The sequence below is a fragment of the Streptomyces cyaneofuscatus genome (assembly GCF_042718795.1).
Taxonomy (GTDB): Bacteria; Actinomycetota; Actinomycetes; order Streptomycetales; family Streptomycetaceae; genus Streptomyces; species Streptomyces cyaneofuscatus_A.
Genome location: NZ_JBHXOX010000020.1, coordinates 1 through 55,807, shown reverse-complemented (window position 1 = coordinate 55,807; position 55,807 = coordinate 1). Strand labels below are relative to the sequence as shown.

Sequence of the window (55,807 nt, the reverse complement as noted above, 5' to 3'; positions counted from 1 at the left end):
GTCGACCACCACCCCCCTCGCTTTACGTAACAGGATGATGCCCTTCCGTAGCCGGATGACCCGCGGGTCACGGGGGTGGGCTCGCGGAGTAACGTCGTGGGGTCGAGGCGGGCACCGGAATCACACGGGAACCTGCACTGCGGAGAACATCGAAAGGAACGAGGTGACGGACTCTATGGCCGACATTGCACGCGTCGGGGTGGTCGGCTGTGGCCAGATGGGCGCAGGTATCGCGGAGGTGTGCGCGCGCAGCGGCCTTGAGGTCAAGGTCGCCGAGACCACCGGCGAGGCGCTGGAGATCGGCCGCACCCGGCTGCACAACTCCCTCTCCAAGGCCGCCGAACGCGGCAAGATCACCGCGGAGGAGCGGGACGAGACCCTGGGCCGCCTCAGCTTCACCACCGACCTCGGGGAGTTCGCCGACCGCGACCTCGTCATCGAGGCCGTCGTGGAGAACGAGCAGGTCAAGACGGAGATCTTCCAGGTCCTGGACCAGGTGGTGGTCCGGCAGGACGCGATCCTGGCCTCCAACACCTCCTCCATCCCGCTGGTGAAGCTGGCCGTCGCGACCTCGCGCCCGGACCGGGTCATCGGCATCCACTTCTTCAACCCGGCGCCCGTCCAGAAGCTGGTCGAGTTGATCCCGGCGCTGACCACGTCGGACGAGACGATCGCGCGCGCCGAGGCCGTCGTGCAGGACGTGCTGGGCAAGCACCCGATCCGCGCCCAGGACCGGTCCGGCTTCGTCGTCAACGCGCTGCTGATCCCGTACCTGCTCTCCGCGATCCGGATGTTCGAATCGGGCATCGCGAGCCGCGAGGACATCGACAACGGCATGGAGATGGGCTGCGCCCACCCGATGGGTCCGCTGAAGCTCGCGGACCTGATCGGCCTGGACACCGTGGCCTCGGTCGCCGACTCGATGTACGCCGAGTACAAGGAGCCGCTGTACGCCGCCCCGCCTCTCCTCCAGCGCATGGTCGACGCGGGCCGCCTCGGCCGCAAGACGGGGTCGGGCTTCTACCCGTACGCCTGACCCTTCTTTTCGAGGAGCCGGTCCCGGACACCCCGGGGCCGGCTCCTCGCGCGTTCGGAGCCGTTCAGGAGGTTGTTCAGAGCCGCAGGTGGTGCAGCATCAGCAGGGCCGCCGCCATGTTCGCCGCGGGCACCTCGCCCCGGGCGATCATGTCCGGGATGAGCTTCAGCGGTATCCACTCACGGCGTGAGGACTCGAAGGCGTCCTGCGGAGGGCCCGTGTACTGCGCCTCTTCGGCCCAGTAGAGGTGGTGGCGGGCGTCGGTGAGGCCGTTGGCCGGCTCCACGGTGAGGAGGGGACGCAGGGGGCCTGGGCGCCAGCCCGTCTCCTCCTCCATCTCGCGGGCCGCCGCCGCCGCGATGTCCTCGCCGTCCTCGACGACGCCCGCCGCCAGCTCCCACCCCCAGCTGTCGGTGATGAACCGGTGGCGCCAAAGCAGCAGCACCTCGTCCGCCGCGTTGACGACCGTGGCCGCGGCGACGGGCCGCAGCCGGATGACGTAGTGGTCGAGGTGGCTGCCGTCGGGCAGCTCCACATCGGCCAGGTTCACCCGGAACCAACGGTTCTGATACACATTCTGTTCGCTTACGTTCGTCCACTGCACGGTTCTGCCGCCTTTCGACATGTCGGGGCAACATGCCAGCAGGGTCGGCCGCGCAGGGGAACGAACGGCGGGCGCGTGGCGGGGGCGCGGCGGAGCTCACAGAGGCACGCGGAGCGCCCCGCCGATCACATCGGCCGTCTGTACGGCGTCGGCGCAGCCGCTCTCCGCCAGCTCCCGCCGCATCTGGCGCAGCCGGTCGCGCAGCCGCTGGGACTCCATCCCCCGGGCCCGCTCGGCCATTTCGGCGGCGGTGGTGGCCGCCCGGTCCGGCTCGCCCTGGAGCAGCTCGATATGGCTGAGCATCGCGAGCCGGTGCACGCGCCCCCGGTCGTGCGCCGGGGCGCGCACGGCGGAGGTCGCGTGCTCCCGTGCCGCCGGCAGATCACCGAGGCTGAGCAGCGCCTCCGCCACCTGGACGTCGACCAGACCCGGCTGGACGTACCCGGTCTCGTCCGGCTCCCGCCCGGTGTGGATCCGGCCCGCCTGGGCCTCGGCCCGCCGGATGCAGGCGCGGGCGCTCGCCGCGTCGCCGAGCTGGGCGTACGCCTTGGCCTGCATGGCGTGCAGATCGGCGGCGAGCGCCGGGGTGATGTGGTTCCCCGCCGCCCTCAGCGCGGCCTCGGCGAAGGCGATGGAGCGGCGGTGGTCGCCGAGGAAGAGGGACTGGGTGGTCAGCAGGGCGATCACATAGCCGCCGAGCGCCCGGTCCCCGCTGGACTTGGCGAGCCGCAGCGCCTGGTGGAAGTAGCGCTGGGCGAGGCCGTGGGCGTCGGAGTCGTACGCGCAGATTCCGGCCATCGCCACCAGGGCCGCCGTCGCGCGGTGCAGCCGGCGGCCGAGCGCGTCGCTGTAGCCGCCGCGCAGCAGCGGTGCGGCCTCGGCGTTGAGGAAGCGGACGATCCGGGGTCTGGTCGCGATGCCGCCCGCCTTGCGGTACATCTGCTCGTAGTGGTCGCGCGCGGACCGGAGCGTCTCTATGTCGGCCGCGCTGACCCGGCCGGGGCCCGGCCGGGAGACGTCGGTGTCCTCCGGCGGGTTCTCCCACTCCCAGACCGGCATCACCGCCGTGGTCCCGGTGACGGCGGGGACGGTGGCCAGGTGGGGGCGCTGCTGTTCGTCCGAGCGCCAGAGCGCGGTGGCCCGCTCGACGAAGCCGGAGAGGGAGGCGCCGGCCGGCGCGTCCCCGGTGCCGTGACCACTGCCGTACCCACCGCCGTAACCGCCACCGGAGACGACGCCCATGCCGATGTCGTCCAGCACGACCGGGCGGCCCAGCCGGCCGCCCAGCACCTCGCAGATCAGGTCCGGCACCTGGCCGCGTGGGCGCTGGCCCTTCAGCCAGCGGGAGACCGCCGTGTGTTCGTACCGCAGGGTCAGGCCGCGCGTCCGGCCCGCCCGGTTGACATGACCGGCGAACCCCGCCCGGGACATCCCGGCCTCGTCGATCAGGGATTCGAGCAGGACGTTCGGCTCCATGGTCCCCCCAGGTGCGTGTCGCAATGAGCCTAGTCCAGCACGTTTCACACGGGGTGTGAACGGAATGCCCGAACCGTCGGGCCGTGCACTCTGCCGCGCCGGGCCGGGGGTCGGTTGAATGAGCTCCTCGCAAGAGGCGGCCGGGTCGTCGGCTCCCCCTCGTAACAGTTGACGACCCGCACCCGCGTCCGTCCGCACCGCCGGCCTGCCCGACACTCCGTGGCCGTGCGGACGGGCGCCGGATCGCACGACCCACTGCCCAACGACGAAGGAGGGTGGCTGCGGGTCGGGGCCGGAACCGCGCTTCCTCCCGGTTCCGTGTCCGGTCCGCGCGCGATCCCGCCGCCCGCGAGAGAAGGAGAAGGGGCGTATCCGGTGGCCGGATACGCCCCTTCTCAACGCCCTGCGGGACTACGCGCCGCGCAGCACCGCGCCCGTGCGCTCGGCGGCCAGGGCCACCGCGCTGTCGCGGGCGGCCGATGCCTCGTCCACGGTCAGCGTGCGGTCGGCGGCGCGGAAGCGGAGCGCGTACGCCAGGGACTTGTTGCCCCCGCCGATCTGCTCGCCGGTGAAGACATCGAACAGCCGCAGCGATTCGAGGAGTTCACCCGCGCCCTCGCGCAGCGCCCGCTCCACGTCGGCGGCCGGGACGTCCCCGGCGACGACGAGCGCGACGTCCTGGGTCGCCACCGGGAAGGTGGAGATCCTGGGCGCCTGGAGGGCTCCGTCGACGGCCTGCTCCAGGACGTCCAGCTCGACCTCCGCGGCGCAGGTCCGCTCGGGCAGGTGGAGCGCCTTGATGACGCGCGGGTGGAGTTCGCCCGCGTGCCCGAAGAGGGTCTCCTCGCCGTTCACGGTGACGTACAGCGCGGCGCAGCGGCCCGGGTGCCACGGGGCGTGCTGGTCGGCGCGGACGGTGACCTCAACACCGGCCTCCGCGGCGATCGAGCGGGCCGCCTCGACGGCGTCCGCCCAGGTCGCCGGGGTGCCCTTGCCCCACCAGCCGGCCTGCTCGCGGGCGCCCGCGAGGACGACGGCGGCACGGCGCGGCTGACGCGGGAGGGCTGCGTCGAGACCGGCGATCTCCTCGTCGGTGGGCCGGCGGTCGACGGGCAGCCGGACGGCGGCCGTCTCCTCACCCGTGGGCCGGAAGACCAGACCCATCTCGAAGAGGGCGAGGTCGTGGCTGCCCCGGCCGTCGTTGCGCCGCAGTGCGCCGAGGAGGCCCGGCAGCAGCGTGGTGCGCAGGGCCGGCTCCTCGTCGGAGATCGGGTTGACGAGCTTGACCGTACGGCGGCGCTCGTCGTCCTTCTCCAGGCCGAGCTGGTCGAGGACCGCGTCGCCGATGAACGGGTAGCTCAGCGCCTCGACGTAACCGGCTCCGGCCAGCACCCGGCCGATGCGGCGGTGCAGCCGCTGGCGGTCGGTGAGACCGCGCCCGGAGGGCGGCGTCGGCAGGGTGGAGGGCAGGTTCTCGTAGCCCTCCAGGCGGATGACCTCTTCGGCCAGGTCGTTCGGCTCGTTCAGGTCGGGCCGCCAGGACGGGACGGTGACGATCAGCTCGTCCTGCCCGTAGACGTCGCAGCCGACCTCCTGGAGGCGGCGGACGACGGTCTCGCGCCCGTACTCCACACCGGCCACCTTGTCGGGGTGGTTCGCCGGCATGGCGATGGTGCGCGGGGCGTGCGGCGCGGTGATCTCGGTGACCCCGGCCTCGGCGGTGCCGCCCGCGAGGAGGACCAGCAGGTCCACCGTGCGCTGCGCCGCCGCTGCGGCCGCCTGCGGGTCGACGCCGCGCTCGAAGCGCTTGGACGCCTCGGAGGACAGCTTGTGGCGGCGCGCGGTGCGGGCGATCGAGATCGCGTCGAAGTGCGCGGCCTCGATGACGACCTCGGTGGTGAGCGCGTGCTCGCCGTCCGCGTCGGCGATCTCGGTGTTGGCGCCGCCCATGACGCCCGCGAGGCCGATCGGCCCGCGGTTGTCGGTGATGACCAGGTCCTCGGCGTCCAGCACGCGCACGGCGCCGTCCAGGGTGGTGAGCTTCTCGCCCTGGGTGGCGCGGCGCACGCCGATCGGCCCGTCGACCCGGGTGCGGTCGTAGGCGTGCAGCGGCTGGCCGAGCTCCAGCATCACGTAGTTGGTGACGTCGACGGCCAGCGAGATCGGCCGCATCCCGGCCTTCTGCAGGCGGCGCTGCATCCAGATCGGGGAGCGGGCCTCGGGCTGGAGACCGGTGACGGTGCGGGCGGTGAAGCGGTCGCAGCCGATCGGGTCCGAGATCTTGACCGGGTAGCCGTACGCGTTGGGCGCGGGCACGTCCAGGAGCGCCGGGTCGCGCAGCGGCAGCCCGTAGGCGGTCGCGGTCTCGCGGGCGACACCGCGCAGGGACAGGCAGTAGCCCCGGTCCGGGGTGACGGCGATGTCGAGGACCTCGTCGACGAGCTGGAGCAGCTCGATCGCGTCGGTGCCGACCTCGTGCTCCGGCGGCAGCACGATGATGCCGTGCGTGCCGTCGTCGCCCATGCCGAGCTCGTCGGTGGAGCAGATCATGCCGTGCGAGGTCTTGCCGTACGTCTTGCGGGCGGCGATCGCGAAGTCGCCGGGCAGGACGGCGCCCGGGAGGACCACGACGACCTTGTCGCCGACGGAGAAGTTACGGGCGCCGCAGACGATCTCCTGCGGTTCGCCGGTGCCGTTGGCGGTGCCGACGTCGACCGTGCAGAAGCGGATGGGCTTCTTGAACCCCTCCAGCTCCTCGATGGTCAGGACCTTGCCGACGACCAGGGGGCCCTTGAGGCCCGCGCCGATCTGCTCGACGGTCTCGACCTCCAGGCCGACGGAGACGAGCTTGGCCTGTACGTCACGGCCGGTCTCCGTCGCCGGCAGGTCGACGTACTCCCGCAGCCAGGAAAGCGGGACGCGCATCAGATCTCCATCCCGAACGGCCGGGTGAACCGGACGTCACCCTCGACCATGTCTCGCATGTCTTCGACGTTGTGGCGGAACATCAGCATCCGTTCGATGCCGAACCCGAAGGCGAATCCGCTGTACTTCTGGGGGTCCACGCCGCAGGCGGTCAGCACCTTGGGGTTGACCATGCCGCAGCCGCCGAGCTCGATCCAGCCCTCGCTGCCGCAGGTGCGGCAGGGGCGGTCCGGGTTGCCGACGGACTCGCCGCGGCAGACGTAGCAGACCATGTCCATCTCGGCGGACGGCTCGGTGAACGGGAAGAAGTTCGGCCGCAGCCGGGTCTTCATGTCCGGCCCGAAGAGCGCCTGGACCATGTGGTCGAGGGTGCCCTTGAGGTCGGCCATGGTGAGGCCCTCGTCGACGGCGAGCAGCTCGATCTGGTGGAAGACCGGGGTGTGCGTGGCGTCCAGCTCGTCGGTGCGGTAGACCCGGCCGGGGCAGACCACGTAGACGGGGGGCTTGCGCTCCAGGAGCGAGCGGGCCTGGACCGGGGAGGTGTGCGTACGCAGCACGACACCGGACTCGTCGCCCTCGGTCGCCTTGCCGTCGGGCGTGGTGCCCTGGACGAAGAAGGTGTCCTGCATCTGGCGGGCCGGGTGGTCGGGCACGAAGTTCAGGGCGTCGAAGTTGAACCACTCCGCCTCGACCTCGGGGCCCTCGGCGATCTCGTAGCCCATGGCCACGAAGACGTCCGCGACCCGCTCCATGATGGTCGTCAGCGGGTGGCGGGCGCCGGCCGGGACGCGGTCGTAGGGCAGCGTGACGTCCACGGCCTCCTCGACGAGCACGCGAGCGTCACGCTCGGCCTCCAGCTCGGCCTGGCGCGCGGCCAGGGCCTTGGAGACGGCGCCGCGGGCCTGGCCCACGCGCTTGCCCGCCTCGGCCTTGGCCTGCGGGGGCAGGGCGCCGATCTCGCGGTTGGCGAGCGACAGGGGCGAGGTACCTCCGGTGTGCGCGGTCTTCGCCTGGGCGAGCGCGTCGAGGTCGCCGGCGGCGGCGAAGGCGGCGAACGCCTCGTCCCGCATGCGCTCGATCTCTTCCGGTTTCAGTGCCTCGACCTCGACTGGGTCGTACGACTTGTTCGGTGCCGACATCTCTTCCCGTGCTTCCGATTGGCTGGTGGCGCGACCCCGCTCGACGACTGGAGGACGCAAAGGTGCCAAAGGTCGAGTCTAAAGGCCGCAGGACGGTCGGGGCGCCCGTGGGCCGCTCAGCCCTCCCGTCGCCCACCACCACCCTGCCTGATCGCTACGCAAACCCCTCTACTTCATATAGGCGGGCATGCTCACGGGCAGGATAAATCGGAACTCGGCCCCGCCGCCGGGCCCCCGGCCGACCGTGATGGTGCCGCCGTGCGCCTCGACGATGCCCTTGACGATGTAGAGGCCGAGGCCGGTGCCGCCGCGCTTGCTCCCCCGCCAGAAGCGGGTGAAGACACGGCCCATCGACTCCTCGGGGATGCCGGGGCCCTCGTCGCTCACGGTGACCGCCGTTCCCATCTCGTCGCAGGCGCCCGGCGCGGGTGCGGGGGCGATCTCCATCGTGACGGTTCCCTCGCCGTGGCGCACCGCGTTTTCCAGGAGGTTCCCGAGGATCTGGTCGATCTTGTCGGGGTCGGCCCACAGGGCGGGCAGCGGGCCCCGGGCACGGACCCGGAAGCGGTCGGGGGCCTGGCCGCCCGCGATGAGGGCCTGGATGTGGCGGGCGACGGCGGCGGAGATGTCGACCGGCTGGCGGCGCAGCTCCAGGCGGCCGGAGTCGATCCGGGAGATATCGAGCAGCTCGGCGATGAGCCGGGTGACCCGGCCCGCGTCGGCGTCGACGGTCTCCAGCATCAGCCGCTTCTGGTCGTCGGTGAACCGTTCCCATTTGGCGAGCAGGGTGGCGGTGAACCCTTTCACCGAGGTGAGCGGGGAGCGCAGCTCGTGGGCGACGGTGGCGATCAGCTCGGCGTGGCTGCGTTCGGTACGCCGGCGGGCCTCGGTGCCGCGCAGCGAGACGACGACCCGGCGCACCGGGCCGAGCGGGTGCTCGCGTACGTAACGGGCGGAGACCAGTACTTCACGGCCGCCGGGCAGCAGCAGGTTGCGCTCGGGCTGGGAGTTACGGGTGGCGAGGCCGCCGTACGGGTCGGTCAGCGGCCACCAGCGCTTGCCCTTGAGGTCCTCCAGCGGGAGGGCCACCTCCAGGGGGCGGCCGATCGCGTCGGCACGGGGGGTGGCGGTGATGCGGGCGGCGGCGGCGTTGAAGCAGACGACGCGGCCGTCGGCGTCGGCGACGACGAGCCCGTCGGGCAGATCGTCGGGGTCGAGGCCGGTGGAGAGGGCGTCCAGGTGTCCGATGCCGGTGCCGTCCGCGCTTCCGGCAGCGGTGTGCGCCGGTCGCGGCGAGCTCATGCCGACAGCCATTTTCCCCTATCCCCACCTCTCGAACCGGTGCAGTGGGCCCCCGAGTTCGTCACCCTACTAGCCGTCGGCGAACCCGCGACACCCTGTGGGGGCGCGCGGTGGGCGTGCGCCGGTGGCCGGGAAAGCGGAATGGCCGGGACCGATCGGTGACGGTCCGTCGAATCGGTGACGGTCCGTCGAACGGCCTGCGGTTACGCGTCGGGGGCGCGGCGGGGACGCTGGGCGCGGGCGGAGGCGTAGAGGCAGACGGCGGCGGCGGTCGCCAGGTTGAGGCTCTCCGCCTTGCCGTGGATCGGGACCCGGACGACGGCGTCGGCGAGCGCCCGGGTCTCCTCGGGCAGCCCCCACGCCTCGTTGCCGAAGACCCAGGCGGTGGGCTCGCCCATGGTGCCCGCGTCCAGCTCGTCGTCCAGGTCGTCGTCCCCGGCCCCGTCGGCGGCGAGGATGCGCACCCCGGCGTCCCGGAGGCCCTGCACGGCCTGCTCGACGGGGACGCCGACGGCGACGGGCAGGTGGAAGAGCGAACCGACCGACGCCCGTACGGACTTGGGGTTGTACAGGTCCACGGAGGCATCGGTGAGCACCACGGCGTCGGCGCCGGCCGCATCCGCGCAGCGCAGTACCGTACCGGCGTTCCCGGGGTCGCGGACATTGGCCAGAACCGCCACCAGGGTGGGCCTCGCGTCCAGGATCTCCTGGAACGGGGAGTCCAGGAAGCGGCAGACGCCGATGAGGCCCTGCGGGGTGACGGTCTGCGAGACGTCGGCGAGGACGTCGTCCCCGGCCAGGTGGACCCGGGCCCCGGCCGCGTGGGAGGCGTCGATGATGTCGGCGTACCGGTCGGCGGCCTCGGGGGTGGCGAACAGTTCGATGAGCGTCGGCTCACCGTCCCCGCCCCGGTGGGCGGCGGCCTCACGCACGGCCTGGGGCCCCTCGGCGATGAACCTGCGCTCCTTGCCGCGGAAGTTGCGGCGGGCCAGCCGGCGGGCGGCGGCGACGCGCGGGGAGCGCGGGGAGATCAGTTCGGGGGTGCCCATGGTCGGCGGCGAGCCTCTCTGCGTACGGGATGGGGATCAGGGGGTCAACGCACCGGACCCGCAGACGGCGTGCGCCTGCGGGTCCGGTTCACGTACCAGGAAAGCGGTGCCTGGATCAGGCGGCCTTCGGGGCGTTGACGTCGCTCGGGAGGGCCTTCTGAGCGACCTCGACGAGAGCGGCGAACGCGTTGGCGTCGTTGACCGCGAGCTCGGCCAGGATCTTGCGGTCCACCTCGATGTTGGCGGCCTTCAGACCCTGGATGAGGCGGTTGTACGTCATGCCGTTCTGGCGGGCAGCGGCGTTGATGCGCTGGATCCACAGCTGACGGAAGTCGCCCTTGCGCTTCTTGCGGTCGTTGTAGTTGTAGACCAGGGAGTGGGTGACCTGCTCCTTGGCCTTGCGGTACAGGCGCGAGCGCTGCCCGCGGTAGCCCTTGGCCGCCTCGAGAATTGCCCGGCGCTTCTTGTGGGCGTTGACTGCCCGCTTGACGCGTGCCACGTGTTAACTCCTTGTAGCGGGGCCGTGGGTGTCTTCACACGGCCCGGAAACGAATTGGTCCCGGTGTGATCGAGGTCGTGCCTCCGGCGTGAGCCGGAGGCCGAGCCTCACTTGCCGAGAAGCTTCTTGATCTTCTTGGCGTCGGCCGGAGCCACGACGACCGTGCCGGTCAGCGAGCGGGTCTTCTTGGACGACTTGTGCTCGAGCAGGTGGCGCTTGCCGGCCCTCTCGCGGAGCACCTTGCCGGAGCCGGTGATCTTGAAGCGCTTGCTGGCACCGCTGTGCGTCTTGTTCTTCGGCATCGCGCCGTTCTCTCCTCGTCAGTGGCGCCCCTCACGGTGCGGGGCACCGGACTGCAGGGGCGTCAGATCTCTATGGGATTCCGGGGGGACCCGGGGGCGCCTGGATGGCGGCCCCCGAAGGTCACGCCTCGGAAGGTGTCTCGGCCGGAGCCTCGGCCGCTGCGGCCGGAGCCTCAGCGGTGTCGCCCTCGGGCGCGGCGTCGGTCGTGCCCTGACGCTCCGCCTTGCGGGCGGCCTGGGCCTCACGGGCCTCGGCCATGGCTTCGGTCTTCTTCTTGTGCGGGCCCAGAACCATGATCATGTTCCGGCCGTCCTGCTTCGGGTTGGACTCGATGAAGCCCAGGTCCTCCACGTCCGAAGCGAGACGCTGGAGCAGTCGGAAGCCCAGCTCCGGGCGGGACTGCTCACGACCACGGAACATGATCGTGATCTTGACCTTGTCGCCCTGCTTGAGGAACCGGACGACGTGACCCTTCTTGGTGTCATAGTCGTGCGGGTCGATCTTCGGCCGGAGCTTCATCTCCTTGATGACCGTGTGCGCCTGGTTCTTGCGCGCCTCACGGGCCTTCATGGCCGACTCGTACTTGAACTTCCCGTAGTCCATGAGCTTGCACACGGGCGGACGGGCTGTCGCCGCCACCTCGACCAGGTCGAGGTCATACTCCTGTGCGAGTTCCAGGGCCTTGGCAAGCGGAACAATCCCGACCTGCTCGCCGCTGGGACCGACAAGTCGGACCTCGGGAACGCGAATCCGGTCGTTGATGCGGGGCTCGGCGCTGATGGATCCTCCTCGGTAGCACCACGCGACCGCCTGGCGGACAGCCGCGTTACGTGTGTGTCTCAAGACCAACCGAGCCGGAACGGCAATACAAAAAGCCCCGGACGGGACACAGGCGGGGCTCCATTACTACCGGAGCACCGTCGCGGTCAACCGCGGGGCGCATCGAGCGGCTCCATCGTCCGTACGGAACGATGGGGACCGCCTGACCGGTGACCCGCCATCCGTGAGGATGGTCAGGTGGGAGATCGGAGCCTCCACTTGTGGGCCGAGCACATAGGTGTCCGGCCGGTCGTTACACAAGGTTAGCAGCCCGGTCGCGGGGGCGCTAATCCTGCGTCCGAGAGGCTCCCGCGCGAGGGGCGGTCCCGGCCGGGCCTTATCGTGTGGGCATGAGCGACGCGACCCCCACCAGCAGTGAGAACCCCGGCTTCGACGCCATGGCCCGCGACATCGCGGAGGTCCCGGCCGTCGAGGTCATCGTGACGGTCGCCGTCAACCTGATGAGCGCGGCGGCGGTGAAGCTCGGCCTCACCGAGGAGGGCGAGGACCACAAGGACCTCGACGAGGCCCGCAAGCTGGTCCACGCGCTGGCCGGACTGCTGGACGCCTCCACCACGGAGATCAGCACCTTCCACGCCTCCCCGCTGCGGGACGGCCTGAAGTCGCTCCAGCTCGCCTTCCGCGAGGCCTCGCTGGTGCCGGACGAGCCCGGCCAGGGCCCCGGCGAGAAGTACACGGGCCCGGTCTACGGCTAGGTCTTCCGGTTCGTACGTACGTGAGCCCGCCTCCCCCTCGTCGGGGCGGCGGGCTCACGTAGTTTAAGGCTCAGCGGCTGAACAGGGGCTCCCCCGGTGCGGTGGCTCCGGCCGGCAGCAGCGCCAGGTCCAGCCCGCTGACCAGCCGGGCCCTCAGCACCTCGCTGCCGGAGAGCGCCTCGGCGACCCGGCGGGCCGCCTCGGCGGGTGCCGCGTCCGGGGCGAGGACCAGGGCGAGGGTGCCGTCCGCCCGGCCCGGGCCGAGGTGGGCGCGGAGCACGACGGGTTCGGCGGCGACGGCCTCCCGTACGGCGTCGAGCACCGCCGGGTCCTGGAGCGGGTCGGTGCTGGTGCGGTTCTCCGCCAGCGCCAGGAGCGCCTGGCCGCTCAGCTCGAAGGCGACGGGCCCGGCGAGGTCCAGCACCACGGTGTCGGCCTTCTCGTGCGCGGCGGCCTGGAGGGCCTGGTGCAGCGGTACCGCGACGGGGCGGGCCTCGGGGTCCCAGAGCGCCAGCGAGTCGGTCGAGGTGAAGGCGGGCAGCGCGCGGCGGTCGCCCGCCTTGAGGGTGGGCACGGCCATGTCGCTGGTCTTCTCGCGCCGCAAGCCGCCCCCCCGTCTCCCACCACCGCCCTTCTGGTGAGCTTCGCGCTCCTCTTGACTGCCCTCCTCCACCTCGCCGAGGACGGCGACGACGGGGACCAGGAGCCGGGCCTCGCGTAGCGCCGCCAGGACCGGGCCGACGGCGCTCCGGTCCTTCGCCCAGGCATCGAGTGCGCTGGTCAGGGCGGGGGAAGCCGAGCCGTCGTCGTCGGAGAAACCGGAGTCCGGGATGTTCTTGAGCGCCACGGGTCGAGGGTAGTGCCTGGGGGCGTGGCCGCCGAGCCGGGGGTTCAGCGGTGGCCCGGTGCGTTGCGGCCGCGCCACAGGACGACGGCCGCCGCCAGCAGGATCGCGCCGAGGCCGCCCGCGAGCGGGGCCGCCCAGTTGACCGGGTCGTCGGCGGCGGGCGGCGGGGTCGGCCCGGGGCCGAAGAACTTCGTGCGGTGGCCCGCCGTGGCGGTCCTGGCGCTCAGCTCCCCCGGGCGCAGCCGGGAGCCCGCCTCGATGGCCTCCGCCGGGTCGACGATGCCGTAGCCCCGGGCGTCGTCGCGGCCCTCGGCGGGGGCGTCGCGGGCGGTGTCGGCGAGGAGCTTCTTGATCTGGGCGGGGTCGAGGCCGGGGTGGGCCGCGCGGACCAGGGCGACGGCCCCGGAGACGAACGCGGCGGCCGCCGACGTACCCCACTCGATGTAGTAGTGGCCGTCCGGGTTGGCCACGACGATGTCCACGCCGGGCGCGCTGACGGTGGCGTACCAGCGGCGGGTGGAGAAGGCGGCGTGGGTGCCGTACTCGTCGACGGCGGCGACCGCGATCACGCCGGGGTAGGCGGCCGGGTAGGAGATCCGGTCCCCCTTCTCGCCGCCGTTGCCCGCCGAGGCGACCACGGAGATGCCCTTGGAGAGGGCGTACTGGATGGCGGAGTCCTCGCCCGGGTCCGGGTGGGCGGACTCGCTGTCGTCGCCCAGGGAGAGGTTGATGACGTCGGCGCCGTTGTCGGCGGCCCAGCGGATGCCCTGGGCGAGCGCGGTGCCGCGGGTCTTGCGGGCCTTGGCGCGGGCCGGGTCCTTGGATTCCAGGATGACGCGGACCGGCATGATCTTGACCTCGGGCGCGATGCCGAGGACGCCGTCGGTGCGGCCGGGGCCGTTGCCGTGTCCGGCGATGATTCCGGCCATCGCGGTGCCGTGGAGGGCCCAGGAGGGGTCGCCCTGGCCGGCGCCGAAGCCGACGAGGTCCTTGCCGGGGAGCACCTGGCCCACGAGGTCGGGGTGGGTGCCGTCGACGCCGGTGTCCAGGACGGCGACGGTGACGCCCGCGCCCTTCGTGGTCTGCCAGGCACGGTCGGTGTGCATCGCCGCCAGGGCCCACTGCTGGTCGCGGATGGCGTCCGCGTGGACGGGGGGTGCGGGGGCGAGCGCGAGGACGGCGGCGGCGCAGACCGCGGCGAGGACGCGGTGGGGTCGTCGTCGGGTCATGCGGGCGGCTCCACGAGATCGGTGACGGTCGTGCGCAGCCCTCGCTCCACCCGGTCCGCGATGCCCTTCGCCTCGTGGCCGAGGCCGGCCTGGGCGATGTCCGTGGTGGCGGGCGTCTGCGCCGCCGCGTCGGCGGGCTGCGGCTCGGCGACGGTACGCGCGTCGGCGAAGCCGGAGACGGCGAAGACGACGACCGGGATCTCGGTGAGCGGCCGGACGGTCCAACTGGCGCGCTGCCGGTCGCCGAACCCGGCGGCGACGGTGCCCTCGGGGGCGTACGTACGCGGCATCAGGTCCTTGCGCGCGGCGAGCTTCTGCTCGGTGAACCGGGTGCTCAGGGCCCGCATCCCGGCGGCGTCGGCCTCGGTGACGACCATGCCGACGGTGGTGACGGCGGAGCGGGTCGAGTCGGTGTAGGTGGCCCGCACCATCCGCTCGCAGCCGACGGACCGGAGGGTGGTGCGCAGCAGGGGATCGAGCCCCTGGGAGCAGTCGCTGTCGCCGGCGACGGCGAGCCGGGTCCAGGTGCGGTTGGTACCTCCGGGTCCGGCTCCCGTGCCCTTGAGGGCGCGCGGGAAGAGCGTGTCGATGGGGACGCTGTGCCAGACGGTGCGGCCTGCGGTGTAGGGGGTCCGGGTGGGCTCGGCGGAGGAGTCGCCGGTGAGCCAGGCGCCGGTGGCCGCGCCGCCGATGAGCCCCAGCCCGAGGACCACGCAGGCGGCGGCCAGGGGCGCCCGCCACCGCTGCCGGGGCGGGACGGGGCGGAGCCGGGTGGTGATCTCGGCGGGGGTCTCGGGGTAGCCGTAGCGGGCCGGTACGCGGTACGCGCCCGGGGGCGGCGGGACGGCTCCCGGCGCCGGGGTCAGGTCGACGGCCCCCGCGGGCCTGCGCTTCTGGAGGGTGAAGGCGGGAGGCGGCCCGGAGCCGGGGTGCGTGGGGCGCGCCGGGTACGAGGCGGGCGTTGGCGGTGCTGACGGGGCGGTGGGGGCCGCTGTGTTCGGCGGTACGGGGGTGGTGGGGGTGGCGGGGGGTGCTTGTGGGGGGCGGCGCGGGGCTGTTGGGGCGGGTGAGGGGCCTGGTGTCTGCGGGCCGCCCGAGGCCTGCGGGGTGCTCGTGCCGCGCGGGGCCTGTGCGGGGGGCGGGACAGCCGGGGGCGGTGGGGTCGTCGGGCGGGGTGGCACGGGAGCGCGCTGCGCTTCGGTACTCATCCGGCCCCCTGGTTCGCGTCCCCGTACCGACCACGGATCACCGCCACCGCCAGGCGCGTTGGTGCTCGCGTGCCCGTCACTCTACGGGCTGCGGGCGCACGGCGGGGCACGGGCCGTCCGGCCTCGGCGGATCTGCCCCGAACGTCCCCTACCCAGGGGTAGCGCTCTCTGGCAAGCTGCGGCCATGACTGCCCGCGCCGCTGACCGGACCCGGTACAACCGGGCCACCGCCCACCTCGACGCCCCGATCGCGATCGTCGATCTGGACGCCTTCGACGACAACGCCGACGATCTGGTGGCCCGGGCGGGCGGGAAGCCGATCCGGGTCGCGAGCAAGTCCGTGCGGTGCCGGGCCCTGCTGGAGCGGGTGCTCGCGCGCCCCGGGTTCGCCGGGATCATGTCGTACACGCTGGCGGAGTCGTTGTGGCTGGCGCGGGCCGGGTTCGAGGACGTGCTGCTGGCGTATCCGTCGGCCGACCGGAGCGCCTTCGCCGAGCTGGCCGCCGATCCGAAGCTGGCCGCGGCCGTGACCGTGATGGTGGACGACCACGCCCAGTTGGAGCTGATCGACGCCTCCCGGGCCGGCGGGCAGGAGGAGATCCGGGTCTGCCTGGAGCTCGACACCTCGCTCCAGCTACTGGGCGGCCGGATCCGGATCGGCGCGCTCCGTTCGCCGCTGCGCTCCCCCGCGCAACTCGCCGAGCTGGCCCGCTCGGTGGCGCGCAGGCCGGGGTTCCGGCTGGTGGGGCTGATGGCGTACGAGGGTCATGTCGCCGGGGTGGGCGACTCGTTGGCGGGGCGGCCGCTGCGGTCCCGGGCGATCCGGCTGATGCAGGCGGCCGCCCGTAAGGAGCTGGCGGCCCGCCGGGCCGAGGTGGTCCGGGCGGTCCGCGCGGTCGCCCCCGACCTGGAGTTCGTCAACGGCGGCGGCACCGGCAGCGTGCAGCACACGGCGGCCGAGGCCGCGGTGACGGAGATCGCGGCGGGTTCGGGGCTGTACGTGCCGCGCCTCTTCGACAACTACACGTCGTTCACCGCCCGCCCGGCGGCCCTGTTCGCCCAGCCCGTGGTGCGTCGGCCGGGCGTGGGCGTGGTGACGGTCCTCGGCGGCGGCTACCCGGCCTCCGGCGCCGCCGGAGCGGACCGGTCGCCGGTTCCGTACCTCCCGGAAGGGCTGCGCTACGACCCGCAGGAGGGCGCGGGCGAGGTCCAGACGCCGCTGCTGGGCTCCCCCGCCGACGATCTGCTGATCGGTGACAAGGTCTGGTTCCGGCACGCCAAGGCCGGTGAGCTGTGTGAGCGCTTCGACGCGCTCCAGTTGATCGAGGGCGACCGGATCACGGCGACCGTTCCGACGTACCGGGGCGAGGGGAAGACCTTCCTCTGAGCCCCTGGTAGAGAGGGTTCAGGGGCCGATCGACGCGCCCACGCCACCGCTCGTCGCGCTGTCCCCGATCGGCCGGATCGACCGCGTGATCGTGTCCGTCAGCGACACCGGCAGCTCCGGCCGGTCCGCGTCGAAGGCGTACCGGACGATCACCGGGGTCTCGCTGCCCACCGTCGACGGGAAGGCCACCGACTGCACCACGCCACCCGGCCCCTTCGCGGTGACGACCCGCCAGCGCACCAGGTACCCGGTGCGTCCGGCGACCGCCACCGGCTCCGCCTTGAGGACCTGGTGGGACGTGATGCCGCCATGGGTGCGCCGGCCGAGGACGTCCTCCTCGTAGGCCTGGTCGGCGGCCGTGGTGATGTCGGCCTCCGCGATGGCCTTGGGGTCGCTCTGGCCGGCCCGGGCGGTGCGGGTGGAGACGGTGCCCCGGTAGCAGAAGGAGGCGGAGGTGCCGGGGCAGTCGTAGGAGATGGCCGTACGGATGGTGGGGGCGTCGTCGGAGGTGTTCTCCGGCTTCTCCCAGCCGTCGGGCACCGTCAGCGTGATCCCGTTGAGCTGGTCGACGAGGGCCCCGGGGTCGTCGTCCGGGCTGCCCTCCGGGGAGGGTGTCGCGGACGCGGCGGGTGCGGTGGGGGCCGGGTCGGAGGCGGTGGGTCCCGGGGCCGCTCGCGTACCGCTGTCGTCGGGGCCCAGCAGGACGGCGGCGGTGACGGCCGCGCCCAGGACCAGCAGGCCCGAGAGAGTGATCGCCACGACGCGCGTACGGCTGCCGCCCCGGGGAGACGGGGGTGCGGTCGGCGGCCCGAACGCCTGGGGAGCGTGCGGCGGGTGCGCCGGCTCGTACGGTGCGGGGTGCGCGGCGGCGGACGGGCGGGTGTGCGCGGTCCAGGCCGTGCCGTCCCACCAGCGGTCGGTGCCGGGTGTCCCCGCGTCCGGGTACCAGCCGGGCGGCGTCGCGAAGCTCATGGAGCCACTCCAGGTGGCCTTCACAGCGTGTTCGAAGCGGTTACGGAGCCGGGGGAGACGGGGGCGTCGGTGGACCGCCCGGTGCGGGAGAGCAGGTCGCGGGCGGGGCCGGTCGGGCGGTGGCCCGCCGGCCAGACGGCCCGCAACTGGCGGCGCAGCCGTACGCCGGCGACCGGGATCTTGACCAGGCGGCGGGACGACAGCTCCTCGCCGAGGGCCAGTTCGCTCAGGACGCAGGGCCCGGCGCCGCTCTCCGCCGCGCCCTTCACGGCGGTCGTCGAGGAGAGTTCGAGCAGCGGCTGGGCGAGGCCGCCGTGGACGGCGAGGGCCGCGTCCAGGACCTGCCGGGTGCCGGAGCCGCGCTCGCGGAGGATCAGCGGGGTGGCGGCCAGTTCACCGGGGAGCAGCGGGGTGCGGCGGCGGGCCCACAGGTGGCTGGGGGCGACCACGACGACGAGGCGGTCGTGGGCGATGACGGTGCCGTCCAGGCCCTCCGGTATCGACAGGCCCTCCACGAAGCCCAGGTCGGCCTCGCCGGTGACCAGGCGGCGGGCGACGTCCGCCGAGTTGCCGACGAGAAGCGAGACGGCGGTGTCCGGGCGCTCGGCGCGCAGGGCGATCAGCCAGCCCGGCAGCAGGTACTCGGCGATCGTCATGCTGGCCGCGACCCGCAGCCGGGAGTCCCGCCGGTCGCGCAGCGCCTGCGCCCCCGCGTCGAACGCCTCGGCGGCCTCCACGACCCGGCGCGCCCAGTCGGTGACGAGCGCGCCCGCGTCGGTGAGCCGGGAGCCGCGCGGGGAACGGTCCAGCAGGGCGACGCCGAGCTGCCGTTCCATGGAGCGGATGCGGCTGGAGGCGGCGGGCTGGGTGATGCCGACGTCCTTGGCGGCCCGCCCGAGGCTGCCGTGCCGGGCGACGGCGAGCAGCAGCTCCAGCGCTCCGAGGTCGGGGACCCGGTGGGAGAGAGGAGTGCGGGGAGCTTGGTCGTCACTGGGCATAAAGCCAGCTTATGACCTCATAGGAACGGGGGTCCTGGTGGGCGGAGCCGGGCACGCGAAGAATCGTGGCATGGCCATCTTTCCGCAGACCCGGACCGCTGAACCGCTCCTCCACCGCGACGCGTGGACGGGCCCGCGACCGGTCGGGCGGCGGCTGCCGTCCCTGCGGCACATCGGCCCGAACTGGTACGCGAGCGTCATGGGCACCGCGATCGTCGCGAGCGCCGGGGCGGCGCTCCCGGTGGACGTGCCCGGTCTGCGGCGCGCGTGCACGGTGGTGTGGGCGCTGTCGGCCGTCCTGCTCGCCGCCGTCCTCACCGCCCGGGCCGGGCACTGGCTCCACCACCGCGACCAGGCCCGCGCCCACCTTCTGGACCCGGCCGTCGCGCCCTTCTACGGGTGCCTGTCGATGGCGCTGCTGGCGGTCGGCGGGGCCACGCTGACGGTGGGCGCGGACGTCATCGGCGTACGGGCCGCTCTGGCCGTGGACGTGGTGCTGTTCGTCGCGGGGACGGCGGTCGGCCTGGTGGCCGCTGTGGTGGTGCCGTACCTGATGGTCGTACGCCACCGTCCCGCGCCCGGGACCGCGTCGCCGGTCTGGCTGCTGCCGCTGGTCGCCCCGATGGTCTCGGCCTCGCAGGGGGCGCTGCTGGTGCCGCACGTGGCGGCCGGGCAGGGGCGGGAGGCGCTGCTGCTGGCCTGCTACGCCACGTTCGGGCTCTCCCTGCTGGCCACCCTGGTGGTGCTGCCGCTCGTCTTCGCCCGGCTCGTCCACCACGGACCGCTGCCGCTGGCGCTGACCCCGACGCTCTTTCTGGTGCTGGGGCCGCTGGGGCAGTCGACGACCGCCGTCAACCAGTTGGCCGACGCGGCTCCGGGGGCGGTCGCGGATCCCTACGCCTCGGCCTTCGGCGCGTTCGCGGTGCTCTATGGGGTGCCGGTGATGGGCTTCGCGCTGCTGTGGCTGGCGCTGGCTGCGGCGATGGTCTTCAGGGCGATGCGTGACGGTATGGGGTTCGCGATGACGTGGTGGGCGTTCACGTTCCCTGTAGGAACGTGTGTGACGGGGGCGGCCGGTCTGGCCCGGCACACCGGTCTGGACGCCCTGACCTGGCTGGCCGTGGCGTTGTACGTGTTCCTGGTGGTGGCGTGGCTGGTCGCCGGGGCACGGACCGTGCGCGGCGTGGTCAGCGGAGCGCTGACGGCAGCTCCTGTGCCGCCCTCAGCAGCGACGGCCCGTACCAGGTGAGCAGGCGGCCGTCGACGAGGGCGGCGGGCAGGGCCGGGAAGGCCTCGGGCCCGTCGGCGGCGGTGAAGCGGTAGGGCTCATCCGGCAGCACTACCAGTTCGGCACCGGACGCGTTCAGCTCGGCGAGCGGGATGCGCGGGTAGCGCTCGGCGTGGTCCGCGTACACGTTGCGCACCCCGAGGCGGGCCAGCAGGTCCCCGGCGAAGGTGTCGCGGCCGAGCACCATCCAGGGGCGGCGCCAGATCGGTACGACGGCGGGGCGCGGGCTCGCGGAGGGCGCGGGGAGGTCCGCCCAGGCCGCCTCGGCCTCGTCCAGCCAGCGGGGGCGGGTCAGGCCGCAGCCGGTGGTGAGGACCCGGTCCAGTTCGGTGAAGGCCTCGTCCAGGGTGCGGATCTCGGTGACCAGGACGTCGAGCCCGGCCTCCCGGAGTGCGGCGAGGTCGGGGGCGCGGTTCTCCTCCTCGTTGGCGATGACGAGGTCCGGCGCGAGGGCGGCGATCGCAGCCACGTCCGGGTTCTTCGTGCCGCCGATCCGGGCGGCGGCGAGGCCTTCGGGGTGCGTGCACCAGTCGGTGACGCCCACGAGCAGCCCGGGGGCGGTGACGGCGACGGCCTCGGTGAGGGAGGGGACCAGGGAGACGGCACGCATCGGCACTTTCGGCTCTCCCGGCCCTCAGCGGCGCGAGTCGTACGTCGCGTCGATGTGCTCCGCGACCGCGACGAGCAGCAGCCGGGTGCCGGGCCGGGTGGCCCGCCAGCGGTGCCGTACGCCGCCGGAGAGGAACAGGGTGTCGCCGCGCTCCAGCCGGTACGCCTGGCCCTCCGCCTCGACCTCGGCGGCGCCCTCGACGACGTACATCAGCTCGTCGTTGCGGTGCTGGAACTCGCGCCCGAGGTCCTGCTCACCGGTAAACTCCAGGGCGCTGAGCTGGTGGCGCCCGCGCACCACCCGGCGTACGCCGTCGCCCTCCTCACCCCGTACGACGTCGACCGCGCGGGCCGAGTCGGCGGCGGCCCGCAGCCGTGAGGTGGTGGTCTCCAGGGCCTCGGCGACCCGGTCGAGCGAGCGGGCGCTGGGGCGGGCGCGCTCGTTCTCGATCTGGCTGAGGAAGGGCACGGAGAGCCCGCTGCGCTCGGCGACCGCGGCCAGCGTGAGACCCAGGGTGCGGCGCCGACGGCGGACCGCGGCACCGACCCGCGGTGTGTCCTTGTCGTCCATGTCCGGGCTCCCTCCCACCTGAGCCATCCTCCCGGCTGCCAGCACCTTACGCACATGGTTGCGCGAGACGTCCGGTAATCGGCCCTCGGACAGCCGGAAGGGGTGGGCCCCGCCGTCCTGGCGGAACCCACCCCTCACCTGCGCTTTCCGTGCTCCAGAACCCCTATTGGGGTGCCATGGTGTCCGCGATGCCCGGATTTTCGTCCATCCAGGCCTTCACGGCTTCCTCCTCACGACCCGCGCCGCGCTTCTGGATCTCGTTCTCCAGGCCGCCGAGCTGCTTCTCGTCCAGCTTGAAATTCTTGAACCACTTCGTGAGCTGCGGGTACTGCTTCGGGAACTCCTTGGAGGCGATGGTGTGCAGCCGGTCGCCGTCACCGAACGTCTTCTTCGGGTCCTTCAGCTTGGTCATGCCGTACTCGTTGTACGCCCAGTGCGGGGTCCACAGCAGGACGGCGATGGGCTCCTTCTTGGCGTACGCCCGCTTCAGCTCGGCGAGCATGCCGGGCGTGGAGGAGTCCAGGACCTGGTACTCCTTGTCCAGGCCGTAACTCGGCAGGACGTTCGTCTTGAGGTTCTCCATGGTGGCGGTGCCGGGCTCGATGCCGACGATCCGGCCCTTGAAGTCGCCGCCCTTGCCCTTGAGGTCGTCGAGCGTCTTGACGTCCTTGACGTAGTCGGGGACGGCGACCTCGATGGAGGTCGGCCCGTACCAGGAGCCGAGGTTGCTCAGCTTGTCGCCGTACTTGTCCCAGTAGTTCTTCTGCGTGTACGGCAGCCAGCCGTCGAACTGCACGTCGATCTGGCCGCGTGACATGGCGGCGTACATCGGGCCGACCTCGAACTGCTTGAGGTTGATCTTGTAGCCGCGCTCCTCCAGGACCGCCTTCCACAGGTACGTGGCGGCGATGTCCTCCTCCCAGGGGAACCAGGCGACCTCGACCGGGCGCTTGCGCTCGTCGTCACCGCCGGCCGCCTGGGCGTCCTTCGGGGCGGGCGACCACTTGTCGGCGACGCCCGGGTTGTCCTTCAGCCAGGTGCGGACGGCGTCCTGCTCCTTGCCGGAGCCGGCCTTCTGGATCTCGGCCTCAAGGCTGGTGAGCTGCTTCTCGCTCATCTTGAAGTCCTTGAGCCACTTGGCGACCGTGGGGTTCTCCTCGGTGAAGCCCTTGCGCGCCAGCGTGTGGATGCCGTCGCCCTTGCCCCAGAGGCCCTTGGGGTCCTTGAGCTTGGTGAGGTCGAAGTCGTTGTACGCCCAGTGCGGCGACCAGAGCGGAACGACGATCGGTTCCTTCTTGGCGTACGCGCGCTTCAGCTCGGCCAGCATGGACGGCGTGGAGCCGTCGATGAGCTTGTACTCCTTGTCCAGGCCGTAACCCGGCAGCAGCTTGTCCTTGAGCAGGCCCATCTCACCGGCGCTCGGCTCGATGCCGACGATGCGGCCCTTGAACTCGGAGGCCCGGCCCTTCAGGTCCTCCATGGACTTGACGTCCTTCATGTACGCGGGGACCGCGAGCTCCAGCGAGGTGGGGGCGTACCAGGCGCCCATGTCCTCCAGGCGGTCCTGGTACTTCTTCCAGTAGCTGGCGTGGGTGGTGGGGAGCCAGGAGTCGGTCTGGAAGTCGATCTGGCCGTTGGCCATGCCGGTGTAGAGCGCGCCGGCCTCGTACTGCTTGACGTCGACCTCGTAGCCGCGCTGTTCCAGCATCTCCTTCCAGAGGAAGGTGGAGGCGATGCCCTCGTCCCACGGGATGTAGCCGATGGAGATCTTCTTGCCGTCGCCGACCTGCCCGTCCGCACCGGAGGCGGTGTTCTTGGCGGAGCCGCCGAAGATGCCCATGCCGCCCGCGACGAGCGCGAGGGCCACGATGCCGGCGACCGCGACGACGGGCTGCGGGCGGTAGGCCCAGATCTTCCAGCCCTCGACGGACGCCTGCGCCTTGGCGGCGGCGCGGCGGCCGAGCGGGGAGACCTCGCGGCCGAGTGCGCCGGTCATCCGGTCCAGGTACATGGCCAGGATGACGATGGAGATGCCCGCCTCGAAGCCGAGGCCGACGTCGATGTTGCCGATGGCGCGGTAGACGGAGCCACCGAGGCCGCCGCCGCCGACCATGCCCGCGATGACGACCATGGACAGGCCCAGCATGATGACCTGGTTGATGCCCGCCATGATCGTGGGCAGCGCGAGCGGGAGCTGGATGCGCAGCAGGGTGTTGCGCGAGGTGGTGCCGAAGGCCTCGGCCGCCTCGACGAGTTCGCCGTCGACCTGGCGGATGCCGAGTTCGGTCATCCGGACGCCCGGGGGCAGCGCGAAGATGATGGTGGCGATGATGCCGGGGACCACGCCGACGCCGAAGAAGATGACGCCGGGGATCAGGTAGACCATGGCGGGCATGGTCTGCATGAAGTCCAGGACCGGCCGGACCACCGCGCTGACGGTCTTGGACCGGGAGGCCCAGATGCCGAGCGGTACGGCGATGAGCAGCGTGACCAGGGTGGCGACGAGCACCAGGGTGAGCGTGTCCATCGCCTCGGCCCACAGCTCGACGGAGTCGATGACGGCGAATCCGACGAAGGCCAGCAGCCCGGCGGGCAGACCGCGCAGCCACCAGGCGATGATCGCGACGATGCCCGCGAAGAGCAGCGGGTGGGGGGCGGAGAGTACGGCGGCTATGCCGTCGAACATGGAGCTGACGACGGAGCTGATCGCCTCGAAGAGCCAGGCGAGGTGGGTCTGGAGCCAGTCGACGGCGGAGTCGACCCATTCGCCGAGAGGGAGCCTAAACACTGGCCACCTTCTTCACGGCATCGTTGTCGGACTTCACGGCATCGTTGTCGGAGAGCGTCTTGGGCGGTGCCACGGAGTCCTTGGATGTCCCGGAGTCCTTGAGGGCCTCGGTGGGCGTCATCGGGTCACCGAGCACGGCGAGCAGCCGGGAGCTGGGGACGACGCCGACGAGCTTGCCCTTGGCGTCGGTGACGGCCACCGGGTCCGCGCTCTGCGCGCAGGGGGCGAAGAGCTCGATGATCGGCGTGGACTCGGACACCGCGGCGGGGGCCGCGGCGAGGACGTCCTGCGGGGTGCGCAGCTCCGTGCCGTCCGTCGTGGTGGAGCCCATGACGGTGTGCGGCTCGGCCATGATGGCGCCCGCGGTGAGCACCCGGGAGCGGTCGACGTCCTGGGTGAAGGAGGCGACGTAGTCGTTGGCCGGGGTGACGAGGATGTCCTCGGCGGTGCCGAGCTGGACGATCCTGCCGTCGCGCATCACGGCGATCCGGTCGCCCAGGCGCATGGCCTCGTTGAGGTCGTGGGTGATGAAGACGATGGTCTTCTTCAGCCGCTTCTGGAGCTCCAGGAGCTGGTCCTGCATGTCGCGCCGGATCAGCGGGTCGAGCGCGCTGAAGGACTCGTCCATGAGGAGCAGGTCGGCGTCGGTGGCGAGCGCGCGGGCGAGGCCGACGCGCTGCTGCATACCGCCGGAGAGCTCGTCGGGCCAGGAGCTCTCCCAGCCGGCGAGGCCGGTCAGTTCCAGGGCCTCGGTGGCCCGCTTGATCCGCTCGGCACGGGGTACACCCTGGACCTCCAGGCCGTACGCGGCGTTGTCCAGGACACTGCGGTGGGGGAAGAGCGCGAAGTGCTGGAAGACCATGCTGATCTTGGTGGAGCGCACGTTCCGCAGGTCGCGCGGGGCCAGGGCGGTCAGGTCCTGGTCGTCGAAGAGGACGCGTCCGGCGGTCGGTTCGAGCAGCCCGTTGAGCATCCGCAGCAGCGTGGACTTGCCGGAGCCGGAGAGGCCCATCACCACGAAGATCTGGCCCGGCTCCACCGTGAAGGAGGCGTCGATCACCGCTGCGGTCGTTCCGTCGGCGCGGAGTTCGTCGCGGTCCGCGCCGTCCTCCAGCTTCCGGACGGCTTCATCGGGTCGTCGGCCGAACACTTTGTACAAGTTCTCGGCTTGCAGCCTGGACACATACACCTCACGGGTCGAACTGAGAACGGTCTGCCACCCCCGCCGGCAGACCGTGGAGCGGTGCGGTTTCGGCCCGCATGGCACATGCATTAGTTGAAAATGCGACGTGGTCCGCTCCGATGGCGCGCCTGCCCGCACTTACACGGAGCAAACGCAAGTGTGTTCCAGGTCACGATCGGGGCGATCTCCGGTCACCGGGAGCCATCGACGGCGACTGTCAGTGGCGTGGGGCATCATCGGTTCCGTGACGCGACGCCTGATGCTCCTCGACACCGCCTCCCTCTACTTCCGCGCCTATTTCGGCGTCCCCGACTCGGTGCGCGCACCGGACGGGACCCCGGTCAACGCCGCGCGCGGACTCCTCGACTTCATCGCCCGCCTGGTGCAGGACCACCGGCCGGACGAGCTGGTCGCCTGCTGGGACAACGACTGGCGCCCGCAGTGGCGGGTGGACCTGATCCCGACGTACAAGGCGCACCGGGTGGCCGTCGAGACACCCGCGGGGCAGCGTGACGAGGAGGAGATCCCCGACACGCTCTCCCCGCAGGTCCCGATCATCGAGGACGTGCTGGCCGCGCTCGGGATCGCCCGCGTCGGCGTCACGCCGTACGAGGCGGACGACGTGATCGGCACCCTCACCGCCCGCGCGACCGGGCCCGTGGACATCGTGACCGGCGACCGCGACCTCTATCAGTTGGTCGACGACGCCCGGCAGGTGCGGGTGCTCTATCCGCTCAAGGGCGTCGGCACGCTCCAGATGACCGACGAGGCGTGGCTCCGCGAGAAGTACGGGGTGGACGGCGCGGGCTATGTGGACCTGGCCCTCCTCCGCGGCGATCCGAGCGACGGGCTCCCGGGCGTGCCCGGCATCGGCGAGAAGACGGCGGCGAAGCTGCTGGACGCGTACGGGGACCTGGCCGGGATCATGGCGGCGGTGGACGACCCGAAGGCGAAGCTCACCCCCTCGCAGCGCAAGCGGCTGGACGAGGCGCGGGACTACGTGGCGGTCGCGCCGAAGGTCGTGCGGGTGGCCCAGGACGTGCCGCTGCCCGATTTCGACCCGGCACTGCCCCGCGAGCCGCGCGACCCGGCCGCACTGGAGGCGCTTGCCGGGCAGTGGGGGCTGGGCGGGGCACTTCAGCGGCTCCTCACCACACTCCAGGCCTGAGGTGTTAACTTAGGCATACCTAAGTCATCGGGGCCGGAGGTGTCCGGCGCCGAGCGCCGATACGTACGCCGCACGCATCCGTCCACCGACGAGCGGGCCCGTACGTCACAACCCAGGGAGTACCTCGTGGCAGAGCGGCCGGCCCGGCAAGGACCCAAGGCCCAGGGGGCGCAGGTCGTGCGCACCGAGCAGATCACCCCGCACATGGTGCGCGTGGTCCTCGGCGGCGAGGGGCTCGCCGACTTCTCCCTGGACGGCTTCACCGACCACTACATCAAGCTGTGCTTCGCGCCCGAGGGCGCCGACTACGCGCACCCGTTCGACATCGCCGCCATCCGCGAGAGCCACCCGCGCGAGCTGTGGCCCACGACCCGTACGTACACGATCCGTTCGTGGGACCCGGTCGCCCGGGAGATGGCCGTCGACTTCGTCGTCCACGGTGACGAGGGCCTCGCGGGACCGTGGGCGCAGCGCGCCCAGGCCGGCGACCAGGTCACCTTCCTCGGCCCCGGCGGCGGTTACGGGCCGCAGGCCTCGGCCGGCTGGCACCTCCTGGCGGGCGACGAGAGCGCGCTGCCGGCGATCGCCGCGTCGCTGGAGCAGATGCCGGCGGGCGCCCTCGTGCACGCGTTCGTCGAGGTGCCGGACGCATCCGAGGAGCAGAAGATCGTGACGCCCGACGGGGTGGCCGTGACCTGGCTGCACCGCGGCGACCGTCCGGTCGGCGAGCTGGTGACCGCGGCCGTGAAGGGTCTGGACTTCCCCGAGGGCGAGGTCCAGGCGTTCGTGCACGGGGAGGCGGGCTTCGTGAAGGAGATCCGCCGCTACCTGCGCGTGGAGCGGCAGATCCCGCTCGCCCAGCTCTCGATCTCCGGCTACTGGCGCCTCGGCCAGAACGACGACGCCTGGCGCGCGGTCAAGCGCGAGTGGAACGAGCAGGTGGAGCGCGAGCAGGAGGGGCCGGCAGCGGCCACGTGAAGGCTTCCGCGAGACCGCACCCGACCCCGTCCGCCGAACTCGGCGGGCGGGGTCGGCGCGTGCCTGCGGGTCGCGGAGTCAGGCGCGCGGGGTCGGCGCGTGCCTACGGGGCGCGGAGTCAGGCGCGCGGTGTCGGCGCGTGCCTACGGCGCCACCTCGCCCGGCGCGGCGCAAGGCCAGGCGCGCGGGGCCACCTGCCCGGCAGGGCGCGAAGCCAGGCCCCCGGGGCCACCTCGCCCGGCGCGGCGCGAAGCCAGGCGCGCGAGGCCGCCACTCCCGGCACGACGCGAGGTCAGACGTCCGCAGCACCCCCGCCGGCCGCCGGCCCACCCGCCGCCCGTGACTCGTAGCGCTGGACGGAGACGTCCTCGTGCGCCAGCCTGCGCAGCGCGCCGAACATCGTCTCCCCCAGGACCGTCCCGACGACCACGCTCTCCACCAGCTCCTCGCGGGCCACCTTGCGCTGCACGTAGTCGAGGTCGGCGCGGGCGATCACCTCGGCCGCGTCGGCGTAGACCTCCAGCAGGTCGACCAGACCGCTGTGCCCGACCCGGCGCAGCGCCGCGATCACCCCGGCCAGCGACTCGGCGGCCGTCGTCCCCTCGCTCACCTGCCAGCCGCGCCGCCCGAGCAGCGCGGCCACCTCCTCCCGGGCCTGCTCCAGCTCCGGACCGCTCTCGCCCTCCTCCAGCGGCGTGACCCCCTTCGCCGCCGCGCCGAGCACCTTGATCACCGGCTGCGCGGGATCGTCCGCGGCCTCCAGGACCTCGCCGATGGCGGCGAGCGAGAGGCCGCCCACCTCCAGCAGGACGCGGATCAGGCGCAGTCGCCGCTCATGCCCCGGGCCGTAGTCGGCCTGGTTGGGGCTGGTCAGCTCCCCGGGCGGCAGGAGCCGTTCCCGTACGTAGTACTTGATCGTCGGCACCGGCACCCCGGACCTGCGACTCAATTCACCGATGCGCACCGCGTGTTCGCCTTTCCGCCCTTGCCAGATCAGACCGCCATCATAGATAGTGCCCCTACCGGATAGCGGTAAGTGCCACTATCCATGTAACCGTTCACAGGGGGTCTTCCGTGTCGTCATGGCGTTCCTGGCATCGCCCGTTAGTCGTCTTCTCCGCCGTGATGGCCCTCGGAGCCCTCGTCTCCGCCGTCGGCCTCGTGATCGACGACCGGATCCTGGTGGACGCCCCGATCTGGGCGAAGCCGTTCAAGTTCTTCGTCTCCTTGGCCGCCTACGGCCTGACCCTGGCCTGGATGCTCGCGCAGACGACCCGGGGGCGCCGGACCGGTCGGTGGGCGGGGAACGTGGTCGTCGTCACGAGTCTCGTCGAAATGGTGATCATCACCGGCCAGGTCATCCGCGGGAAGCGCAGCCACTTCAACGCGGAGACCCCCTTCGACACGGGCCTGTACTCGGTGATGGGGCTCACCATCGTCGTCCTGTGGGCGGCCACCCTGGTCATCGCCGTCCTGCTGCTGCGCACCCGGCTCGCCGACCGGGCGACGGCCTGGGCGATCCGGGGCGGCGTGCTGATCGCCCTGGCGGGCGCGGCCGTCGGCTTCCTGATGTCGCAGCCGACCGCGGAGCAGCGGGCCGCGGGGAACCTGGACACCGCCGATGTGGTCGGCGCCCACTCCGTCGGCGTACCGGACGGCGGACCCTCGATGCCGCTGACCGGCTGGTCCACGACCGGCGGCGACCTGCGGATCCCGCACTTCGTGGGCATGCACGCGCTCCAGCTCATCCCGCTGTTCCTGATCGCCCTGGTGCTGCTCGCGCCCCGGATCGCCCGACTGGGCGACGCGCGGGTGCGGCTGGGGCTCGTACGGGTGGCGGTCGCCGGATACGCCGGCCTCGTCGCGCTGACCGCCTGGCAGGCCCTGCGGGGACAGCCCCTGATCCACCCGGACGCGGCCACCCTCACAGCCGCCGCCGTGCTCCTGGCGGGAGTGGCCGCCGGGGTGGGGGCGGCGCTGCGCACCGCACCCGGCCACGTCGCGGTGCCCGCACCCGCCCAGCCCGAACCGGCCTCCGACAGCAAGGAGTTCACGGCATGACCGGCATCCTCTTCGAGATCACGTTCTATCTGGCCGCCCCGTTCTGGCTGCTGATGATCTTCGCTCCCACCTGGTCCGTCACCACCCGGATCGCCTCCTCACCGCTGACGGTCCTGCCGCTCCTGGCCGTCTACACCGTCCTGGCCGTTCAGGTCTTCCCGGAGCTCTGGACGGCGGTGAGCAGCCCGGACATCGACACCCTCCAGGAGCTGGCGGCGCTGGCCGAGGGCGCCGGAGCCCTCTGGGCGCAGGTGATCGCCTGGGATCTGCTGATCGGCCAGTGGATGTTCCTCCAGAGCCGGAAGCTGGGGCTCTCCCCCTGGCTGATGGGCCCGCTGCTCCTGTTCACGATCCTGCTCTCGCCGTTCGGCCTGCTGGTCTTCCTCGCCCTGCGCGCCGTCCGGCGAAACGCGGACCGGCCACAGCAGCAGCGGCAACAGCAACAGGGCTGAATCGCGCCGCTGCGTCGCACGGCCGGGCAGGACCGGTTCTGGAAAGATCGCGGGCATTGGACCAATCCGCACGGCCACCGGCTCCGAATCATCCCTGGAACCGATGACGTCCCAGGAGGAAACCCGCGTGAACCAAGCCGTACAGATGAGCGGGGTGCCCTCGCCAGAGCCTGATCTCCAGGAACTCATGGTGCTGGTCGCGCGCGGGGACCAGGACGCGTTCGCCAAGGTGTACGACGCGGTCTCCGGGCCCGTGCTCGGCCTCGTACGCAGTGTTCTGCGCGACCCGGCCCAGTCGGAGGAGGTCTCCCAGGAGGTGCTGGTCGAGGTGTGGCGTACCGCCCCGCGCTTCCAGTCCTCCCGGGGCAGCGCGATGAACTGGGTGCTGACCCTCGCCCACCACCGGGCCGTCGACCGGGTCCGCTCGGCGGAGGCGTCGGCGGCGCGGGAGCACAAGGCGGCGCTCCTGGACCGCACACCCGCCTTCGACGAGGTCTCCGAACAGGTGGAGACGCGACTGGAAAGAGAGCAGGTACGCCGCTGTCTGCGGACCCTGTCCGAACTCCAGCGGCAGTCCGTCACCCTGGCCTACTACCGGGGCCTGACCTACCGTGAGGTGGCGGAACTCCTCACCGTGCCGCTGGGCACCATCAAGACACGACTCCGCGACGGCCTGATCCGGCTGCGCGACTGCCTGGGGGTGAGCGCATGACCACGGCCGATCTGCACACGCTGACCGGGGCCTATGCCCTGCATGCGCTGCCGGACGACGAGCGCCGCGAGTTCGAGCGGCATCTGGGCGACTGCGAGGCCTGCACCCAGGAGGTGCGGGAGCTGTCGGCCACCGCGGCCCGGCTCGGGCTCGCCGTCGCCGAGAGCCCGCCGCGCGAGCTGCGGGAGAGGGTGCTGCGGGAGATCACGACCGTACGCCAGGAGATCCCGTCGCACGGCCTACGAGGACGGACGGCCGGCACCGGCCGCACCGGCCGCTGGTCCAGCTACGCGCTGGCCGCCTGCATCGCGGCGGCGGCCGCCTTCGGCGGAGTGGCGGTGTGGCAGAACCAGGTGGCACAGGACGCCCGCCAGGAGGCGAACCAGGCCACGCGGCAGAGCGAGCAACTGGCCCAGGTGCTCTCCGCGCCCGACGCGAAGACCAGCTCGGCCGAGCTGACCGGCGGCGCCCGCGGCACGGTCGTCGTCTCGCAGCAGGAGAACCGGGCGGTCTTCCTGGCCTCGGGGATGGAGCGGCCGCCGAGCGGCAAGGTGTACCAGCTCTGGTTCAACGACGAGGGCACCATGCGTTCGGCCGGTCTGATGGACCCCTCGGCGAGCGATGACGCGGTGCTGCTGGACGGGCCTGTGGACCGGGCGACGGGCATGGGCATCACGGTGGAACCGGCGGGCGGATCGGCCGAGCCGACGTCCGACCCGGTAGCCCTGATGGAATTCCCGGCCGCCTGACCGCTCACCTACCCCCCTCTGCAAGGAGCATGCGTTCCATGAACGTCGCGGTGGTGCTGTTCACCTCCGATCTGCGTCTGCACGACAACCCGGTACTGCGTTCCGCCCTGCGGGACGCGGACCGGGTCGTCCCGCTCTTCGTCCGGGACGACGCCGTCCGCCGGGCCGGGTTCGACGCCCCCAACCGGCTCGCGTTCCTCGCCGACTGCCTGGCGGACCTGGACGCCGGGCTGCGTAAACGGGGCGGCCGCCTCATCGTCCGTACGGGCGCGGTGGCGAAGGAGGTACGCCGGCTGGTCGAGGAGACCGGGGCGGGGGCGGTGCACCTGGCCGCCGGGGTGAGCGGGTACGCGGCACGGCGTGAGGAGCAGGTGCGCACCGCCCTGGCGGACAGCGACTGTGAGCTGCGCATCCACGACGCGGTGGTCACCGCGCTCGCTCCGGGCCGGGTGGTCCCGACGGGCAAGGACCACTTCGCGGTGTTCACCCCGTACTTCCGCCGTTGGGAGGCGGCGGGGGTACGGGGCACACTGAGCGCGCCCCGCGCGGTCCGGCTGCCGGACGGCGAGCTCTCCTCCGACGACCTGCCATCCAGGGACAAGGTCAAGAACATCTCGCCCGGCCTCGCCGACGGCGGCGAGCAGGCGGGCCGGAAACTGGTGACGTCCTGGCTCAACGGCGACCTGGCCGATTACGCCGACGGCCACGACGACCTCGCCGGGGACGCCACCTCCCGACTCTCCCCGCACCTCCACTTCGGTACGGTCTCCGCCGCCGAACTGGCCACCCGCGCCCAGGAGAAGGGCGGCCCGGGCGGCGACGCGTTCGTCCGGCAACTGGCCTGGCGCGACTTCCACCACCAGGTCCTGGCCGCCCGCCACGACGCCTCCTGGTCCGACTACCGGCCCCGCCAGGATCGCTGGCGCTCCGACGAGGACGAGATCACCGCCTGGAAGACCGGCCACACCGGCTATCCGGTCGTGGACGCGGCGATGCGGCAGTTGGCCCACGAGGGATGGATGCACAACCGGGGCCGGCTGCTCGCCGCGAGCTTCCTCACCAAGACGCTGTACGTGGACTGGCGCGTAGGTGCCCGGCACTTCCTGGAGCTGCTGGTCGACGGCGACATCGCCAACAACCAGCTCAACTGGCAGTGGGTCGCGGGCACGGGCACGGACACCCGGCCCAACCGGGTGCTCAACCCGGTGACCCAGGCCAAGCGGTACGACCCGCAAGGCGATTACGTACGACGGTGGGTGCCGGAGCTGGCGGAGGTGAAGGGGTCCGCGATCCACGAGCCGTGGAAGGTGAAGGACACGCTGGACTATCCGGAGCCGGTGGTGGACCTGGGCGAGGCGCGGGCACGGTTCGAGAAGGCGCGCGGGCTGGACTGAGGGCCTGTACGTGTGTGAGCACGCACAGGCCCTCCTCCACAGCTCAACCGCGACGCGGCGGCCGGGGAAAGAAGCCGCTGGTCCGGGCCTGGTACGCGGCGAACCCGGGGCGGTCGGCCATATGGCGCTCCAGCAGGGCCGCCCCGCTCCCCTTGGTCAGCAGGAACGTCATCACCAGCGGGGCCACGACCGTCGCGGCGGCGGCAGCGGGCGCCTGGCAGACGAAGAGGAACAGGCCCCACCAGACGCAGAAGTCACCGAAGTAGTTCGGATGCCGGGTCCACGACCACAGCCCTCGGTCCATGATCTTCCCCTTGTTGGCGGGGTCGGCCTTGAACCGGGCGAGCTGATGGTCCCCGACAGCCTCGAAGGCGAGCCCGACCGCCCACAGCACCGCCCCCGCCCAGGCCCACCACGCCAGAGGCCCGGTCAGGTAGTGCGCGGCCTGGACCGGCAGCGAGACCAGCCAGACCAGCGCGCCCTGGAGGAGGTAGACCTTGCGCAGGGCGTAGAGCTGCGGGTTGCCCGGGGCCTTGGCGAGCATCTTCTCGTAGCGCGGGTCCTCCCCGTGGCCACGCCCGCGCCGCCCGATGTGGACGGCGAGCCGCACCCCCCAGACCACGGTCAGCACGGTCACGACCAGCCGCCGCGTGTCGTCGCCCTCCCCCGCCGAGAGGCCGTACGAAACGAGGGCGACGGCCGCGAAGCCGAGGCCCCACGCGACGTCGACGATGCGGTGGACGCCCTTCTTCAGGGCGATGGCGAAGGTGACCAGCATGACGCCGAGGGCGGCGCCGGCCGCGCCCGCGAGCCCGCTCGCGAACGCGGCCCAGGCGAAACCGCTCACCGGTCCGCCTCGGAAGTCCCGTACCACTCACGCCGGGTCGCCGGCATCGCGGCCTTCCCCGCCCGGTCGGGCCGTACGCACAGGATCTGGTCGACGCCCATGCGCCGCTCCTCGAACGCGAGGGCGCCGCCGACGAGATAGAGCCGCCAGACGCGCGCGGTCTCCTCCCCCACCAGCGCGACGAACTCCGCCCACCGCTCCTCCAGCGTCCGCCGCCAGGCGTCCACGGTCAGGACGTAGTGCTCGCGCAGCGCTTCCACGTCCCGCACTTCGAGACCCGCTCCCTCCAGCAGACCGACCGTCTCCCCGACCGGCCGCATATGCATGTCCGGAGCGATGTACGACTCGATGAACGCGCCGCCGCCCGGGGCGTTGGCCCCGCGCGACATCTGCTGGACCAGCACCCGGCCCTGCGGCCGGAGCGAGTCGTGCAGGATGCGGGTGAAGGCGGGGTACTCGGCGTCCCCGACGTGCTCACCCATCTCGATGGTGGAGACGGCGTCGTACGAGCCCCGGGTCTCCGGCCGCTCGGCGATGTCGCGGTAGTCGATGTTGAGGACCTCGACGAGCTCCTCCAGACCGCGTGCCGTGACCTGCCCCCGTACGTACGCGGCCTGTTCGGCGGCGAGCGTGACGGCGGTGACCCGGACACGGTGGTGCTGGGCCGCGTGGAGGGTCAGCGAGCCCCAGCCGCAGCCGATGTCCAGCAGGCGTGCGCCGGGCCGGAGTCCGAGCTTGCGGCAGATCAGCTCCAGCTTGTCGCGCTGGGCGTCGGCGGGACCGTAGCCGGACGCGTCGCTGGTCCAGTAGCCGCACGAGTACGCCATGGTCTCGTCGAGGAGCAGGGCGTAGAAGGCGTTGGAGAGGTCGTAGTGGTGGCTGATCGCCGCCCGGTCGCGGGCCTTGCTGTGCAGCGCCCCGTGCAGCCCGGCCCGGGCCGCCGGGATGGGCGGGCGGGGTCCTACGGCGCCGAGGCGCAGGGCGGTGCCGACAGCGCTGAGGCGGTCGGCGAGCGAGGGCGCGGGCGGGGTGAGGCCGCGTTCGTCCATCGCGCGGCGCATGGCGCGCAACCCGTCGCCGAGGTCCTCGTCGAGGTCGATCTCACCGGTGATGTACGCCTCGGCCAGGCCCAGTTCGCCCGGCTCCCAGAGCAGGCGGCGCAGGGCGCGCCGGGAACGTACATGGACGGTGGGGGCGTCCTCGGGCCCGGCCTCGCTACCGTCCCACATCCGGACCCGGACGGGCAGCCCGCCGCCGAGCAGCCGCTCGGCCAGGGGTTCGAGCCGCTGGGCGGCGCCGTTGGGGGTACGGCGGGCGGAGGGCTTCGCGGACGGCCTGTCGGCGGTGGTGGTCACGGGGTCTCCGGCTGGGTCGGTTCACGGGTCAGGACCAACTGCTGCACATCGAGGTAGCCGGAACGGAAGCCCGCCTCCGAGTAGGCGAGGTAGAAGGTCCACATACGGCGGAAGACGGCGTCGAAGCCGAGGGCGTCGACCTCGGCGGTGCGCTCGGTGAACCGTTCGCGCCAGAGGCGGAGCGTCTCGGCGTAGTGCGCGCCGTAGCCGATGCGCTGGGCGGTCCGCAGCCGGGTGTGCTCGGTGGTGACCCGTTCGATCGCCTCGGTGGAGGGCAGCAGCCCGCCCGGGAAGATGTACTTGTGGATCCAGGTGTACGTGGAGCGGCTGGCGCGCAGCCGGTCGTCCGGCATGGTGATCGCCTGGAGGGCGACGCGGCCGCCGGGGGCGAGCAGCCGGTCCAGGGTCTGGAAGTAGACGGGCCAGAACTCCTCGCCGACCGCCTCGATCATCTCGACGCTGACGATGGCGTCGTAGTCGCCGGTGACCTGCCGGTAGTCGCAGAGCCGGACCTCGACCCGGTCCGCGAACCCGGCCTCGCGGATGCGCGTACGGGCCAGCTCGCGCTGTTCGGCGGAGAGGGTGACGGTGGTGACCCGGGCGCCACGGGCGGCGGCCCGGAGGGCGAGTTCGCCCCAGCCGGTGCCGATCTCCAGGAGCCGGGTGCCCTCGCCGACCCCGGCGGCGTCCAGCAGCCGGTCGATCTTGCGGTGCTGGGCGGCGGGCAGCAGGGCCTGCTCGGCGGGGAAGCCGCGGAAGACCGCGGAGGAGTAGGAGAGCGTCTCGTCCAGGAAGAGCGCGAAGAGGTCGTTGGAGAGGTCGTAGTGGTGGCTGATGTTGTCCCGTGAGCCCTCAGGGGTGTTGAGCTGTGCGGAGGGCTTGCGCAACGCCCAGAGGGAGCGCAGCCGTTGCAGCGGGGCGGGGACCAGTTCGGCCGCGTTGTCGGCGAGGACGGTGAGCACGGCGACCAGGTCGGGGGCGTCCCACTCACCGGCCATGTAGGACTCGCCGAAGCCGATGAGCCCGCTCGCGCCGATCCGGCCGAAGAAGGCGTCGGGGTCGCGGATGTCCATGAGCGGCCCGCCGAGGCCGATGTCCTCCACGCCGGCGAGCCGGGCGCGCAGGGGGAGCTTCGCGAGCGCGCGGCGGACGATGCGCTCCGCGACGGCGGTCCGGGCGCGGGAGGCACGGGGCCGGGTCACGACGTCGGGCCAGCGCTCGGGGTCGGTCTGCTGTCCGGCCGGTGCGGGGGTGTGGCTCCGCTGCGCGGGGACGGGCGCTGCCGGGTCGGGGGTCCGGTCTGCCGGCAGCTGGTGGGTGGGCGCGGTCACTGCATGCCTTCCTGTGGGCGGTGCTGGGGACGGGGTTGCACGGGGAGGCCGCGCAGATAGAGCCGGATGCCGTGCAGCCGGATGGCCAGGGAGACGGCGACGGTGGAGAGGGGGTGGCGCAGGGCGAGGCGGGCCAGCGCCCGGGGGGTGGCCCGGCGGCGGGTGCCCCGTACGGTCGCGGTAAACGGGCGGCCGCCGTCGCGCTCCAGATGGACGCTCAGGTCGAGGCGCTCACCGGGCTCGGGCAGCCGCATCCGGTACCCGCCGTCGACGGGGAAGAACGGCGAGACGTAGAACTCCTTGCCGGTCGTGGCCCGGTGCTCGGCGTCCGGGTGCAGCAGATAGCCGTGCCGCTCCCCGTACGTGTTGTGCACCTCGGCCACGACACAGAGCGGGGAGCCGTCGGCGCGGCGGCACCAGTAGACGGTGAGCGGGTTGAAGACATGGCCGAGGACGCGCGCCTGGGTGAGCATGGTGACGGAGCCGTCGGCGAGGTCCACACCACGGGCTTCCAGGAACCGGCTCAGCCCGGCCCGGATGGTGGGCGCGGTCCCGCCGAAGTGGTCCCGCGCCTCGAACCGGGCCAACGGCCGCAGGGCGCGCGGCAGCCGGGGCGGGGCGTCCGGGTCGATGAGCCACAGGTAGGTCCGGTGCCGCAGCGCGTACTTGCCGGGCCGGGTCCGTACGTGCGTGATGGTGCACGGATACAAGGCGGCCCCGCTCACCACGTCACCCCCAGCGCCGCGGCGGCCTCGACCCCGGACCGGCAGCCGTCCTCGTGGAAGCCCCAGCGGTGGTACGCCCCCGCGAAGGCGGTGACGCCCCCGGAGAGGGCGGGCAGCCGGGCCTGGGCCGCGACGGATTCCGGGGTGTAGACGGGGTGTTCGTAGACCATTCGGGCGCGTACGGAATCGGGGTCGACCCGGTCGGAGCCGTTGAGCGTGACGACGAAGGTCTCGGGCGCGTCGAGCCGCTGGAGCCGGTTCATGTCGTAGCTGACGGTGACCCGGTCCGCGTCGGCGGCGCAGGAGGGCATCAGGTAGTTCCAGGAGGCCCTGGCACCCCGGCTGCGGGGCAGCAGCGTGGTGTCGGTGTGCAGGAGCGTCGGGTTCCGGGAGTACGTGAAGGCGCCGAGGGTCTCCCGTTCGGCGTCGGTCGGGTCGGCCAGCAGCCGGAGCGCCTGGTCGGGGTGGGTGGCGATGACGACGGCGTCGTACGGCGTGGTCGTGCCGTCCTCGGTAGTGAGCTCGACGCCGTCCGCGTGGCGGGTGATGGCGCGGACCGGGGTCGCGGTGTGGACGGCGGTGAGCTGCTTGACGACCCGCTCGACGTACGCGCGCGAGCCGCCGGTGACGGTCCGCCAGACCGGGGAGTCGCCGATGGTGAGCATGCCGTGGTGGGACAGGAACGCGAAGAGGTAGCGGGCCGGGTAGCGCAGGGCGGTGACCGGGTCGCAGGACCAGACGGCGGAGACCATGGGGGTGAGGAAGTGGGCGTGGAAGTACGGGGAGAATCGGCCGCGCCGGGCGAACTCCCCCAGCGTCATGTCGGTGGCCGGGCCCTCGGGCAGCTCCAGCAGCGCGCGGGCGGCGCGGTGGAAGCGCGGCACCTCGGCGAGCATCCGCAGGTACGGGGCCCGGAGGGCTGACCGGGGCTGGGCGAAGAGCCCGGCGGGCCCGCGGGCGCCCGCGTACTCCAGGCCGCACCCCTCGCACCGTACGGACATCGACATCTCCGACTCCTGGGTCGCGACGCCCAGTTCGCCGAAGAGCCGCAGCAGGTGGGGGTAGGTCCGCCGGTTGTGCACGATGAAGCCCGAGTCGACACGGTGCACCCGGCCGTCGGACGCCGCCAGCTCATGCGTGTGGGCGTGGCCGCCGACGCGGTCGTCCGCCTCGTACAGCGTGACGTCGTGCGCCTTGCCCAGGACGTGGGCGGCGGTCAGTCCCGCCACTCCGCTCCCCACCACGGCTGTCCGTCGCCGCTCCCCTGCCATCCCGGGCTCCCTCCGGTCTTTCTACGCTGTTCGGAGCAGTACGAAGACGCTCCTCGCAATCCATTCGTCGCAGGTCGGCGGAAGGATTGGTCGATGATCGGAACTAACTCGATCGAGTGAATGCCCCCGCCGGACCAATCCGCGGGGAGCCCCGCGCCGAATCCCTTACGTGAGAGCAGATCGGAACACTTCGCGGACGGACGGGACCTTCGGGTCCCGGCGGTCCCGCCCGGCGCGCGCCACGTTCGCCGCGCCCGGCGGCCGGGCCATCCGGCCCGGGGCCCGGTGCGCCGCCCCCTCGCCCTCCGCGCCCCCACGTGCACCGGCCGGCGCCGGTCACCGCGGTGGGCGGGGCGGGCCGGCGGACCGTCCCGTCGGCGGATCCGGTCTGCGGTGCGGTCGGCGGCGGCAGCGCCGCCCGGACGGCCGGGGAGCCGTTCGTGCGGTGCGCCGCCACCGGTCGGGGACGCCGGGCCGGCCGCAGGGGCGAGGCGGCTCCTGGTCGGACGACCGGCTCCGGCACCGGGTCCGTCTCCCGCGGCTGGGAGACGGACCACGGAACGGACCGCTGGACAGCCCACGGACCGGATCCCGGAATGCCGGAAGCCGCCCCGCACCCCTTGTTCGCACCATCTCCTCCCCTCCCCCGCCCCTGAGCACCGTTCATCTCCCTCCCCCGCTCAGCACCTTCGATCCAGGAGAAACACCATGAACACCCTCCACTTCCGTCGCACCGCCGTCGCCGTGGCCGCCGCGGCCGTACTGCCGCTGGCCCTGACCGCCTGCTCCTCGGGCGACTCCTCCAAGGACTCGGCGGCGGGCTCGACCCCCAGCGCGGCCGCGTCGACGAGCGCCTCGGCCGACGACTCCATGACCACGGACAAGCCGTTCGGCCCGGGCTGTGCGTCCGTGCCGCAGGACGGCGCGGGCTCGTTCGACGGCATGGCGAAGGACCCGGTCGCGACGGCCGCGTCGAACAACCCGGAGCTGTCGACGCTGGTGGCCGCCGTGAAGCAGGCCGGCCTGGTCGACACGCTGAACAACGCCGAGAACATCACGGTGTTCGCCCCGACCAACGACGCGTTCGCCAAGATCCCGAAGGCCGACCTGGACGCGCTGCTTGCGAACAAGGCCGAGCTCACCAAGGTCCTCACCTACCACGTGGTGGGCGAGAAGCTGACGCCGCAGCAGCTCGAGAAGGGCTCCTTCGACACGCTGGCGAAGAGCAAGCTGACGACGGCCGGCTCGGGCACGGAGTACACCGTGAACGACACCTCGAAGGTCGTCTGCGGCAACGTCCCGACCGCCAACGCGACGGTGTACATCGTCGACTCCGTCCTGATGCCCCCGAAGTAACGGCACGGGCGTGACGAAGGGCGGTGGGCCGCGGGAAATCGCGACCCACCGCCCTTCGCCGTCCCCTGGCCTGAGCGGATGATCTCTCCGCGCATACCCCCTCGGGCTCGGGTCGGCCGGGCAGTCGGCGCCGTCATCGGCTCGCCCGTGGGCGACGCGCTCGGCGCGACACGTTCGAGTCCGCGCTGGCCGCTGCGGTGGACGTGGGCGGGGACACCGACACGGTCGCCGCCGTGACGGGCGGCCTGGCGGGCGCGGTGTACGGCATCGACGCCGTCCCGGACCGCTGGACCGGGCTCCTGCACGTACCGCTGCCGGGGTACGGGGACCGGGTGCTGCGCACCCCCGATCTGCTCGCCCTCGCGGAACGCCTGAACAGCGAGGCACCCAAGAGTGCACATAAGGGGCAGATAAGAGCAGAATAGGCATATGGGTGCCTGGCGCACACTCCGCACGGCGCCGGGGCCCGCAGGACCGAAGGAGACGAAATCTCATGAGCAACGTCTCAGACGCCAGGAGTGGCATCAGGGGTGACATGGCGGGCCACCCCGACGCCTCCGAAATGAGCGCACGGTACGACAGGGTGATGGGCGGCCGCGATGTGGCCCTGGTGGACGCGCCGGTGTTCCTCGTCGGCCTCTACTGCGCCGTCTCCCCCTGGGTGCTCCACTTCACGACCAGCCAGCCCGCCCTGGTGACGCACAACCTGGTGATGGGTATCGCGATCGCCGTCCTGGCCCTCGGCTTCACCATGATGCCGGAGCGGATGTACGGCCTGAGCTGGGCGATGTGCGCGATCGGTGCGTGGGTCATCGTGTCGACCTGGGTGGTCGGCAGCAGTCCCGACGCCGGAGTGATCGTCAACAACATCATCGTCGGCGGCCTGACGGTGCTGCTGGGCCTGGTCTGCGCCGGAGCAGCGACGAGAAGCCGCACGACATGACGACCCCCGCCCATTCCAGCCCCTCCGGCGCCGTCTCCCCAGCCCCTCCGGCGTTTGAGGAGCGGGGTCCGGGGCGGAGCCCCGGTTTCGGGAAGGGGCGGGTAGGGGAGCAGGTCCGCCGCAGGCGCCCAAACCCCCACCGCCCCGCCCCACACCAGCGCACGCCCACACCCACCCGTGTCAGCCGACAGAGCTGTACGCGACAACCCCCCGCAACACCGCATCAACCGCCTTCCGCGCGTTCCGGGAAACCGAACTCGCCCCCGCACTCCCCTCCCGAGGAGCCGCCGCAGCCACCTGCCCCAGCACGTCGATCACCTGCTTGCACCACCGTACGAAGTCCCCCGCCGGCATCTCCGCTTCGCGCAGCACCTCGTCCAGCGTGCGCCCGGAGGCCCACATGTAGACCGCCCAGGCGAAGCCGAGGTCGGGCTCACGCTGCCCGACCCCCTCCGTCTGGTTGATCTTGAAGTCCTCCTCCAGCGCGTCCAGCCGCCCCCAGATCCGCACCATCTCGCCCATGGCGACCTTGGCGGGCCCGGACGGCAGCTTGGGCGCGACCGCGTCATCGGCCTGCCGCGCCTCGTAGACCAACGCCGAGACACAGGCAGCGAGCTCGGCAGGGTTCAACCCCTCCCACACGCCATCCCGCAGACACTCGCTGGCGAGCAGGTCCAGCTCCCCGTACAGCCGGGCCAGCCGCCGCCCGTTCTCCGTGACCTCGTTGCCCCGGAGATAGTCCATCTCGGTCAGGAGCGCGACGATCCGGTCGAAGGTCCGGGCGATCGTGTTCGTCCGCCCCTCGATGCGGTGCTCCAACTGCCGCGTGTCCCGCTGCAGCCGGTGGTAGCGCTCGGCCCAGCGGGCGTGGTCCTCCCGCTCGTCGCACCCGTGGCACGGGTGCGCCCGCAGCTCCGTCCGCAACCGGAGGATCTCGCGGTCGTCGGCGGCCGGCGCCCGCCCCTTGCGGTGCCGGTCCGGCACGATGTGCCCGGCCTTGGTCCGCAGCGCGGAGGCCAGATCGCGCCGGGACTGCGGCGAGCGCGGGTTGAACGACTTCGGGACCCGCATCCGGTCCAGCGCCTCCACCGGCACCGGGAAGTCCATCGAGGCCAGCCGCTTGACCTGCCGCTCGGCGGTCAGCACCAGCGGACGCGGCCCGTCGTGGTGGTCGAACCCACGGTGCCCGTTGGCCCGCCCGGCGGGCAGACCGGGATCCAGGACCAGCGCGAGCCCCGCGAACTTCCCCGTCGGCACATGGATGACATCGCCCGGCTTCAGCTTCTCCAGCGAGGACGCCGCGGACGCCCGCCGCTGCGCCGCGCCCTGCTTGGCCAGCTCCGTCTCCCGGTCCTTGAGGTCGCGGCGCAGCCGCGCGTACTCCTCGAAGTCACCGAGGTGGCAGGTCATGCCCTCCTTGTAGCCCTCCAGGCCCTCCTCGTTGCGCTGCACCTGCCGCGAGATCCCGACCACCGACTTGTCGGCCTGGAACTGGGCGAACGAGGTCTCCAGCAGCTCCCGCGACTTGTGCCGCCCGAACTGCTGCACCAGGTTGACCGCCATGTTGTACGAGGGGCGGAAGCTGGAGCGCAGCGGATACGTACGCGTCCCCGCGAGCCCGGCCAGCGCCGTCGGGTCCATGCCGCGCTGCCACAGGACCACCGCGTGGCCCTCGACGTCGATACCGCGGCGGCCGGCCCGGCCGGTGAGCTGGGTGTACTCGCCGGGGGTGATGTCGGCGTGCTGCTCACCGTTCCACTTGACGAGCTTCTCCAGCACCACCGAGCGCGCGGGCATGTTGATGCCGAGCGCCAGGGTCTCGGTGGCGAAGACCGCCTTCACCAGGCCCCGTACGAACAGCTCCTCGACGACCTCCTTGAACGTCGGCAGCATGCCCGCGTGGTGCGCGGCGATGCCCCGCTCAAGTCCTTCCAGCCACTCGTAGTACCCGAGGACATGCAGGTCCTCGCCCGGGATGGAGGCGGTCCGCTCCTCGACGATCTCACGCACCAGCCGGCGCTTGTCCTCGTCGTTGAGCCGGAGCCCGGCGTACAGGCACTGCTGGACGGCGGCCTCGCAGCCGGCCCGGCTGAAGATGAAGGTGATGGCGGGCAGCAGGCCCTCGTTGTCCAGCCGCTCGATGACCTCGGGCCGGCCGGGCGTCCAGATCCGGCCGCGCTGGCGCCGCTCGCGCTCGCGGTCGGCCTCGCGGACCATCTTGCCCCGGCGGCGGTCACGCGGGTTGTAGGTGTTCTGGTTCTCCTGCCGGGCGAGCCGGACCAGGTCCGGGTTGACCTCGCGGCGTCCGGCGCCACGGTCCCCGTGGTCGGTGGCCTCCTCGAAGAGGTCGTACATCTTGCGTCCGGCCATGACGTGCTGCCAGAGCGGCACGGGCCGGTGCTCGGAGACGATCACCTCGGTGGAGCCGCGCACGGTGTCCAGCCAGTCGCCGAACTCCTCGGCGTTGGACACGGTCGCCGACAGCGACACCAGCGTCACCGACTCCGGGAGGTGGATGATCACTTCCTCCCACACCGCGCCCCGGAAGCGGTCGGAGAGGTAGTGCACCTCGTCCATGACGACGTAACCGAGGCCGGAGAGCGACTGCGAGCCCGCGTACAGCATGTTCCGCAGGACCTCGGTGGTCATCACGACGACCGGCGCCTCGGAGTTGACGCTGTTGTCGCCGGTCAGCAGGCCGACCTTGTCCGCGCCGTACCGCTTGACCAGATCGGCGAACTTCTGGTTGGAGAGCGCCTTGATCGGCGTGGTGTAGAAGCATTTGCGGCCCTGCTCCAGGGCCAGGTGCACGGCGAACTCGCCGACGATCGTCTTCCCCGACCCCGTCGGGGCCGCGACCAGCACCCCCTTGCCCGCCTCAAGGGCCTGGCAGGCCTCGATCTGGAACGGGTCCAGTCCGAACTCGTACATCTCCCGGAAGGGCCCGAGGGCCGTCGCCATCTCGGCCGCACGGGCGCGGGATGCCTGGTATCGCTCAGCTGGTGAGAGGTCCTCTGTCATCTTGGTTACGAGCCTACCCGTCACCTCTGACAGTCAGCCCGATCTTTAAAGCCCCTCGGCCCCTCGCCCCGCCAGCACCTGTACGGCACCCGGTACGCAGGTCGCCATGAGCGGCAGCGCGCCCAGCGGTTCACCGTCCGCGTACGCCGTGACACCGGCCGCCGCCAGCTCGATCGAGGAGACCCGGTGCACGGTGACGGCGGGGTGGCTCAGATGGGTGCCCTGGTAGACCTTCGGGAACACCTTGAGGAGGGTGGCGCGGGAGCACTCCCCCACCACCGTCACGTCGAAGAGGCCGTCGTCCATCTCCGCCTCGGCGCAGATCCGCATGCCGCCGCCGTACGTCGTCCCGTTGCCCACCGCGATGAGGGTCGCCTGGATCTCGCGGGCCTCGCCGCCGTCGAGCCGGATGCGGTACGGGATGGGCTTGAAGGCGGCCAGTTCGGCGAGGATGGCGAGGTCGTACTTGAAGCGGCCGCCGACGAAGCGCATCCGGTTGCCCCGGTCGTTGACCCGGGAGTCGAACCCGGAGGCGAGCACCGTCCCGAACCACCGCTCCCCGGCCCGCCCGAGGTCGATGCCCCGGTGACCGCCCTCCTTGAGCGCCCGCGCGGCCAGCGCACCGGCGGCGGCCGGGTCGCGGATCGGCAGGCCCAGCGCACGAGCGAAGTCGTTCCCGGTCCCGACGGCGACGACCCCGAGCGGCGTGCTCGTCCCCGCGACGGCCTGGAGGGCGAGGGACATCAGCCCGTCCCCGCCCACGGCTATCAGCGCCCCGGTCCCCGCCGCGACGGCCTCGCGGGCCCGGCGCAGGGCGTCGTCGGCGTCCTCGCCGAGGACCGTACGGACGGAGAAGCCGGCGTCCCGCAACGCGGAAGCGGCCGGCTGCGCGGCGCGCGCGCCCCGGCCGCGTCCTGCGGTGGGATTGACGAAGAGGGTGATCTCGCTGGTCACCCGCCGGACCTTACAAGGTCAGGTGATGTCGTCGTAACCGTTGAGCCGGTGCGAACGGGAGCCGTCCGCCTCGCCGGACGCCTGCTCCGGCAGCGCTCTGCGCGGAGCGGCCACGGGCTCGATCCCGCCGACCGGCTCCGGGGTCAGGTCCAGCTCGGACGCCTCGTCGTCGCTCAGCTCGGCGTCGGGGTTCTTGCGCTTGCGCCGCTTGTCGTTCAGCAGGGAGAAGCCGACGGCGATGAAGTAGAGCACCGCCAGCGGCCCGGCCAGCAGGAGCATCGAGATGGGCTCGCCGCCGGGGGTGGCGATGGCCGCGAAGGCGGTGAGGCCGACGATCATGCCGCGCCACCAGCCGAGCATCCGCTTGCCGGTGATGAGGCCCGTCATGTTCAGCGCGATGAGCAGCAGGGGCAGCTCGAAGGCGAGACCGAAGACGATCACCATGCGGACGAGCAGATCCAGATAACTGTCGAGCCCGATCTGGTTCTGCACATCGTCGGGGCTGAACCCGAGCATGATCTCGGCGGTCTGCGGCAGGATCGCGTACGCGAGGTAGCCACCGGACAGGAAGAGCGGTGCGCCGACGATGGCGAAGGCGTACGCGTAGCGCTTCTCGCCCTTGTGCAGGCCCGGGGCGACGAAGGCCCACAGCTGGTACAGCCAGACCGGGGTGGCCAGCAGCACACCGGACATCAGCGCGACCTTGAGCGCGTTGGTGAACGGGCCGATGAGGGTGTCGGTCTTCAGCAGCGCGCAGGACTTGCCGTCGACCGTGGTGACGACGCCGTTCTTGCAGCCGACGGATTCCTGGATGGGAGCCAGAAGGAACTCGTAGATCTCCTTCTGGTAGAACGCCGCCACGATCATCACGACGACGATCGCCAGCACGGCCTTCAGCAGCCGGTTACGCAGCTCACGCAGGTGATCGAGGAGAGGCATCCGCCCCTCTTCGTCCTTCTCCTGCTTGCGGGCAGACTTGAGCAACCCACTTCCCTCGTCTCGTGCGGCGGCTGTCGGCGAAGCGCGTCAGCGCTCAGGCCTGGGTGGTGGGCTTGGGCTCGTTGACCGGGCGGGAGCTGGTGACGTCACCCGGGGCGGCCTGGATGGTGCGGGCGGTGGTGGACGGCGGCGGGGTCGGGTCCGCGACGGTCTCCGTCGTCGGCGTGGCGGCCGCCGCGTCGTCCTTCTTCATCGCCTTGGCCTCGCTCTTGAGGATGCGGGCCGACTTGCCGAGCGAACGCGCCATGTCGGGAAGCTTCTTGGCACCGAAGAGCAGCAGGATGACAGCGATGATCAGAATGATCTCAAGGGGCTTCAGGTTGCCGATCATGTGCGACTTCCTTCTCACTGAGGCGGCTGGAGGGTGGGCTCGCTACCCGTTGGACCGGACATACATCCGATCGTTGCGCTTGGCAGCGATCGTAACCCGCAGGGGTAAACGCGAGGCAATGCCCGCGCGTACTGCGGCTTGCGGCCCGCACCTCCCTGCATGGGCCGACCCTTGCAGCGTACCCTTCGGCGCCGTCGGACATCAGGCCGCAGGCCTCTTATCGCAGGCTGTCGCCGGTGGCCGCGAGGCGCGTCGCCGCCCGTTCGAGGTCTTCCGACGCCTGGTTGATCCGCTCGGTGGTGGTGGTGACCTGACGACCGAGGCGCTGCACCTCGACGAAGACCTTGATGGCCAGGACGCCGAGGACGGCGACCCCCAGGAATCCCAGGGCGATGGCGAGCATGGGCCAGAACATGCGGCGGTGCCTCTTCCTACGGACGTGGGGGCTACGGAGTGGCGTGCAGGCGCAGGGTCCGCACGCCGCCGCCGGTGAGCAGTTCGATGATGCGCTCCCCGGCGGGCTTGCGGACCGGGGCGGCGCACTCCGGGCAGGTGAAGGTGTAGAAGGTGGTGCGGCTGGTGGCGCCTATCGCCAGCCGCAGTGCGCCCGCCGCGAGCTCGAAGCGCCCGCGGCAGTCGGGACAGGCGGCCCGGAACCGTACGGCGGCGGGGACGGGGACGGGAACCGGGCCGGTGCGGACGGCGGCCGGCCCGGTGGCGGCGGCCGGCATGAGGTACGTCGGGTTCATCTCGTCTCCGCTCCGGGCCCCGCTCAGACCGTGTCGTAGGCGGCGAGCGCCTCACGGGCCGCCGTCCGGGCGCTCTCGGCGAGCTCGGGCGGGGCGACGATGCGGCCCTCGCCGCCGAGGCGCAGGGCGAGGCGGCGCAGCGAGGCCGGGTCGGGGGTGCGCAGGGTGATCCGCAGTCCGCCGTCGGGCAGCTCGTCGGCGGAGTCGTGCGGGTAGTACTCGGCGACCCAGCGGCCGCCGGTGCCGACCTCGATGACGACCTCGGGGTCCTCGGCGGCCGGCTGGACCAGCCCTTCGGAGAGGTCGCGCAGCTCCAGCTCCGGCGGCGCGGCGGGGGCGTCGAGGAGGCGGATCTCGGCGACCCGGTCCAGGCGGAAGGTCCGGCGGGCCTCGGAGAGCCGGCACCAGCCCTCCATGTAGGTGTGGCCGACGGCGAAGAGCCGGATCGGGTCGACCTCGCGCTCGGTGAGCTCGTCGCGGGCGGGCGAGTAGTAGCGCAGCCAGAGGCGGCGGCGCTCGGAGATGGCCCGGTCGACGTCGGCGAAGACGCCGCCCTCCGCCTCGAAGGTCACCGAGAGCCGGGAGCTGGCCGCGCCGGACTCGCCTGCCGCCGTCTCCAGCTTGGCGGTGGCCCGGAGCAGGGCCTCGCGGTCGCTCTCGCGCAGTCCGGGCAGGGTCGCGACGGCGCGGGCGGCGACGAGGAGGGCGGTCGCCTCGTCGGCGGCGAGCCGGAGCGGCTCGGCGACGTCGTCCGGGTTGTGCCACCAGATCCGGTCGCCGTCGGTGTCGATGTCGAGGAGGTCGCCGCCACGGAAGCTGGTCCCGCACATGGGCAGCACGTCGAGGTCCGAGATCAGCTCGTCCTCGGTGATCCCGAAGGCCCGTGCCACGTCCTGGACGTGGGCGCCGGGGCGCTCACGGAGGTACGTCACCAGGGAGAGCATCCGGCGGGTCTGGTCGATCGCGTTCGTAGCCATCGCTGGGTTCCCCTAGTCCTTGGCCACGGCGCGCAGCCGGTCCACCACATCGGCCCGCAGATCGGCGGGTTCCTCCACGACGACGTCCGGCCCGAACTCGACGAGCCAGGCGTCGAGCCCGTGTCCGTACGGGATCTCCAGCTCGTCCCAGCCGTCGCCGCGCTCATGGACGGATATGGCCCGCGACCGCAGCGGGTAGCCGGATCCGGCGCGGAGCCTGATCCGGGCGGTGCGGGTGGCGGTCTCGCCGGCCCAGCTCTCGACGGTCTCGCGGACGGTGACGACGTCGGGCACCTCGGCGGTGAAGGCCCCGTTGCGGGAGCGGACCTTGCCGGTGATGCGGGAGAGCCGGAAGACGCGTTCGGCGCCGCGGCCCCGGTCCCAGCCGGCGAGGTACCAGTGGCCGCGCCAGCACTCCAGGGTCCAGGGTTCGACCTGACGCTGCACGGGGGCGGCGGAGTTGGCCTTGCGGTAGTCGAAGGTGACCGGGCGGCGGTCGCGGCAGGCGAGCATCAGGGGCTCGAAGGCCGCCTCGTGGACGGGGATACGGGGTTCGAGGGCGCTGTGCACCTCGTACGCGTCCTCCGCCTCGGGCATGCCGGCCGCGCGCAGCTTCTGCAGGGCGCCGCTGGCGGCCCCGGCGAGGCGGGCCTGCTGCCAGACCTTGGCGGCGAGGCCGAGGGCGGCGGCCTCCTCGGCGTCCAGGGTGATGGGGGGCAGCCGGTTGCTGTCACGGCGGGCGAGGTAGCCGGTGTCGCCGTCGAGGTTCTCGACGGTCTCGATGACGAGGCCGAGCTCGCGCAGATCGTCCTTGTCGCGCTCGAACATCCGGTTGAAGGAGTCGTCGGAGCCCGCTTCGAGGTAGGCCTCGATGGAGCCGCGCAGCTCGCGCTTGCTGAGCGGGCGCCGGGTCCCCAGCAGGCACAGCGCGAGGTTCATCAACCGCTCGGCCTTGGCAATCGCCATCGACGCCCTTTCTCTTGTGCTCTACGACCGTCGACCGTACCGCCCCGGGGTGTCGGGACCAAAGCGGGCCCGTGGACCGGACAGCGGTGAGGGCCCCCACCGGTGCGGTGGGGGCCCTCACTCATGCGCTTCCGGAACGGATCAGACCGAGACCAGGTCGCAGACGAAGATCAGCGTCTCGCCCGGGGCGATCGCGCTGCCCGCGCCGCGGTCGCCGTACGCGAGGTGCGCGGGGATGGTCAGCTGGCGGCGGCCGCCGACCTTCATGCCCTGGACGCCCTTGTCCCAGCCGGCGATGACCTGGCCGGCACCGAGGTTGAAGGCCAGCGGCGTGCCGCGGTTCCAGGAGGCGTCGAACTCCTCGCCGGTGGAGAAGGCCACGCCCACGTAGTGGACCTTGACCTGGTCGCCGGCCTTGGCGACGGGGCCGTCGCCCTCCCAGATGTCCTTGATCTCCAGGTCGGCCGGCGGCTCGCCACCCGGGAAGTCGATCTCGGGCTTCTCGATGCTCACTGAACTGCTCCTCTAAATGATGAACTGGGCAACCGGGACAGTCTTACACCTTGGCGAGGATGTCCACGGCGAAGACCAGCGTGGAGTTCTTCGGGATCGCCTGCTGCTGCTGGTCGCCGAAGGCCTGGTCCGGCGGGATGACGAGGAGGACCCGGCTGCCGACCTTCTTGTCGATCAGACCGGTCTTCAGTCCCTTGAGGGTGACCTGCGACAGCGGGAAGGTCTGGGTCTTGCCGGTGGAGTAGGTGTTGTCGAACTCCTTGGCGCCCTTCCAGATCATGCCGACGTAGTTCACCACGACGCTGTCGGACTCCTTGACGACCTCGCCGTCGGACTCCAGGACGTAGTTGGAGACCAGCTTCGTCGGCGGGTCGCCCTTGGGGATGGTGACGGTCGGGGCCTTGCCGTCGGTCTTCACGCCGACCTTGGGCAGGTCGGTGTTGTCCTGGGCGACCTCGGTCCCCTTGGCGGTGGCCGGGATCTGGGTGGCCTTCAGGATGTCGACGACGAAGACGAGGGTGGAGTTCGGCTTGATGTCGCCCTGGCCCTGCTCGCCGTAGCCGAGCTCCGGCGGGATGACCAGCTGGACGCGGCTGCCGACCTTCTGGCCGACGAGACCCTTGTCCCAGCCCTGGATGACCATGCCCGCACCCAGCGTCAGGTCGAAGGGCTGCTTGCGGTCGAAGCTGTTGTCGAACGGCTTGTCGGAGTCCCACGACTGACCGAGGTAGTTGACCTGGATCGCGTCGCCGTTCTTGAGCTTCGCACCGTCACCCTCGCTGACGACCTCGGTCTTCAGCTCCTTGGGCGGGTCTCCCTTGCCCTTGGAGAGGGTGGGCTTCTCGCCGAACTTCGCGCCCGCGGTGATCGCGGGCACGCCGTTCTTGGACGAGGCGGAGTCGGAGGCCTTGTCGTCGCTGCCGCAGGCCACTGCCGACAGCAGCAGGAGGGGGGCGACGAGAAGGCCGGCAATTCGGCGCACTGGTTCCTCAGATCTCAGGGGTCACTGTGGTTGAGTCCGAACCACTCTAGGCCGTGGGAAGGGCCCCGTACGAGGAACGTACGGGGCCCTGTCACGCCACGGCCTGCCGAGGGGTGCCCCCGGCCGCCCGCTCACATGCCCGCGATCAGCTTCTCCACGCGCTCGTCCACGGACCGGAACGGGTCCTTGCAGAGCACCGTGCGCTGCGCCTGGTCGTTGAGCTTGAGGTGGACCCAGTCGACGGTGAAGTCCCGCCGCTGCTCCTGGGCCCGGCGGATGAAGTCGCCGCGCAGCCTCGCCCGGGTGGTCTGCGGGGGCACGGACTTGCCCTCGAAGATCTTCAGGTCGTTGCAGATGCGGGCGGTCTGGCCTTTCCTCTCCAGGAGGTAGAACAGACCGCGGCGACGGTGGATGTCGTGGTAGGCGAGGTCTATCTGGGCGACCCGCGGGTTCGACATGGTCATGTTGTGCTTGGCCCGGTACCGCTCGATGAGCTTGTACTTCATGACCCAGTCGATCTCGGTGTCGATCCGGTCGAGGTCCTCGGCCTCGATGGCGTCGAGGGTGCGGCCCCACAGCTCCAGGACCTGGTCGACGGTGCCGGTGCGGATGCCCCGGCGCTCGACGAAGTCCACGGCCTTCTCGTAGTACTCCCGCTGGACCTCGATGGCGGAGGCCTCGCGGCCGCTGGCCAGGCGCACCTTGCGCCGGCCGGTGAGGTCGTGACTGACCTCGCGGATGGCCCGGATCGGGTTCTCCAGGGTCAGGTCGCGCATCACCGTGCCCGCCTCGATCATGCGGAGCACCAGGTCGGTGGCGCCGACCTTGAGCAGCATGGTCGTCTCGGACATGTTCGAGTCACCGACGATGACGTGGAGGCGGCGGTACCGCTCGGCGTCGGCGTGGGGTTCGTCGCGGGTGTTGATGATCGGCCGGGAGCGGGTGGTCGCGGAGCTGACGCCCTCCCAGATGTGCTCGGCACGCTGGCTGACGCAGTACACGGCTCCGCGCGGCGTCTGGAGCACCTTGCCCGCGCCGCAGATGAGCTGCCGGGTGACGAGGAAGGGGATGAGGATGTCCGCGAGCCGGGAGAATTCCCCGTGCCGGGCCACGAGGTAGTTCTCGTGGCACCCGTAGGAGTTTCCCGCCGAGTCGGTGTTGTTCTTGAAGAGATAGACGTCGCCCGCGATTCCCTCCTCGTGCAGGCGGCGTTCGGCGTCGACGAGCAGGCCTTCGAGAATGCGCTCGCCCGCCTTGTCGTGCGTGACCAGTTCGGTCACGTTGTCGCATTCGGGGGTTGCATATTCCGGATGCGATCCCACGTCGAGGTAGAGGCGGGCGCCGTTCCGCAGGAAGACATTGCTGCTGCGGCCCCATGACACAACACGGCGGAAGAGGTAGCGCGCCACTTCGTCAGGTGACAGTCGGCGCTGTCCCCTGAACGTGCACGTGACGCCGTACTCGTTCTCCAGCCCGAAAATGCGGCGGTCCATGACTGAACATTACGCCTTACGGCCGGTGCTGAAACCGGGTTCGACAGCACCGTTTCGATCATTTTCCGATCCGGTCACGACGGCGGGGTCGTGTACGGGAGCTGCGAGGACCTTGCCGGTGGCCAGCAGGACCACCAGCGCGAAGACTCCGCCGAGCCCCGCCACGCCGAAGCTCCAGGCGGTCGAGCCGAGCTCCACGGCCGGTCCCGCGACGGCCGTTCCGGCTGCCGCGCCGACGCCGAAGGTGGTCACCAGCCAGGAGAACGCCTCGGTCACCGTGCCGCGCGGGGCGTGCCGGTCCACCACGATGAACGAGCAGGCGATGGCCGGGGCGAGGAAGACTCCGGCGAGGGCGGCCAGCGCGGTCATGACGGGGACCGAGGGGGTGAGCGTCAACGGCAGGTAGCCCAGCGCCAGGAGGCCGACGATGACGCGCAGCCGCCGCTCGGGAGCGCCGGCCCACTGCCGGGCCCCGTAGCCCAGGCCGCCGATGAGGGCGCCGAGGCCGAGCGCGGCCATCAGCCAGCCGTACACCGACTCGCGGCCGTGGTCGTCGGCGTAGGCCACACCGGCCACCGTGATGGAGCCGAGTGCGAGCCCGACGAAGAAGAACGCGCCGAGCAGGGCGAGGAGTCCGGGCGAGCGCAGGGCCCCGAGCCAGTGCGCCTCGCGGGGTGCGGAGCGCCAGGTGCGCGAGGGCTCCGAGAGAACGACCGACAGCGCGCCGAGGACGCCGATGGCGTTGATGACGAGCAGGGCGGCCGCCGGGGACCAGAGCGAGACGAGGAGCGTCACCAGGAGCGGCCCGACGGTGAACATGATCTCCTGCGCCACGGCGTCCATCGCGTACGCCCGGTGCACCTGGTCCTGGCGCTTCAGCACACTGGGCCACAGGGCCCGCAGACCGCCCTCCAGGGGCGGTGTGGCGACTCCGGCGACGATGACGGCCGCGTAGGCCAGCGGGAGCGAGCCGAGGCCGGCAACGGCCAGCAGGGCCATGCCGAGCGCGGAGAGCACGGCGGCGGGGAGCTGGACGCGCGGCTGCCCGTACAGGTCGACGGCCCGGCCGAGCAGCGGCTGCCCGACGGCGGTGGCGAGCCCGTACGCGGCGGCCAGGGCGCCGGCCAGCGTGTAGCTGCCGCCCTCGGCCCGGGTGAACAGCACGATCGCGATGTGCGCGGTGCCGTTCGGCAGCCGCCCCACCAGCGTGCCCGTCAGCAGCCGGGCGGCATGCCGCGCCCGGAGGATGTCCAGATATCCCGCGGCCATTCCCGCCCCTTTCCGCCGGACGACTGCCGCCACCCGAGGTTTTACGTATAACGTCGAGGTTCATACGTACCATGTCCGCAGTCCGCGGGTCCACCTCGCGGCGTCACGGAACCACCCGCCCGGAGGCCCGAGTGACCGACCCCCACCAGCCCGCCCCGCCCCGGCCCACCAGCCGCGACGTGGCCCGTGCGGCGGGCGTCTCGCAGGCGACGGTCTCGCTGGTGCTCGGCGAGAAGTGGCCGGGCCGGGTGTCCGAGGCCACGGCCCAGCGGGTCCGGGACCATGCGGCCGAGCTGGGCTACCGGCCCAATCTCGCCGCCCGCAATCTCCGGCTCGGCCGCACCAGGACCGCGCTGCTGGTGGTTCCGGCCCTCACCAACGAGTTCTTCGCCCGGGTCTACACCGGGGCCGCCGCCGTCGCCGCCGAGCACGACTTCGGCGTGGTGCTCTACCCCTCACCGGACGGCACAGGACCGGCCCGGGCCCCGTTCGCCTCGGCCCGCGCCGCGCTGGACGGCGTGATCGCCTCCTCCATGGCCTCCGACGCCCTGAGCGCCCTGCACGGGGCCGACCTGCCCCTGGTGATGCTGGACAGCGACCCGGCCGGGACGGACGCGGCCGCCCACGTGAACCTGGACATCGCCGACGGCATGCGCCAGGTGACGGAGCATCTGCTGGGCCTCGGCCACCGCCGGTTCGTGCATCTGGCGTCCGCCGTGGACACCTGGACGTTCGCGGTCCGGGCGCAGGCGCTGCGGGACACGGTGGGCGCGGTGCCGGGCGCCACGGTCCGTACGGTACGGTCCCCGCTCGACGTACGGGCCGGGCGCGAGGCGGCCGAGCAGGCGCTGGCCGTCGCCGGGGAGCGGCCCACCGCGGTCGTCTGCGACGACGACATCCTGGCGGCCGGGGCCTGCAAGGCGGCCCGCCGGCTCGGGCTGCGCGTACCGGACGACCTCTCCGTCACCGGCTTCGACGACCTGGCGCTCGCCACCGCCGTGGAACCGGAGCTGACCACCGTACGGCTGCCCGCCGAGCAGGTCGGGGAGCGCGGCATGGCGGCGCTGCTGGCGGCGCTGGAGGGCCGGGAGGCCGAGACGGGCAGCCTGCCGGTGAGCCTGGTCGTACGGGGCTCCACGGCGCCGCCGCCCGCCGCCGCCCCGGCATGACGGATGCCCCCGGGCCGGGACCCGGGGGCATCCGTGAGGTGTGCTCCGCCTACTCCTCGGTGGAGTCGGGCGCGTTCCCGGTGTCGGTGCCGGGGGTACGGTTCTCCGGGGTGGCGGTCTCCGGGGAGTCGGGCTCCTCCACGTCGGAGGGGGCGTCCGTCGGGGTGGCGGCCGCCGCTTCCGCGTCGAGCAGCCGGGTCAACTGGCGCCCGACGATCCGCTTGAACTTGCGCTGCTGGGGCCGCGTGCGGTCCAGCACCGCGACTTCGAGGCGCTCGGCGGGAATCTCCCGCTCGCCGCCTCCGGGCTCCCGGGAGAGCGCCTGGACGGCCAGCTTGAGCGCCTCGGCGAGCGTCATGCCGTCGCGGTGGCGCTGGTCCAGGAAGCTGCTGATCTGCTCGGCGTTGCCGCCGACCGCGACCGAGCCGTGCTCGTCCACGATGGAACCGTCGTGCGGCAGCCGGTAGATCTGGTCACCCTCGGGCGCGGAGCCCACCTCGGCGACGACCAGCTCCACCTCGTACGGCTTCTCGGCCGCGCTGGAGAAGATGGTGCCGAGCGTCTGGGCGTAGACGTTGGCCAGCCCACGGGCCGTCACATCGTCGCGGTCGTAGGTGTATCCGCGCAGGTCGGCGTAGCGCACGCCGCCGATGCGGAGGTTCTCGTACTCGTTGTACTTGCCGGCGGCAGCGAAGCCGATCCGGTCATAGATCTCGCTGAACTTGTGCAGCGCGCGGGACGGGTTCTCACCGACGAACACAATGCCGTCGGCATATTGCAGCACAACGAGGCTGCGACCACGGGCGATGCCCTTGCGGGCGTATTCCGCCCGGTCGGCCATGGCCTGCTGGGGTGAGACATAAAACGGCGTCGACACCGGCTATCCGTCCCTTTCTGTCAGTGACGAGTGCATCTCGGAGGGCTCGGAGTCCGGATCAGAGCAGCTCGGCGCGCGGGCCGTCGGGCTGCTCCAGGCGGCGTTCCAGAATGGAGCGCGCGATACCGGCGGACTCCTGGTCGTCCAGCCTCCGGAAGCCTTCGTCGGTGATGACGGTGACGATCGGGTAGATCCGGCGGGCCACGTCGGGGCCGCCGGTCGCCGAGTCGTCGTCCGCGGCGTCGTACAGCGCCTGCACGACCAGGGTGAGGGCCTGTTCCTCCGTCAGGTCCTCGCGGTAGAGCTTCTTCATCGAGTTGCGGGCGAAGATCGAGCCGGAGCCGGTGGCGGCGTAGCCGTTCTCCTCGGTGCGCCCGCCGGTGACGTCGTAGGAGAAGATCCGGCCCTTCTCACGATCGACGTCGTACCCCGCGAAGAGCGGCACCACGGCGAGGCCCTGCATGGCCATGGCCAGGTTGGAGCGAATCATGGTGGAGAGCCGGTTGGCCTTGCCCTCCAGGGAGAGCTGAGCGCCCTCGACCTTCTCGAAGTGCTCCAGCTCGAGCTGGAAGAGCTTGACCATCTCCACGGCCAGTCCGGCGGTGCCGGCGATGCCCACCGCCGAGTACTCGTCGGCCGGGAAGACTTTCTGCATGTCGCGCGTAGCGATCATGTTGCCCATGGTGGCGCGCCGGTCACCGGCCAGGACCACACCGCCGGGGAAGGACGCCGAGACGATGGTCGTCCCGTGCGGCGCCTCGATGGCCCCCTGGAGCGGCGGCAGGCTCCGGTTGCCCGGGAGCATCTCGGGCGACCGGTCGGACAGGAAGTCCATGAACGAGGACGATCCCGGCGTCAGGAAGGCAGCTGGTAGACGCCCGGTGCTACGAGTGTTGGCTTCCACGCGTTTCCCTCCAGGTATGCGATGGCCCTGCGCAAGAGAGTTAAGGATCATCCCCCAACTTGCCGATGGCCGGATTGCAGTTGAAGCAACGTATGCCACGGACCCTACCCGCCTCGGGGCGGTGATCCACATGTTCGGCGGAGGGATCTGCGCAGATCCCGCGCTCGCGGACCGGTGGCGCTCCTCCGGTTGGCGAGCGGGGGGGGGGGGGGGCGCGGGGGGGGGGGGGGCCCCCCCCCGCCCCCCCGGTGTGACAGGGGGCCCGGGGCCAACCGGGGGTGAACCCCCTGGAAAAAAAGACCCCCACGAGCAT

52 protein-coding genes and 2 pseudogenes are annotated in these 55,807 nt (G+C 72.0%); 15 read left to right on the top strand and 39 right to left on the bottom strand.

Annotation, left to right across the window (positions count from 1 at the left end):
- The first annotated feature begins 175 nt into the window (after positions 1–175).
- Positions 176–1,036, top strand: a complete 861-nt coding sequence (locus ACFWRT_RS22900) for a 3-hydroxybutyryl-CoA dehydrogenase (RefSeq protein ID WP_380953668.1) — start codon at positions 176–178, stop codon at positions 1,034–1,036.
- A gap of 76 nt (positions 1,037–1,112) precedes the next feature.
- Here the strand turns inward: ACFWRT_RS22900 and ACFWRT_RS22895 are convergent, their stop codons facing one another.
- The 9 genes from ACFWRT_RS22895 to infC form a co-directional block, all read right to left on the bottom strand.
- Positions 1,113–1,640 (bottom strand): NUDIX domain-containing protein, encoded by a 528-nt coding sequence (locus tag ACFWRT_RS22895; protein WP_215038981.1) that lies wholly within the window; start codon positions 1,638–1,640, stop codon positions 1,113–1,115.
- A 96-nt stretch (positions 1,641–1,736) separates the two neighbouring features.
- On the bottom strand, positions 1,737–3,116 hold the full coding sequence (locus tag ACFWRT_RS22890) for a transcriptional regulator (protein ID WP_380953667.1): 1,380 nt from the start codon (positions 3,114–3,116) through the stop codon (positions 1,737–1,739).
- Positions 3,117–3,527: 411 nt separating this feature from the next.
- Positions 3,528–6,041, bottom strand: a complete 2,514-nt coding sequence (pheT, locus tag ACFWRT_RS22885) for a phenylalanine--tRNA ligase subunit beta (RefSeq protein ID WP_380953666.1) — start codon at positions 6,039–6,041, stop codon at positions 3,528–3,530.
- On the bottom strand, positions 6,041–7,180 hold the full coding sequence (pheS, locus tag ACFWRT_RS22880; RefSeq protein ID WP_164613339.1) for a phenylalanine--tRNA ligase subunit alpha: 1,140 nt from the start codon (positions 7,178–7,180) through the stop codon (positions 6,041–6,043). The genes pheT and pheS overlap by 1 nt, the downstream gene beginning before the upstream one ends.
- A gap of 168 nt (positions 7,181–7,348) precedes the next feature.
- Complete coding sequence (locus ACFWRT_RS22875; protein ID WP_380953665.1) at positions 7,349–8,494, bottom strand: sensor histidine kinase; 1,146 nt, start codon at positions 8,492–8,494, stop codon at positions 7,349–7,351.
- Positions 8,495–8,685: 191 nt separating this feature from the next.
- On the bottom strand, positions 8,686–9,531 hold the full coding sequence (locus ACFWRT_RS22870) for a TrmH family RNA methyltransferase (RefSeq protein WP_380953664.1): 846 nt from the start codon (positions 9,529–9,531) through the stop codon (positions 8,686–8,688).
- Between the two features lie 115 nt (positions 9,532–9,646).
- Positions 9,647–10,030, bottom strand: coding sequence for a 50S ribosomal protein L20 (rplT, locus tag ACFWRT_RS22865; protein ID WP_007457565.1), 384 nt, complete (start codon positions 10,028–10,030; stop codon positions 9,647–9,649).
- A 107-nt stretch (positions 10,031–10,137) separates the two neighbouring features.
- On the bottom strand, positions 10,138–10,332 hold the full coding sequence (rpmI, locus tag ACFWRT_RS22860) for a 50S ribosomal protein L35 (RefSeq protein WP_003970213.1): 195 nt from the start codon (positions 10,330–10,332) through the stop codon (positions 10,138–10,140).
- A 121-nt stretch (positions 10,333–10,453) separates the two neighbouring features.
- Positions 10,454–11,176 (bottom strand): translation initiation factor IF-3, encoded by a 723-nt coding sequence (gene infC, locus ACFWRT_RS22855; protein ID WP_380953663.1) that lies wholly within the window; start codon positions 11,174–11,176, stop codon positions 10,454–10,456.
- A gap of 326 nt (positions 11,177–11,502) precedes the next feature.
- On the opposite strand from infC, the gene ACFWRT_RS22850 reads away from it, so the two are divergent.
- Complete coding sequence (locus tag ACFWRT_RS22850; RefSeq protein WP_073881883.1) at positions 11,503–11,868, top strand: DUF1844 domain-containing protein; 366 nt, start codon at positions 11,503–11,505, stop codon at positions 11,866–11,868.
- A 70-nt stretch (positions 11,869–11,938) separates the two neighbouring features.
- Here ACFWRT_RS22850 and ACFWRT_RS22845 read toward each other — a convergent pair whose 3' ends face one another.
- Genes ACFWRT_RS22845 through ACFWRT_RS22835 form a run of 3 tightly spaced genes read right to left on the bottom strand, consistent with a single transcriptional unit; the run spans position 11,939 to position 14,810 of the window.
- The gene (locus ACFWRT_RS22845) at positions 11,939–12,715 is read right to left on the bottom strand and encodes an SseB family protein (protein WP_380953662.1); all 777 of its coding nucleotides are present in this window, start codon (positions 12,713–12,715) and stop codon (positions 11,939–11,941) included.
- A gap of 44 nt (positions 12,716–12,759) precedes the next feature.
- Positions 12,760–13,944, bottom strand: coding sequence for a type VII secretion-associated serine protease mycosin (gene mycP, locus ACFWRT_RS22840; protein WP_380953661.1), 1,185 nt, complete (start codon positions 13,942–13,944; stop codon positions 12,760–12,762).
- Positions 13,941–14,810, bottom strand: coding sequence for a hypothetical protein (locus ACFWRT_RS22835; RefSeq protein WP_380953696.1), 870 nt, complete (start codon positions 14,808–14,810; stop codon positions 13,941–13,943). Before ACFWRT_RS22835 ends, mycP begins: the two co-directional genes overlap by 4 nt.
- A 526-nt stretch (positions 14,811–15,336) precedes the next feature.
- On the opposite strand from ACFWRT_RS22835, the gene ACFWRT_RS22830 reads away from it, so the two are divergent.
- Positions 15,337–16,539, top strand: a complete 1,203-nt coding sequence (locus tag ACFWRT_RS22830; protein ID WP_380953660.1) for an amino acid deaminase/aldolase — start codon at positions 15,337–15,339, stop codon at positions 16,537–16,539.
- Between the two features lie 18 nt (positions 16,540–16,557).
- Here the strand turns inward: ACFWRT_RS22830 and ACFWRT_RS22825 are convergent, their stop codons facing one another.
- Complete coding sequence (locus ACFWRT_RS22825; protein WP_380953659.1) at positions 16,558–17,511, bottom strand: DUF2510 domain-containing protein; 954 nt, start codon at positions 17,509–17,511, stop codon at positions 16,558–16,560.
- A 20-nt stretch (positions 17,512–17,531) separates the two neighbouring features.
- Positions 17,532–18,509, bottom strand: coding sequence for a LysR family transcriptional regulator (locus ACFWRT_RS22820; protein WP_380953658.1), 978 nt, complete (start codon positions 18,507–18,509; stop codon positions 17,532–17,534).
- Between the two features lie 70 nt (positions 18,510–18,579).
- Between ACFWRT_RS22820 and ACFWRT_RS22815 the strand changes: the two genes are divergently transcribed.
- Positions 18,580–19,758 carry a TDT family transporter gene (locus ACFWRT_RS22815; protein WP_380953657.1) on the top strand — a complete coding sequence of 393 codons (1,179 nt, stop codon included), beginning with the start codon at positions 18,580–18,582 and terminating at the stop codon, positions 19,756–19,758.
- Here ACFWRT_RS22815 and ACFWRT_RS22810 read toward each other — a convergent pair.
- The 4 genes from ACFWRT_RS22810 to ACFWRT_RS22795 form a co-directional block, all read right to left on the bottom strand.
- Positions 19,697–20,407 carry a helical backbone metal receptor gene (locus ACFWRT_RS22810; RefSeq protein ID WP_380953695.1) on the bottom strand — a complete coding sequence of 237 codons (711 nt, stop codon included), beginning with the start codon at positions 20,405–20,407 and terminating at the stop codon, positions 19,697–19,699. The genes ACFWRT_RS22815 and ACFWRT_RS22810 overlap by 62 nt on opposite strands.
- A 24-nt stretch (positions 20,408–20,431) precedes the next feature.
- Positions 20,432–20,977 carry a helix-turn-helix domain-containing protein gene (locus tag ACFWRT_RS22805; protein ID WP_018515320.1) on the bottom strand — a complete coding sequence of 182 codons (546 nt, stop codon included), beginning with the start codon at positions 20,975–20,977 and terminating at the stop codon, positions 20,432–20,434.
- Positions 20,978–21,140: 163 nt separating this feature from the next.
- A complete protein-coding gene (locus tag ACFWRT_RS22800) occupies positions 21,141–23,765 on the bottom strand; it encodes an ABC transporter permease/substrate binding protein (protein ID WP_380953656.1) in 2,625 nt (874 codons plus the stop codon).
- Positions 23,758–24,948 carry a quaternary amine ABC transporter ATP-binding protein gene (locus ACFWRT_RS22795; protein ID WP_380953655.1) on the bottom strand — a complete coding sequence of 397 codons (1,191 nt, stop codon included), beginning with the start codon at positions 24,946–24,948 and terminating at the stop codon, positions 23,758–23,760. The genes ACFWRT_RS22800 and ACFWRT_RS22795 overlap by 8 nt, the downstream gene beginning before the upstream one ends.
- A 259-nt stretch (positions 24,949–25,207) precedes the next feature.
- Here ACFWRT_RS22795 and ACFWRT_RS22790 point away from each other — a divergent pair, with 259 nt between their 5' ends.
- Both ACFWRT_RS22790 and ACFWRT_RS22785 read left to right on the top strand, forming a co-directional pair.
- Complete coding sequence (locus ACFWRT_RS22790; RefSeq protein ID WP_380953694.1) at positions 25,208–26,116, top strand: 5'-3' exonuclease; 909 nt, start codon at positions 25,208–25,210, stop codon at positions 26,114–26,116.
- Between the two features lie 126 nt (positions 26,117–26,242).
- Entirely contained in the window at positions 26,243–27,094 is an 852-nt protein-coding gene (locus ACFWRT_RS22785) for a siderophore-interacting protein (protein WP_380953654.1), read from the top strand.
- A gap of 292 nt (positions 27,095–27,386) precedes the next feature.
- Here the strand turns inward: ACFWRT_RS22785 and ACFWRT_RS22780 are convergent, their stop codons facing one another.
- On the bottom strand, positions 27,387–28,019 hold the full coding sequence (locus tag ACFWRT_RS22780; protein ID WP_380953653.1) for a MerR family transcriptional regulator: 633 nt from the start codon (positions 28,017–28,019) through the stop codon (positions 27,387–27,389).
- Between the two features lie 200 nt (positions 28,020–28,219).
- On the opposite strand from ACFWRT_RS22780, the gene ACFWRT_RS22775 reads away from it, so the two are divergent.
- The 5 genes from ACFWRT_RS22775 to ACFWRT_RS22755 all read left to right on the top strand — a co-directional run bounded on the left by ACFWRT_RS22775 (position 28,220) and on the right by ACFWRT_RS22755 (position 32,462).
- Entirely contained in the window at positions 28,220–29,155 is a 936-nt protein-coding gene (locus ACFWRT_RS22775) for a hypothetical protein (RefSeq protein ID WP_380953652.1), read from the top strand.
- Positions 29,152–29,607, top strand: a complete 456-nt coding sequence (locus tag ACFWRT_RS22770; RefSeq protein ID WP_380953651.1) for an ABA4-like family protein — start codon at positions 29,152–29,154, stop codon at positions 29,605–29,607. The genes ACFWRT_RS22775 and ACFWRT_RS22770 overlap by 4 nt, the downstream gene beginning before the upstream one ends.
- Positions 29,608–29,710: 103 nt before the next feature.
- Positions 29,711–30,319 carry a sigma-70 family RNA polymerase sigma factor gene (locus ACFWRT_RS22765; RefSeq protein ID WP_380953650.1) on the top strand — a complete coding sequence of 203 codons (609 nt, stop codon included), beginning with the start codon at positions 29,711–29,713 and terminating at the stop codon, positions 30,317–30,319.
- Positions 30,316–31,068, top strand: coding sequence for an anti-sigma factor (locus ACFWRT_RS22760; RefSeq protein WP_380953649.1), 753 nt, complete (start codon positions 30,316–30,318; stop codon positions 31,066–31,068). The genes ACFWRT_RS22765 and ACFWRT_RS22760 overlap by 4 nt, the downstream gene beginning before the upstream one ends.
- A 38-nt stretch (positions 31,069–31,106) precedes the next feature.
- The gene (locus ACFWRT_RS22755; RefSeq protein ID WP_380953693.1) at positions 31,107–32,462 is read left to right on the top strand and encodes a cryptochrome/photolyase family protein; all 1,356 of its coding nucleotides are present in this window, start codon (positions 31,107–31,109) and stop codon (positions 32,460–32,462) included.
- A 43-nt stretch (positions 32,463–32,505) separates the two neighbouring features.
- Here ACFWRT_RS22755 and ACFWRT_RS22750 read toward each other — a convergent pair whose 3' ends face one another.
- The 5 genes from ACFWRT_RS22750 to ACFWRT_RS22730 are packed head-to-tail and all read right to left on the bottom strand — an operon-like array spanning position 32,506 to position 37,991.
- On the bottom strand, positions 32,506–33,309 hold the full coding sequence (locus ACFWRT_RS22750) for a DUF1295 domain-containing protein (protein ID WP_380953648.1): 804 nt from the start codon (positions 33,307–33,309) through the stop codon (positions 32,506–32,508).
- The gene (locus ACFWRT_RS22745) at positions 33,306–34,664 is read right to left on the bottom strand and encodes a class I SAM-dependent methyltransferase (protein ID WP_380953647.1); all 1,359 of its coding nucleotides are present in this window, start codon (positions 34,662–34,664) and stop codon (positions 33,306–33,308) included. The genes ACFWRT_RS22750 and ACFWRT_RS22745 overlap by 4 nt, the downstream gene beginning before the upstream one ends.
- Positions 34,661–35,995: a class I SAM-dependent methyltransferase gene (locus ACFWRT_RS22740; protein ID WP_380953646.1), complete on the bottom strand. Its 1,335-nt coding sequence runs from the start codon at positions 35,993–35,995 to the stop codon at positions 34,661–34,663. Before ACFWRT_RS22740 ends, ACFWRT_RS22745 begins: the two co-directional genes overlap by 4 nt.
- A complete protein-coding gene (locus tag ACFWRT_RS22735) occupies positions 35,992–36,720 on the bottom strand; it encodes a DUF1365 domain-containing protein (RefSeq protein ID WP_380953645.1) in 729 nt (242 codons plus the stop codon). The genes ACFWRT_RS22740 and ACFWRT_RS22735 overlap by 4 nt, the downstream gene beginning before the upstream one ends.
- Complete coding sequence (locus tag ACFWRT_RS22730; protein ID WP_380953644.1) at positions 36,717–37,991, bottom strand: NAD(P)/FAD-dependent oxidoreductase; 1,275 nt, start codon at positions 37,989–37,991, stop codon at positions 36,717–36,719. Before ACFWRT_RS22730 ends, ACFWRT_RS22735 begins: the two co-directional genes overlap by 4 nt.
- 708 nt (positions 37,992–38,699) lie before the next feature.
- On the opposite strand from ACFWRT_RS22730, the gene ACFWRT_RS22725 reads away from it, so the two are divergent.
- The 3 genes and pseudogenes from ACFWRT_RS22725 to ACFWRT_RS22715 all read left to right on the top strand — a co-directional run bounded on the left by ACFWRT_RS22725 (position 38,700) and on the right by ACFWRT_RS22715 (position 40,290).
- Entirely contained in the window at positions 38,700–39,347 is a 648-nt protein-coding gene (locus tag ACFWRT_RS22725) for a fasciclin domain-containing protein (RefSeq protein WP_380953643.1), read from the top strand.
- Between the two features lie 170 nt (positions 39,348–39,517).
- Positions 39,518–39,772: pseudogene (locus tag ACFWRT_RS22720) on the top strand (ADP-ribosylglycohydrolase family protein); the annotation flags it as partial.
- A gap of 68 nt (positions 39,773–39,840) precedes the next feature.
- Positions 39,841–40,290: an SPW repeat protein gene (locus tag ACFWRT_RS22715; RefSeq protein ID WP_380953642.1), complete on the top strand. Its 450-nt coding sequence runs from the start codon at positions 39,841–39,843 to the stop codon at positions 40,288–40,290.
- A 180-nt stretch (positions 40,291–40,470) separates the two neighbouring features.
- On the opposite strand, the gene ACFWRT_RS22710 is transcribed toward ACFWRT_RS22715, so the two are convergent.
- From ACFWRT_RS22710 to ACFWRT_RS22655, 12 genes are all read right to left on the bottom strand, one after another.
- Positions 40,471–43,311: a DEAD/DEAH box helicase gene (locus ACFWRT_RS22710; RefSeq protein WP_380953641.1), complete on the bottom strand. Its 2,841-nt coding sequence runs from the start codon at positions 43,309–43,311 to the stop codon at positions 40,471–40,473.
- Between the two features lie 45 nt (positions 43,312–43,356).
- Complete coding sequence (locus ACFWRT_RS22705; RefSeq protein ID WP_380953640.1) at positions 43,357–44,265, bottom strand: diacylglycerol kinase; 909 nt, start codon at positions 44,263–44,265, stop codon at positions 43,357–43,359.
- Between the two features lie 18 nt (positions 44,266–44,283).
- The gene (tatC, locus tag ACFWRT_RS22700; protein ID WP_380953639.1) at positions 44,284–45,249 is read right to left on the bottom strand and encodes a twin-arginine translocase subunit TatC; all 966 of its coding nucleotides are present in this window, start codon (positions 45,247–45,249) and stop codon (positions 44,284–44,286) included.
- A 49-nt stretch (positions 45,250–45,298) separates the two neighbouring features.
- Positions 45,299–45,595 carry a Sec-independent protein translocase subunit TatA gene (gene tatA, locus ACFWRT_RS22695; protein WP_380953638.1) on the bottom strand — a complete coding sequence of 99 codons (297 nt, stop codon included), beginning with the start codon at positions 45,593–45,595 and terminating at the stop codon, positions 45,299–45,301.
- A 217-nt stretch (positions 45,596–45,812) separates the two neighbouring features.
- Entirely contained in the window at positions 45,813–46,010 is a 198-nt protein-coding gene (locus tag ACFWRT_RS22690; RefSeq protein ID WP_018515343.1) for a hypothetical protein, read from the bottom strand.
- Positions 46,011–46,041: 31 nt separating this feature from the next.
- The gene (locus tag ACFWRT_RS22685) at positions 46,042–46,344 is read right to left on the bottom strand and encodes a hypothetical protein (RefSeq protein ID WP_380953637.1); all 303 of its coding nucleotides are present in this window, start codon (positions 46,342–46,344) and stop codon (positions 46,042–46,044) included.
- A gap of 23 nt (positions 46,345–46,367) precedes the next feature.
- Positions 46,368–47,321 carry a helix-turn-helix transcriptional regulator gene (locus ACFWRT_RS22680; RefSeq protein ID WP_380953636.1) on the bottom strand — a complete coding sequence of 318 codons (954 nt, stop codon included), beginning with the start codon at positions 47,319–47,321 and terminating at the stop codon, positions 46,368–46,370.
- Between the two features lie 12 nt (positions 47,322–47,333).
- A complete protein-coding gene (locus ACFWRT_RS22675; protein WP_018515346.1) occupies positions 47,334–48,287 on the bottom strand; it encodes a helix-turn-helix transcriptional regulator in 954 nt (317 codons plus the stop codon).
- A 141-nt stretch (positions 48,288–48,428) separates the two neighbouring features.
- Complete coding sequence (locus ACFWRT_RS22670) at positions 48,429–48,800, bottom strand: FKBP-type peptidyl-prolyl cis-trans isomerase (RefSeq protein ID WP_317822492.1); 372 nt, start codon at positions 48,798–48,800, stop codon at positions 48,429–48,431.
- A 43-nt stretch (positions 48,801–48,843) separates the two neighbouring features.
- Entirely contained in the window at positions 48,844–49,782 is a 939-nt protein-coding gene (locus ACFWRT_RS22665) for an FKBP-type peptidyl-prolyl cis-trans isomerase (RefSeq protein WP_380953635.1), read from the bottom strand.
- 131 nt (positions 49,783–49,913) lie between these two features.
- Positions 49,914–51,275 (bottom strand): Pup--protein ligase, encoded by a 1,362-nt coding sequence (gene pafA / locus ACFWRT_RS22660; protein ID WP_026242080.1) that lies wholly within the window; start codon positions 51,273–51,275, stop codon positions 49,914–49,916.
- A 9-nt stretch (positions 51,276–51,284) separates the two neighbouring features.
- The gene (locus tag ACFWRT_RS22655) at positions 51,285–52,544 is read right to left on the bottom strand and encodes an MFS transporter (protein ID WP_380953634.1); all 1,260 of its coding nucleotides are present in this window, start codon (positions 52,542–52,544) and stop codon (positions 51,285–51,287) included.
- Between the two features lie 131 nt (positions 52,545–52,675).
- Between ACFWRT_RS22655 and ACFWRT_RS22650 the strand changes: the two genes are divergently transcribed.
- Entirely contained in the window at positions 52,676–53,713 is a 1,038-nt protein-coding gene (locus ACFWRT_RS22650) for a LacI family DNA-binding transcriptional regulator (RefSeq protein WP_380953633.1), read from the top strand.
- 49 nt (positions 53,714–53,762) lie between these two features.
- Here the strand turns inward: ACFWRT_RS22650 and prcA are convergent, their stop codons facing one another.
- The 3 genes and pseudogenes from prcA to ACFWRT_RS22635 form a co-directional block, all read right to left on the bottom strand.
- Positions 53,763–54,590: a proteasome subunit alpha gene (gene prcA / locus ACFWRT_RS22645; protein ID WP_380953632.1), complete on the bottom strand. Its 828-nt coding sequence runs from the start codon at positions 54,588–54,590 to the stop codon at positions 53,763–53,765.
- Between the two features lie 58 nt (positions 54,591–54,648).
- Positions 54,649–55,494 (bottom strand): proteasome subunit beta, encoded by an 846-nt coding sequence (prcB, locus tag ACFWRT_RS22640; protein ID WP_380953631.1) that lies wholly within the window; start codon positions 55,492–55,494, stop codon positions 54,649–54,651.
- Positions 55,446–55,651 (bottom strand): annotated as a pseudogene (locus ACFWRT_RS22635) (endonuclease domain-containing protein); the annotation flags it as partial. The pseudogene ACFWRT_RS22635 and the gene prcB, both read right to left, overlap by 49 nt.
- Positions 55,652–55,807: the final 156 nt, after the last annotated feature.

Coding starts and splice junctions, on each gene's coding strand:
- ACFWRT_RS22900 (WP_380953668.1), top strand. CDS start 176: ATGGCCGACATTGCACGCGTCGGGGTGGTCGGCTGTGGCCAGATGGGC.
- ACFWRT_RS22890 (WP_380953667.1), bottom strand. CDS start 3,116: ATGGAGCCGAACGTCCTGCTCGAATCCCTGATCGACGAGGCCGGGATG.
- pheT (WP_380953666.1), bottom strand. CDS start 6,041: ATGCGCGTCCCGCTTTCCTGGCTGCGGGAGTACGTCGACCTGCCGGCG.
- pheS (WP_164613339.1), bottom strand. CDS start 7,180: ATGTCGGCACCGAACAAGTCGTACGACCCAGTCGAGGTCGAGGCACTG.
- ACFWRT_RS22875 (WP_380953665.1), bottom strand. CDS start 8,494: ATGGCTGTCGGCATGAGCTCGCCGCGACCGGCGCACACCGCTGCCGGA.
- ACFWRT_RS22870 (WP_380953664.1), bottom strand. CDS start 9,531: ATGGGCACCCCCGAACTGATCTCCCCGCGCTCCCCGCGCGTCGCCGCC.
- rpmI (WP_003970213.1), bottom strand. CDS start 10,332: ATGCCGAAGAACAAGACGCACAGCGGTGCCAGCAAGCGCTTCAAGATC.
- ACFWRT_RS22850 (WP_073881883.1), top strand. CDS start 11,503: ATGAGCGACGCGACCCCCACCAGCAGTGAGAACCCCGGCTTCGACGCC.
- mycP (WP_380953661.1), bottom strand. CDS start 13,944: ATGACCCGACGACGACCCCACCGCGTCCTCGCCGCGGTCTGCGCCGCC.
- ACFWRT_RS22830 (WP_380953660.1), top strand. CDS start 15,337: ATGACTGCCCGCGCCGCTGACCGGACCCGGTACAACCGGGCCACCGCC.
- ACFWRT_RS22825 (WP_380953659.1), bottom strand. CDS start 17,511: ATGAGCTTCGCGACGCCGCCCGGCTGGTACCCGGACGCGGGGACACCC.
- ACFWRT_RS22820 (WP_380953658.1), bottom strand. CDS start 18,509: ATGCCCAGTGACGACCAAGCTCCCCGCACTCCTCTCTCCCACCGGGTC.
- ACFWRT_RS22815 (WP_380953657.1), top strand. CDS start 18,580: ATGGCCATCTTTCCGCAGACCCGGACCGCTGAACCGCTCCTCCACCGC.
- ACFWRT_RS22810 (WP_380953695.1), bottom strand. CDS start 20,407: ATGCGTGCCGTCTCCCTGGTCCCCTCCCTCACCGAGGCCGTCGCCGTC.
- ACFWRT_RS22805 (WP_018515320.1), bottom strand. CDS start 20,977: ATGGACGACAAGGACACACCGCGGGTCGGTGCCGCGGTCCGCCGTCGG.
- ACFWRT_RS22790 (WP_380953694.1), top strand. CDS start 25,208: ATGCTCCTCGACACCGCCTCCCTCTACTTCCGCGCCTATTTCGGCGTC.
- ACFWRT_RS22775 (WP_380953652.1), top strand. CDS start 28,220: ATGGCCCTCGGAGCCCTCGTCTCCGCCGTCGGCCTCGTGATCGACGAC.
- ACFWRT_RS22770 (WP_380953651.1), top strand. CDS start 29,152: ATGACCGGCATCCTCTTCGAGATCACGTTCTATCTGGCCGCCCCGTTC.
- ACFWRT_RS22765 (WP_380953650.1), top strand. CDS start 29,711: ATGACGTCCCAGGAGGAAACCCGCGTGAACCAAGCCGTACAGATGAGC.
- ACFWRT_RS22760 (WP_380953649.1), top strand. CDS start 30,316: ATGACCACGGCCGATCTGCACACGCTGACCGGGGCCTATGCCCTGCAT.
- ACFWRT_RS22755 (WP_380953693.1), top strand. CDS start 31,107: ATGAACGTCGCGGTGGTGCTGTTCACCTCCGATCTGCGTCTGCACGAC.
- ACFWRT_RS22730 (WP_380953644.1), bottom strand. CDS start 37,991: ATGGCAGGGGAGCGGCGACGGACAGCCGTGGTGGGGAGCGGAGTGGCG.
- ACFWRT_RS22725 (WP_380953643.1), top strand. CDS start 38,700: ATGAACACCCTCCACTTCCGTCGCACCGCCGTCGCCGTGGCCGCCGCG.
- ACFWRT_RS22715 (WP_380953642.1), top strand. CDS start 39,841: ATGAGCAACGTCTCAGACGCCAGGAGTGGCATCAGGGGTGACATGGCG.
- ACFWRT_RS22710 (WP_380953641.1), bottom strand. CDS start 43,311: ATGACAGAGGACCTCTCACCAGCTGAGCGATACCAGGCATCCCGCGCC.
- tatA (WP_380953638.1), bottom strand. CDS start 45,595: ATGATCGGCAACCTGAAGCCCCTTGAGATCATTCTGATCATCGCTGTC.
- ACFWRT_RS22690 (WP_018515343.1), bottom strand. CDS start 46,010: ATGTTCTGGCCCATGCTCGCCATCGCCCTGGGATTCCTGGGGGTCGCC.
- ACFWRT_RS22685 (WP_380953637.1), bottom strand. CDS start 46,344: ATGAACCCGACGTACCTCATGCCGGCCGCCGCCACCGGGCCGGCCGCC.
- ACFWRT_RS22680 (WP_380953636.1), bottom strand. CDS start 47,321: ATGGCTACGAACGCGATCGACCAGACCCGCCGGATGCTCTCCCTGGTG.
- ACFWRT_RS22675 (WP_018515346.1), bottom strand. CDS start 48,287: ATGGCGATTGCCAAGGCCGAGCGGTTGATGAACCTCGCGCTGTGCCTG.
- pafA (WP_026242080.1), bottom strand. CDS start 51,275: ATGGACCGCCGCATTTTCGGGCTGGAGAACGAGTACGGCGTCACGTGC.
- ACFWRT_RS22655 (WP_380953634.1), bottom strand. CDS start 52,544: ATGGCCGCGGGATATCTGGACATCCTCCGGGCGCGGCATGCCGCCCGG.